Origin of the sequence: Peribacillus sp. NJ4 (assembly GCF_030348345.1) — a bacterium.
Lineage (GTDB): Bacteria > Bacillota > Bacilli > Bacillales > DSM-1321 > Peribacillus.
In genome coordinates, this window is the sequence record NZ_JAUCFQ010000001.1 from 3,251,297 (window position 1) to 3,308,967 (window position 57,671).

The window sequence follows — 57,671 nt, forward strand, 5'->3', positions numbered from 1 at the left end:
CTTTGAACAAAAAAAGGAGCAGATTCACTCATACACTTACATAGACCTACAAACTTTTACAAACAACGACAGTCTTTCAACCTGTTTTTCTTCATGAATCATTTATTTATTCGTTACAAATAACTGGGTTTAAGCTCAATTAGGATGCAGCAATTAATGCTTCATATTATTTGATAATCGTATTTAAAAACCGAAGGATACGATTATAGTTTAAGTTTTATTCACTTTTATCTGCGAATCATTTTCGTACCCTAAACAAGTTGGATAGTTTTCTGATTTTTAATAATTAGCACTCTTTGCTGATACCGAGTATTTGTTTGTTTCGCTTGACATTAACTTTCTTCAGAGCTGCAATACTCAATTATCATTTTTGGTCAAATTTTGTTAAGAGTCTATCACCATATCAAATTCTAATTAAAATGGGACAATACAATTCACTCTACACATGAACCGCAAAATTTTTATTAATAATCAAACCAATATCCTCCTCTATACGTTTATTTATAGTGAAGGGAGTCCGACTTGATTGAAATTTCAAAGGAAGGTGGTTAAGAACCAGCATATTGACAGGTATTCGATTCTCCTGTTCATCCATCTGGCTTAATGGATCATATTTTAACAATTATCAAGAAAAATATTTAACGAGGTGAAGAAATGTTGAAAAAAATGAAGTTTATTATTGTATGGATTATCGCCTTACTATTTATGGCTATTCTACCAAATGTAATTGGTGCTTCTTCTACTATAGGTAAAATCCCAGTGTCAGAGATAGGCTTTGACAGCCACATCACCAACAATTCCCTTGCCGTAAGTCCGGATGAGCAAATAGCGGTTGTCTCAGACAGCCGTGAACAATCCGTACTAGTCTACGATCTTACCAAGGGCAAGTTGCGCAAAAAGATCGACGGCTTTGGTTCACCGAGAAATATTGTGTTTATTGATGGAGGCTCAGAGTTTGTCGTCTCAGACAGCACGCTCGGTATGCTTCGTTTTTACAGAACAAAAAACTTCACCTTGAAAGATGAAGTCGCCGTTGGTCCAGGTGCATTCGGGACTGCTGTCAGCCCTGATGGAAAGACATTATATGTGAACAATCAAGCACACAGTTCCGTCACTGTCGTGGATTTGGAAACACGAAAACCGATGGCAGTCATTACCGGTTTCGCCCAACCAAGACAAGGCATTAAAGTCTCTCCAGATGGAAAATACATCTTTGTCACGAACTTTCAAGGAGATAAAGTAACCGTCGTTGAAGCCGCAACACAGAAAATCATTCGTGAAATATCAGGATTCTCTATGATTCGCGGAATCTCGATCACCGCTGATGGAAGTACATTGTATGCCGCGAACAGCGGACGTAACAGCATTTCTGCAGTTGATACCCTAGACGGCAATATAAAGAGTGAAATCATAGTGGGGCGTGAACCATATGGTGCTGCTCTTTCTCCTGATAACAAGCTCCTTTTTGCAAGCAATAAAACTGACAATACGATCGACGTAATCAATATAGCTGATCACCGTGTAGTTAAAACAATTGACGGTTTCAACGAACCAAGACAAGCAATTGTCTTTAGCCACGACGGGGAACGGGCTTATGTATTAAATCGGGATCTCTCTATTGCGCGTGTGAATGTTAAAACCTTCTCCATCACGGATATAATTCAGGATGAGTCAAAAAAGTACAAGCTTAAAACGCTAAGATCAAACAAAGTAGGGAAATATTTAGCAGACCAAGATGGAATGACACTTTATTATTTCACAAAAGATGATTCTAGCGTCAGTAATTGCAAAGGTCAATGTAGTGAAATTTGGCCGACTTTCCATGCAGATAACATCATCACCACTAGAGGTTTCGATAAAAAAGAGTTTAAAACAATCATAAGAGATGACGGTCAAAAGCAAACAACGTATAAAGGGCATCCACTTTATTACTTTGTGAAAGATAAGCAGGCAGGTGATATAAATGGACAAGGCGTCAATAATGTCTGGTTTGTTTTAGGCAAAAAGGTTTTTGAGGAATAATTATTTAGTTTTGCACAAAATGATAGAAAACTCTAAAAAAAACCATTCATATATTGAACAGAAGAAAAATAGGTTTGTGTTTCACAAATAATGGTCCTAGGGTATAATAGATGTCACTTTTTTATTCTGGAATTGGCATAGCGCATATTTTCCGTAAAAAACTACCGAGAACCCCTTATACAAAAACTGATTTTTAATGAAGTACCGTTATACCAAATCGAATAAGCTGTTGCTGTTGAATAAAGATTGTTAATAATGGTTTCTTATTCTTGAATAAAAATCTAATAAATCAAAGCCACCTTCTAGGTGGCTTTGATTTATTAGAATAAGGTACAGGTTTATAATCTTCATTAAATCCCTACTTGATGGTGATAGGTTCTGCCGACAAAACACAGATATTATACGCTATCGCGTTTCTCACTATAGACCCCATTAAAGAATAAAACGGTTCTTAGTTTATTGATAATAGCCACGGAGAAGGGAATCCCATATAGATATCCCAGTATAATAGATGGAATGGCTTTAAACCGGTGTTAAACCCCTGATTTTTCAGATATTTCATTACCAACCTAATTTCCACATCACAACCTATAACGTATCACAATATTCCCGGATATGTAGGCAACACAGAAGACAATAACTTTTTAGAAACAGGATGTTTTAATCGTTCAAGTTGTTCCATATCTTCCAACCATTCTACAACCTCACCCTTGTACAATACCGCTAGACGGTCTGCGATGTAATTGACAGCCTGTAAATCATGAGAAATAAAGAGATATGAAAGTTGAAACTCTTCTTTTAATTGTGCCAAAAGTTTATATCTGTACTTGAACTAGAACATCTAGAGCACTTACAGCCTCATCAAGTATAATTAACTTTGGCTTTAAGGCAATCGCTCTTGCGATATTGATTCTTTGTAACTGCCCTCCACTGAACTGATATGGGTATTTATGAATATCTTCCTGGCATAACCCAACAATCTCCAAAAGCTCTTGTACTTTCTTTTTCACTTGAACAGACGAGAGCCTTTCGTAATTCCTTATCGGCTCAGCAATGATTTCCCCTATAGTTAGTCTAGGGTTAACAGCGCTATAACAATCTTAAAAAACAACTTGCAGATTTCGCCGTACCTCCTTTAATTCTTTTGCTTTTAAACAATAAAGACTCTTCCCAGAAACCAAACCTCTCCCTGATCCGGCTTTTCCAGTCCCAGAATAATTTTGCCCAGATTGGGTTTTGCATAATCATTGCGATTTCACTGCCCCGTACTTTCCTTATGTCTTCTATGGAAACATTTAAAAGGTCTATATTATTAAACTTGATGCTCCCTTGCACCACCTTTGCCTTGTCAGGTAAAAGATTTAGCAAAGACATGCATGTCATCGTTTTCCCTGATCCACTTTCTCCGACAATGCCCAACACTTCCCAGCCTCGAGTTTAAAACTGACATCATTGACAGCCTGAGTCACTCCATACGTTGTCGATACAATAACCTTCAAATTTTCTACAGTTAGAATGGGGTGTTGTCCCATCTTCCATCCATCCTCCCTTCTATTCCTTTTTTAGGTCTAGAGCATCCCTCAAAGCTTCGCCAAACAAGTTAAAAGCAAACACAACGATGAAGATCATCAACCCAGGGTAAAGCATCAATGAAGGGGTTTCTCTAAAAAATGGCTTACTATCATTGATCATCATTCCCCACTCTGCCTCTGGCGGTTGTATGCCAAGACCAAGAAAAGAGAGTCCAGAAATTGCTAAAATAACTCCTCCGATGTCCATAAAGATTAATACAACAACTTGAGAAATGATGGCAGGTAAAATATGTTTGATGACAATGACTCTCATTGGTGTCCCGCATATTTTGGCTGCTAAGACAAAGTTTTGCTCCTTTACACTAAGAACCATTCCTCGAATGACGCGTGCATAAAAAACCCATTGGACAAGCACCATCGCCAAGATCAGATTGCCAAGACTCGATCCTAAAATTCCGATTAAAGCTAAGGACAGCAGAAAGCTTGGAAATGCCATGAGAATGTCACACATTCTCATGAAGAGATAATCAACTTTACCCCCTATAAAGCCTGCATAAATACCAAGTGGGATACTAATAATCATCATTAATCCCATGACAAGGAAAGCTGTTCCCAACGAGGTTCGTGTTCCATAGATTAATCGGGACAATATACATCTCCCTAAATGATCAGTCCCCAATGGAAACTGAGAGGAGGGCCCTTGCAGCTTCTGAACGATATCAATCAAGTTCGGATCATTAGGAGCCAAAAAAGGAGCAAAAAGAGCCAATACTGTCAGGAAGGAAATAATCATGATACTGATCATCATTAGCATATGTGTCATCAGCATTCTTTTCATGTTTTGCACCATTCTTATTTCTCTCCTTCCCAGCGTATACGGGGATCCAGGAAAGAATAAGTAAGATCCACAAGAAGATTGCAGACCACAAAGATCACACCCATAAACAATACACACCCCTGAATCATTGGATAATCTTGATTTAAAATAGATGTGACAAATAACTGTCCCATGCCGGGCCAAGAAAAAATTGTTTCAACAATGACCGCTCCGCTTAGCATGTTCCCGAAGCTCATTCCAAGTCCAGTTATCACAGGTAATAAGGACATTTTTAAGACATGCCTGATAACGATTAGTCTTTGGCGTAACCCTCTCACTCTAGCATACACAACGAATGGCTCATTCAAATTTCCTAGCATACTAGCTCGAAGCAATCGCATATACGTCCCTATATAGGCAAAAGCCAATGTCAAGGAAGGAAGCACTAGATGCGCCAAGGTCCCCCTTCCCAATACAGGAAATAAATCTAACTTTACAGATAAAAAATAGATCAAAAGAAACCCAAACCAAAAGGTTGGCATAGAGAAACTTACAAAGGCTGCTATTCTGCTAAACTGATCAACAAATTTCCCCTTGTAAATAGCAGAAATCATGCCTATAGGTAAACTGATGACAACAATTAAGATAAGCGAAGCAAATGTTAATTGAACAGTTGGGAAGAAATGTATCACAATTTCTTCCCATACGGAGTTATTGGACACGTAAGACATCCCTAAATCCAATTGCAACACTTTTCCCAGCCATCCAAAATACTGGACATATAAAGGCTTGTTTAAACCAAGCTCAACTCGAAGGGCTGCCACTGTCTCATTCGTAGGAGGAATATGTGACGCCCTTAAGTAAGCTACTGCCGGATCTCCAGGAATTAAGTGAAGCAAGATAAAAGTAATGAGCGAAACTCCGAATAATATTGGAATTAAACTTGTGAGACGTTTAAAAATAAACCAACCCATGTAGCACTCCTTAAGTTGTTTTTAAGTATCCCCTATTTCAATTAACATCAATTGAAGTTAAAGGGACCTCAGCTTCTTGAGGTAAAAAATCTACTCCACTAATGTTTTTTTGATACACCGCTATATTAGACTGATAAGATATCGGTAAATAAATGGCTTGTTCGTGCAATGTCGTTAATATATCTGAATACAGTATTTTTCTATCTTCCTCGTCAGTAGTTAATAATACCTTCTTAATTTTCTGGTCTATTTCTTTTTTTACTGGCAACCCTAATTGAGCGTTATAATCTGGACTACCATTTTCCGAATTAGTCGTCATAGAAGCTAAATAGGAATGTGGATCAAACGGTACTGACCATGTTGCTGTAAATAATAAATCAAACTTACCTTGAAATGCCGTTGTCCAAAAAGTATTAGTTTCCTGACTGGTCAACTTAACATCTATTCCCAGTTTTCTAAAATCACCTTGTGTAAATTCTGCGATTGACTTTTGGATGTTATCTGTACTATTAAACAGTAATTCCAATTGCAATTCTTTTCCGTCTTTTTCTCTAAATGGTTTCCCCTTCACTTGTTTCCATCCAGCTTCATCCAATAACATTTTTGCTTTTTCTGCATCATACTCATATGGATCTATATTAATTTTCGTGTAAGGTAAAATAGGTGGAAACAAAGTATCAGCCTTTTTTTCCATACCATAAAAGATCTTATCGATAACAGCTTGTTTATTAAAAGCATGTTGGAGAGCTAACCGAACTTTAAGATCTTTAGTCGCTTCTCTGTTTGAGTTAAGAAGCAGCGTTCTTGTAGCTGTAGGTTCTGACAATTTGGTTTCATATTGCCCTGAATTCTTCAAAAATTGGAATGAATCTTGGCTGATGACCCCGTTTCCAAATATAAAGTCGAGTTCCTTTTTCTCAAAAGCTAACACTCTTGACTCTCCATCAGTAATGACTTTAACAACCACCTTATCTACTTTAGGCTTAGTGCCCCAATAATGTTCGTTCCTTTTGAAAACAGCAAACTCATTTTTCTTATACTCGCTCAATACCCACGGTCCTGTGCCAATCTGAGACTTGAGTCCGTCCTTAAATGTGTTTTGGCTGTCAGGAAAAGCAGCTTCTCCTACAAATCTCAAAGGTCTGATGTAAGTTAGTTCTTGAAGAGTTGGATAATACGCGTTGTTCAAAATAAGTTTAATAGTATATTCATCTATTATTTTTGTACCTTTGATTTGGTTAATTAATCCCACCCATTCATGTTGTTTGCGATTATCTAAAATGGTATCAAAGTTTTTCTTGACGATTGAAGCATTAAATAGCGAACCATCGGAAAATTTAACATCTTTTCTTAGATGGAATACATATTCTTTTCCATCTTTCGATATATCCCAGCTCTCCGCAAGCCAAGGCTGAATTTCTCCACCTTTACCGTAATAAACAAGGGATTCATATACCATAGCCTGGGAAAAAAACTCATTCGGAAAATATGTGTGTGGATTTAAGTCACCTATATCCCCAGGCCATGAAAAAGTAACAACTTTTTGCTTTTCATTATCTGATGTATTTTCTTGATCTATTGTTGTGTTGCTGCAACCTGTAACTAAGATTGTGAATATTACTAGTAGTCCAACAAAAGAATGGAATAAATTAGACCGTTTTATAAACATGCTTTCTCACCTTCAATTATGGAATTTTAACTATTTGAAAAATCACGAAATACAAAAAAGCATTTCCAACCAGATTTAAAGGTCAGAAATGCTTATATATTAAGAACAAATTCGTCTTCTAGCACTCTAACACCTCCCTATCTCCCGTAGGTTAACAGCATTTCTAGAACAGGCAGGTCTTCTGACTTAGGTTCATCATCTCCATGCGTCTTCCCGGATATTATCCAGTGACTTTCTTGCATAGGACTCACCCTTACAGCGGCGGGACCGTGCCGGATTTTGCACCGGCTTCCCTTTTAAATATTCGCTATTAAACGAATATACCCATTCCAATAAAATATGAAATTTTCCCTCATCTTCAGTAAAATATAGAGCTTGTCCATCTTAAAATTATTAAGTCAAAACCTTTTGATGCTTCTTAACACTTTAATAGTTTCATCTCTAATTAATTTTTGATAAACTCAGCAACTAATCATTTCCATCCTAGCAATAAACCAAAAACAGTTAGTAAAAAGGAGAATAAATATCTATTCTTAAGAATTTAACAAATATTAAAAACTCTCCTATATTATACGGTTTTACGATTACAACTCTCTAAAAATGGATATTAACTATATGAAAATAAAATCAAAAGTTTACCTAATACAAATTATATTCCTTATCGCAAATTTATGCCATATCAAATTAAGATCCTGATGTTTTTTAACGGTTCGTTTTGTACGGAGGCAATAATCTTATACAAACAGTTATTTGTAACGACATATATGAATGATAGTGTGTAGATTTTTCATTTTCAGATTTGTATTGCCTCCCTCCCGAATAAGCTATTTTTTATAAGTGAACACTCACTTTTCATTTGAAAGCAACCTAATTTATGTAATAATAGATTCATAACAAAAAAAGAAAGTACTTGAGGGATTCTACATTGGAGAGTATGGAAGAATTACATGAAAAAATTGAGATATTGACGAAAGAATTAATAACTACGGGATTGATATATGGATTTACTTCCTCAAAAACATTACATAAAAGCCAGGAACTAGATAAACTGTTGAATTTACTTGGGCATGAAAAAGAATCAATTGGTTTAGAATATGTCTAAAAGCCGGAATGAAACCTGATTTGATTTTTCTACTAATACTTCATGGGATCATTACAACTGCAGGAACTATTACCCCCGGAGTTATTTTGAAATTACTTTTAATAATCACTGTGCAGTTCATGCAGCATATTTCCTTTACTTAATCACCTCGTATTCTTTTCTTGGACTCTTGGACTTATTTTTTCTGTAAAATTTATTTAAATGATCATCCCTTCTTACCTAATGCTTCTTAGTTTTCTACGTTTTATTTTGTTTATTGGAATTGTGCCGTGAACAAATTGTTTAGGGTCATTTTGATCACATTCTTTCTCCCCATTAAAAAGCATCCAAAATGAATGGATGCCTTTTTATCGAATTTTTCTTTTATGTCCTGCATTTAATAACAAACAATCTATCTCATCTAAGTTTATGAATGGTGTGAGTATCAACGATTCATTTAAATTGTCATGGACAACCTAATATTTCTGCTGAGTTAATGAATTTTACTATTTTAGTGACTGAAGTCCTTTCAATTCAGGGACAACATTGCCTATCTCCCTTCCAGTAACCGCTGCAACCAGGTTCTTCGCCGCAAGCATGGCCATATCAAATCGTGTTTGATAAGTAGCAGAACCTATATGCGGCAGGGTAACCACGTTCGGCATGGCTAAAAGCGGATTGTCAGGCGATACGGGTTCCTGTTCAAATACATCCAAACCAGCTGCAAGGATTTCCTTAGTTCGCAGTGCTTCTATGAGGGCCTTTTCGTCCACCGTCTGACCGCGGGATGTATTGATAAAGATCGCAGATTTTTTCATCAGTGCGAATTGCTCCCGTCCCATAAGATGCCTCGTTTCCGGAGTATAAGGGACCATTAAAAGAACGAAATCGGCTTCCCGTAAAAGGTGCTCTAAAGAGGAATAGGTTGTACTGAGCGTTTCCTCCACTTCGAATTTCCTTCGCCGATTATGATATAAAACTTCCATGTTAAAACCGAATTTTCCTCGTCTTGCAATAGATTCCCCAATCCTCCCCATACCGATGATGCCCAATTTTTTTCCATGAACATCAACGCCAAAGAGGGGTTCATCGCCTTTATTTACCCACTTGCCATCCTTTACAAGCTTGTCCAGTTCCGTTATACGACGGGCTGCTGAGAGCATTAAGGCTAAAGCTAAATCGGCCACGGTTTCATCGAGAACATCAGGTGTATTTGTACCGATTATGCTTCTCTTTTTCATTGCCTCTAGATCAAAGTTGTTGTAGCCTACCGAGATATTGCTGACAGCCTTTAGACATGGTGCATGGTCCAGAAGTTCATCATCTATTTTTTCTCCGGTGATGAGCAGTCCCTCCGCATCGGAAATTTGCTTAAACAGCTGGCTTCTGGTAATGGGTTCAGCGCCATTCCATTTTTCATACTGGCAATACTTCGAAATATATGCCTCTACCTCGGCCGGTACTGGTCTTGCAATATACACTTTTGGCATCAATTTATGTCCTCCTCGGTTACACTATTCTTGAATAGGATGTTTTACAATAAACCAATAACAGATTGCGGCGCATCCGGCGATTAAACCGCCAGATATAAAGGCAAGAGAGTAAGAGCCAGTAGCATCCACTATCATGCCTGCCACAACAGGGGAAAAGGCTCCACCAAAATAACCGCCAAAATTCTGAATTGCACCTACAGAAGCAACCATAGAAGGAGGGGCAATGTCACCGGCAAGTGCCCACGCGCTGCCTGTAATGGCAGAAATAAAACAAAGAGCAAGGGTCAGTAATGTTAAGGTAATAGCGAGCCCTTTGACAAATGGAACTGCACATACAACAATTGCGGCCGAGATGGCACATATACTAATTAAGGCACGCTTTGCTTTAATAGGTGTAGTAATTTCCTTGTCAACCAATTTTTTAGTAAGATATCCTCCGAAAATATTGCCAAAGATTCCGCCAAGCCAAGGAATACCAGCATATATACCCATTTCTTTAAGTGAGACATGATGGACATCAAACAAATAAAGGGGAAGGAAGACAAGGAAAATATTCCAGATCCAAATGGTACAGAAGAAGCCCAGAATCATCCCCCACACGCTTCGATATTTAAATAACGAACCCCATTTTATGTTTGATGATTGAATGCCTTTCTCTACTCCACCACCTTCCGACTTAATGTATTCAAATTCCTCCTTGGAAAGTTTTTGGCTTTTTTCAGGATTTTTATAAAAAATAACAAAACCGATTGCGAAGATGATGCCGATCACACCCGTTATATAAAACAACGCTCTCCACCCAAAAGTCACCATAATGAAAACGAGAAGTGGCGGTGCAATGGCTGGTCCCCATTTGGACGAAGAATCCCAAATTCCAGTTGCCAAGCCTCGTTCCTTTTTAGGGAACCAATACGATGTGATCTTAGCCATCGTAGGAAAACAAGGTGCTTCTCCCACTCCAAGTAAAATCCGTGCAGCAATAAATGAACTCATTTTATGAACGGCTCCCGTTAAAATGGTCGCACCACTCCACCAAATAAGCGCGATTGTATACACCTTTTTGGTCCCGAACCGATCGATCAGCCATCCGGAAGGAAGCTGCATTAATGCATAACTCCAAGAAAAAAAGGTTCCCAACAACCCGATTTCGGTCACGCTTAGTCCGAGTTCCTTCATCATTTCGGGAGCTGCAATGGAGAGGTTGGCCCGATCAAGATAGTTGATTATTCCTCCAATCAATAACCAGATGACAACTGTCCAGCGAAATTTCCGGCCAATATTTAATGGCTTTTCTTGCTTTGTTTCCACTCTTGCTTCCATACCTTATCCCCCCTTGTTATATAAAACGCCATAATTGGCAGCGTTTCCAAAATAAGAAAAAGCCAGAGTTCACGCTTAGATAATATGTATATACAAGGAGGTCTTTGTTTTATAATATAAAACTCAGTTTTTGTTTTATGACAAAAAATAAAAAAAGATAATTCTGTTTATTCTGTAAAGTATCGTATTATGAGGATTTGTGATTGTCAATCTTTATTCTTATTTTCAGGATTATATTCCTAGTTAACGTTTTATGCCAAATGGCGAAAATTGATTGACGGTTTTTTGAATAGTAAAATCATAACAAACTTTAGCCCACGATTCATTTCCATCTCTAGTTTTGCTACCGGAAGGGCTTAGAGACCATTGTCTCTCAAAAATCTCGGGCAACGTTAACCGGCGGTTAAGTTTTTTTATTATTTTTCTATAAGAAAAGCAAGCGCTCCTGATACATGCGGGACGTCTATAGACGTACCTGATAAAGCAGTATGTAGTTTACCAGATAAATGGGACATTAATTGTTCGCTTGGCACTGCTGAATCCACTTTTCTATTGGTATTACAATATCTTAATGGAAGCTAGGATGGTTAACGGAGCTTCCACTACTTCCTGATAAGCACCCGGAATACTGTTTTCATTTGTTTTGGAGATTCCATCCCTTCGCACATTTACTACAACTATATTTTTTATGAAGGGCTGGCTCATCGTCCAATCCTCACAGTGACATTGAGTTACTCCTATCTCTTCTCCTTTTAGGATCTGTTCATTAAATTTCATAATTTATAGCGGAAACGATTTTTTCGATTGATCGATCTCCTGAATCTGGTAAGGGAATTCATTTATGGTATATATTTCTTCCAACGTTGTTTTCTTTTTTTAATCTTTTATTTCCGTTTATCCATTTAAAAAATTCTAAAATAATATCTCTTGTTAATTTTTTATGATTTCGTATTTCCATTTATTGCTTTTAAGCTCAAGGCAACTATGCCTCATATTAAACTATTGATCGTTAGTTCAATAAGAAAAAGAGCCGTTGTAACAGCTCCTTGTCCCACTCTTTCACCCTTTTGAAAAGATAGGGTAATGTTTCTCCTACTTATTTTTTACTCTTTGCATCCGTTTGTGCTTATATTGTTCAAAATCCCACTCAGACAAAAATTCTTTTGCAGAAGTATAGCCTGATTTATAGAGAAAGTCGATTTCATCCTCATTCAGTTCAAAGTCCGTTGCGTTGATGCCGCCAGTAGGAATTTGAATCGTGCGTTCAATCGTTTCTTCGTTCATATGTCGTAAATCATGGGCTTGAAGCATCGTTTTAAATATATTTTTGAAAAGGTGGATTGGCGTTGGTATAACCGGATCTATGTTAACTTCATCTTTCACAAAATGGAATCCGAATGTTGGAAAACGAGGATTGTCTGTATCAAATATCCATATTGGGAAGTTACTAAGTAAACCACCATCTAAAATGTAGGATTTTTTCCGGTCTTTTGATTTCCAAATAACCGGACGGAAGAAAAATGGTAGAGAGGCACTCATCATTACGGCAGTTGAAACTTTTAAATCAGCAGGAGACATCCCATAGCGTTCCAAATCATCTGGCAAAATAAGCATCTGACCATTCGAAACATCAGACGCAATTATCTTCAACTTTCCATCTGGAAGATCTGCGAATGTCTTAATCCCTTTTTCTGAAAGAAGAGAATCCACCCATGATTCCAAATAATCGTTTTTGTAAATCCCAAGATGAACCATAAGTTCCAAAAAGGAACCGAAAATGGGAATTTGATTCAGAATTGTCCTGCCTCGAATCTTTGAGTAATTGATTTCACTAAACCGTTCTCTAATTTCATGGCTTTTATAGCCACTAGCCAAAAGAGCAGCTATTACTGCTCCTGCTGATGTCCCAGCAAGTCTTTCCCATTCGACTTTTTCCTCTTCCATTGCTTGAATCGCTCCAATAAAAGCAATTCCCCTGGCCCCCCCACCTTCAAAAACGGCATCTGCTTTCATTTTTTTCCACCTCTCGATAAGAGTTATTATTATTATTAACAATATTTTTAAATAAAGCGAATTTTCACACTCTTAGATACCAAAAATCAGCCCCGTCAGTTGAAGAATAAAACCGCTTGCCATCCATGATTGGAATTAATGACGGTTCTATTTTTCTAACAAATTAATTCGCTAACAGTAGCAAGAATCACATGAGTTTAAAAGGTTGTGCTTTTTAATCTGTAACACAAATTCTGTAATGTCATGTTCTTTGACCTTGCCAGCTTTTCAGGTTGTTCGCAGAATTAACCGTACTTCTAATCTCTGTTTAAGCTTTCCATCCCCGATTGACAATTGGTTGCATATCTATCCAATTTCCTTTTTTATTTTTTATCACCTTTATTATTACTTCATGTCTGTGGATTCCCTACTTGAGAAACCCTTAATCATTTACTCTGGCTCTACTGCAATATTATTAAAAGAGGATAGACTCCCTTAACGCAACTTTGATGGTAATCAAACTTAATAACAGTAGTAGGATAGCATCTATTATCATGGTATGCATAAAACGAGGCATTTGCATGGACAAATTATCATATAAGGAATTAGCTTTGATAAAGGTATTCTTTAAATTATGTCGAAAGGGATTTAGTAACAATGGAAGGAGTGAGAAAATGGAAAAGGACCGTGCCAAGAAAATGTATGATTACCATGTTTGGGCTAATCAGCAAGTGTTCCAAAACCTAAAACAATTACCGGACGGAGTCTATGGCGACACGATAAAAAGTGTCTTTCCCTCCATTAAGGAAGTCCTGGTTCACCTTTACGCAACAGATGTCACATGGTTGGAGATAATGAAAGGAAGCACCATTCAAGATACTTTTAAGAAAGTTGAAAGCCGACGGGAAGAAGTGGATGGAGTTTCAATAAATGAACTTGAATCCTACTATGATGAACTTGCAAAGGATTATGACGTTTTTCTTGCTACGCAGCCTGATCTTGAACGGACCATTGTAACCGAACATCCCAAAATGGGGGCTAGTGAGTTTGTACTTGCCGACCTCATCCATCATGTAGTGAATCACGGGACCTATCATCGCGGTAATGTGTCGGCGATGCTCCATCAACAAGGCGAGCGTGGCACACCTACAGATTATGTATTTTACTGTTTAAAATAAGATCGGTATGGCACCTCGAAAACAAAGGAACATCAATTAGGGGTGGCTGTAAATATCTAAAGCTCATTCCAGATGAAAGCAGATGATCCCCTTTCCAGGATCATCTGCTTTTTTACTATAAGGAATGACAATCCGATTGCTCGAGGCGTATGGCAGATAGAAAAAAGGCATTGATATAAGTAACAATGCCTTCAATATATGGTTACATGCTCTTCAGAGCTTTACACGTTGGAGGCGAAGTGCATTTAATACGACTGATACAGAACTGAAGGCCATGGCAGCACCCGCTAACCATGGGGCAAGCAGTCCGATTGCTGCAATTGGTATCCCGATTACATTATAGGCAAAAGCCCAGAATAGGTTTTGTTTGATATTCCTCATCGTTTTCCTGCTCATTAGGATTGCATCTGCAATACTGTTCAAATCCCCCCGGATCAGAGTAATATCAGCAGCTTCCATGGCTATGTCCGTCCCGGTTCCTATCGCCATTCCTATATCGGCTAGTGCAAGCGCGGGTGCATCATTTATCCCATCTCCGACCATTGCCACTCTTTTACCAGCGGCCTGCAGTTTTTTCACTTCTTCCGCTTTCCCTTCAGGAAGGACTTCTGCAATCACTTGGTCAATGCCAACTTGATGGCCGATGGCATTTGCTGTCCTTTGATTATCCCCTGTTATCATGATTACCTGGATATCCATCGCTTTTAACCTTTTAATCGCCGTTAGCGAGGTATCTTTTATTGTATCCGCAACCGCAATGAGTCCTGCATATTCCCCTTCAATGCTGGCGAGCATTGCGGTCTTCCCTTGCTCTTCAAGTTCTACCATAGCTGTTAGCGCCTTAGTAATATCCACGTTGTTTTGCTTCATCAATTTACGCGTTCCGACGAATAACACTTTTTGATTTACTACAGCTCTCACCCCGTATCCAGGAATCGCTTCAAATTCCTCAACCGCAGCAAGTGCTATCCGCCTTTCCTGAATTCCTTGAACGATTGATTGGGCAAGAGGGTGTTCAGATTGTTTTTCAGCGGCACCGATAAGAGATAAAAACTGTTCTTCCACCATACCATTCTCGATGAGGACATCGGTCAAAACAGGGGTACCATTTGTCACTGTTCCCGTTTTATCCAAAATGACCGTATCTATATGGTGTGTGGTTTCCAAGTGTTCCCCGCCTTTAAATAAAATACCGAATTCAGCGGCCCGCCCTGATCCTGCCATGATGGATGTTGGAGTGGCCAGACCTAAAGCACAAGGACAGGCTATGACTAGCACTGCAATCATCGCTTCAAAAGCTGGTGTGAATTCTCCAGGGTTAACCCATATCATCCAAACCAGAAAAGTTAACAGGGCGATTCCGACAACAATGGGAACGAAGACGCCGGAAATTTGGTCAGCAAGCCGTTGAATCGGAGCTTTGGACCCTTGCGCATCTTCGACGACTTTGATGATTTGGGAAAGAGCTGTATCCCTTCCGATCTTTGTCGCTTTCATTTTGAGAAAACCATTTTTATTCAGTGTTGATCCGATCACAGAATCCCCGTTTGTTTTATCCACCGGAATGCTCTCACCCGTTAACATGGATTCATCGACTGCAGAGTTCCCTTCGATCATTTCTCCATCGACAGGGATCTTTTCACCCGGCTTCACCAAAACAGTATCCCCTACAATGACTTCTTCAAGCGGTATTTCACGTTCTTCCCCATTCCTTAACACCAATGCGGTTTTGGCCTGAAGCCCCATCAATTTTTTGATGGCCTCGGAAGAACGCCCTTTTGCTTTTGCTTCAAAAAGCTTCCCTAAAAGAATGAGGGTGATAAGAATCGAACTAGTTTCGAAGTAAAGTTGTGCTGTATTGTGATGGGAACCGCTTGAGATGATCGCCTGATAGACACTGTAAAAATAAGCAGCGGATGTTCCCATTGCAACCAATACATCCATATTGGCACTTTTGTTTTTCAAGGCTTTATAAGCACCAACATAAAACTGCTTCCCAATGATGAATTGCACAGGGGTGGCAAATGCAATTTGCACCCAGGGATTCATGAGGAAATCAGGCATATAGATGAACGAAGTAAAACTGAAATGACTTACCATCGCCCATAACAATGGAAAAGATAAAATCACCGAAAAGATGAAGTTATTCTTTTGTTTTTGAATTTCTTTCTGACGGAAATCCACTGAATCCCTATTATCTTCCTTGATGATCGCCCCATACCCCAACTTCTCCACTCGTTGAATGATATCAAGTGGTGAGGCTTCGGAAGGATCATACTCGACGGTCGCATTTTCGAGCGCAAGATTCACATTAGCCATACTCACTCCATCCAACTTATTTAACCCTTTCTCAATTCGGGTAGCACAGGCAGCACAGGTCATGCCAGTAATCGTAAATTCCCTTTTCTCTTTCACTACATCATAGCCAAGGTCTTGTATTTTCTTTTCAAAGTCATGGGTGCTTAATTTTTCCGAATCATATTTAATGACCGATTTCTCAAGGGCCAAATTAACGGTGGCTTCCTCAACGCCTTCCATCCTGTTTAACCCTTTTTCAATCCTGGTTGCACATGCAGCGCAAGTCATGCCTGAAATCTGCATACTTGTTTCTTTTATCTGGCTGCTCACATCATCCCCGCCTCCCTATACCACTATGGGGTATAATTCTTTGTAAAAAAGAAGTGCTTTAACAGCACCCTCAAATCTTACTCGACATCGTAGCCTTGATCATCGATCGTTTCTTTTATTTTTTCAAGTGATACTTTTTCATTATCAAACGCTACATCCACTTTGCCTGCATCCAAATGCACTTTTACGCTTTCAACACCTGCCAGTTTACCTACATTCCCTTCAACTGCATTCACACAATGACCACAAGACATTCCACTTACATTCAATGTTACACTTTCCATTTTAACCACTACTCCTTTATTTTTTCATTAATTTTTGTATCGTTACAAGCACTTCATCTATAACCTCTGTATCCCCATCATTCAGGCGTTCGACCACACAATTCCTTAGATGGCCTTCTAATAAAATCTTGGCCACACTATTCATCGCGCTTTGTGTAGCTGCTATTTGGGTAATCACATCATCACAGTACGTATCTTTTTCAATAAGACCCTTTATACCGCGAATTTGACCTTCAATTCGATTTAACCGGGTCGTTAAATTCTTTTTTACTGCTTCTGAGTGATGACTCTTTCGGCCGTGGGAAGAGGTCGTACAGCATTCTTCTTCATTCACAGAATCTTGACTATTCATCATTTCATCCATTTCCCATCCCTCCTTGGAATTAATATACCATACCCTCCTATCCTATGAAAAGAGAAAAGCTATTGTGTCAATATTTCTTTATTCTTTGCTTTATAAGTATATCTATTCCTTAGTCTGTTTAACAAAACTACACACAAAATACCCCATGCGAAGCTAAACAAAAAAGGATGAACTACATGAGTCTACTCGGGATGCAAATAAAAACACTCATCTCCGGAGAAATGAGTGTTTATGGATCTTAATACCCTATGCTGGCATAATCCCGATAAAGTTTAACGGTTAACGGGCGGTCATAATCAAGTTAAAGTATTCGAACTTGAAGGTGTGGAAATGGGGATTATTATTTGTTACGATTTACGATTCCCTGAAATTATTCGTGACTTAGGATTACAAGGTATTCAAGTGTTACATATCGTAGCAGAATGGCCACTCGCAAGGGAAACACATTGGAATATATTACTTCGTGCGCGCGCAATTGAGAACCAAATGTATGTTGTTGCATCAAAATATTGCGGGCACACAGTTAGGAGTGGAATTCGCAGGTTCCTCACAAATTGTAGATCCCTGGAGAGTCCGAGTTCCTAACACAATATGCAATGAAATTAGGATCATATACTTTTCTGTTCTCTATCTTAAGGCTACCTAAACTCCCTTAAAACTTTTTTTATATTTTCTAATTTCTGGTGATTTAGTTTCAGTATTCCATGCCCTTCTTGAGTCTTTGGTTTGCCCAGCGAAACTGTATTATTTAAGAGTTCATTAAATTCTTCTAACTCTGTTAATTTACGGCCAAGTATTGTTTCAAATTTATTTATCAAAAGCGCAACAGCCCCTGACACATGTGGGGCAGCCATGGATGTACCTGATAAGACGGCAAATTGGTTACCAGGAAAGGTTGATATCACTTTCTCCCCAGGGGCTACTAAATCCACTTCACCATTAGAATTACTAAATCTGGAAATGCGTTCACGCTGGTTAACTGAGCCTACTGCCACAACTTCCGCATATGCAGCTGGATAACTGTACTCGTTTGTTTCGGCCTTACCATCGCCTTCATTTCCCGCGGCACACACGACCATTATATTAGATTGAACGGCGTTTATAATCGACGAATGTAAGGCCGGATCATCATCCGGTCCCCCTAATGACATCGAGATAACCCGTACTTTTTCGCCATTAGGACCTGTCCAATTGACAGCGTAATTAATAGCTGACGTAATGTTTTCTGTTGTTCCTTCTCCTGATCCATTTAAAACCTTAAGTACCAGCAACTTCGCTTTAGGTGCTGCACCTACAACTCCAAAACCATTTTCTGCTGCTGCAATGGTTCCGCAAACATGAGTCCCGTGTCCGTTATTATCGGCAAATTTGACAGGATCACCATAATAATCGTCCGTGAAATTATATCCACCAATAATTTGACCAATCAAATCAGGGTGATCTGACTGGCATCCTGTATCGATTACGGCTACTACTATGTTCTCACCCTTAAACCCTTCTCTCCAAATAGAGCGTGCACGAATCATTCTAATACCTCGTGGAACTTCCAAGGTATTTTCTGTTATTCCTTCTACTTGGAAGGGTACTAATTGAACATTTGGCAATTCTATCCTCTCCCTTCATATTAACCCTAAGAGGGGCAGAAACACCTCCTTTTGTAATAACAATTGAGGGGAATCCACACTTAAAACCCGTTTAGGAACGCTGAATCCAATAACATTGATTACAGCCTTTCTTTATCCTATGAATGGAGACAAGCTTTTGCTATAAACCTTAGTCTAATTTGATATTTTAGTTTGCTAAAACAAAATACATTTAACAGATTTAGAAAATACATAATTTTTATAATCACTATAAGGATAATTCATGTCAAATCCACGAATGACATCATAAGTTCCTTTTCCCATAACAGCAGTGTCAATTATTTCCAGGAGTGAATTGTAGCCAGAATCTCCTTCTACTTCTGTTGATTCTAACCACTCCGATGTACCATCATCATTTGCAATATAACCATCAATTGAAGTACCAATGTATAGAATAATGTTACGCTGTTTTTTCATCAACCAACTGATCCTATATTCTTACTCATAGAACCCCCCCCGTCCATTCTCATTACACCGATTGAAACATAAAAAACCCCGGATAAGGGACACTTTTTTATGTGTGACCGTTATCCGGGGTATAGTTCAAAGAGCTTTGTCTTTTTTATATTTTTTTAAATTTATAAAATAGAGCTATTGCAATAATTGGTTCTTTAAATATTTTTCTATTAATTCAATAAACAAGTTCATAGATTTCGTATGCAATTCCACAGATTCTGTTATAACTGAAAAATTTCTTTTTATCGGTGTCCCTTTTACATTTAATACTTGAATGGTACCAAGCATTCTTTCTTTTTTTACAGTAAGTTCAGATAAGTAACTAATGCCAAGCCCGGCTTCAACTGCTTCTTTTATAAGTTGTGTGCTTCCGAACTCCATTACCTTGGAAGGACGTATTTGTAAAGATTGAAATAATGTTTCTGTTGCCTCTCTTGTACCAGAACCTTCTTCACGGATAATCCAATTCTCTTGTTCTACCTGTCTCCGTGTAACTTCCTTATTGAAATAAATTGGATATTTACCCCCTGCCACGATATACATTTGGTCGGTGGAAACGGATTTTATATATATATTTCGAAGAGAAATTTCCCCCTCTACAATTCCTACATCGATCTCATGACTTGTGATTGCTTTGGCAATATCCCTTGTGTTGCCAATCTGTACCGAAGGGAAGATATTAGGAAAAAGTTTTTTCATTCTCGCAAGTATATGTGGTAATACATACTCTCCAAAGGTATAGCTGGCACCAATTTTTAATGGTCCTGTTGGCTCGTTATTTAATTCATTCACTAATATTGACATTCGTTTATATAAACCTGTTATTTCTTTAGCATGTAAATAGACTATTTCTCCTGCTTTAGTTAGCTGGACAGATTTGTTTGTTCGCAGAAGTAATTTTGCACCTACATGTTTTTCCAATTGTTGAATTTGCTGGCTGACTGCAGGCTGAGTCATATGAAGCTCTTCCGCTGCTCTGGAAAAGTTTCTTTTATCAGCTACAGATATAAATACAGATAATAGTTGATCCATATGTTCCCCTCTCACTATCGTATTTACTTATTATAACTATAATAATCATTTATTTTCCTTATTGTAAAACATTAGTTACGATAAATTATAAATAATCCAAATAAGGGGTTGAAAAATATTGGAACAAAAAGCGTTAATAACTCCCAGTCCAAATAAGCAAAAAAAAGCGGCAAAAAAGCTAAATGTTTCTTTGATTTCTGGAATTGGTTTTACATTGATCATAGCCGTGTTAGGTTTTATTTTGGCAGCGTTGCCAGGTCTAAATCATATTGGACCTCTTGCGTGTGCCATTTTACTAGCTGTAGTTTATAGACAGGTTTTTGGATATCCAATAAAATTACGTACTGGTATTCAATTTTCATCAAAAAAACTATTAAGATTTGCCATCATACTTTATGGATTAAAGCTTAACATGATTGTGATATTTCATCAGGGTTTACCTCTATTGCTAAGAGGGACAATAACGATCATTTTTTCAATTGTTGTTCTTATGATCATTGCAAAATGGCTGAAGGCAGATTTTAATCTTTCTTTATTATTAAGTGTCGGCACAGGCATTTGTGGTGCGGCTGCCATCGCGGCCGTATCGCCAATTATAAAAGCAAAAGATGAAGATACGGCTATGGGAGTAGGCATCATCGCATTAGTCGGCACAGTGTTTTCAATAATCTATACGTTAATATATCCTTTTTTATCAATTGGTCCTATGAACTACGGAAATTGGGTTGGAATCAGCCTACACGAGATAGGCCATGTTGCATTAGCTGCTGCCCCGGCAGGCCAGGATGCTCTTGCTCACGCATTACTTGCCAAACTAACACGAGTATTCCTATTAATTCCGGTTTGCATTATCCTCATGCTTTGGATGAAAAAGAAAGGAAAAATAGAAGGGGAGGCAAGATTCGAGTTTCCATGGTTTTTAATTGGCTTTATCGTTATGAGTTTTGTGGGAAGCTATATCATTGGTAATAAGGTATTGGTATCACAAAAAGTGATGTCTTATATTGCAGACTTCACGTCATTTATGTTAACAATGTCAATGACCGGATTAGGATTAAATATTAGCTTGAAAGAATTACGTACCAAAGCAATACGTCCACTTATTGCCATTATTATTACATCAGTTCTTTTATCATCGCTAACGTATATTAGTCTTTAACAAAGAATAAAAAGGTGAATTTTTACCCACTGCAATACATATATGACCGTCATGAATATGTTCAAACCGAATATTTTTTTCTTTTTTTAACTCATTATAGATGCATGGATCATAGCAAAATCGTAATTTCCCTTGTTGAAATTCTGAATAATATCTGTAGGGTTTTGCTCAAAACTCAAATTCAAATGTTATTTCACTATTTTTTGAATTAAACTTTACCATGATTTCTTGAAGTATAAAAGAAAAAGTAGGCCCAGTAATTAAATGAGTTTATTGATATTTTTATAATCATAAACTTCTTTGTTTAGTTCTTTAATGGTGTTTAGTAAAGTTATTGCTTTCGAAATAACTATTTTACCTTCGAAAGTGGGAGTAACTCCTTGTTTTGAACGGATTACCTCACGATTGCTTACAAGGTCTTAACAGGTCATTTCAACGCATTCCTGTCATCATATTTTTTAGCATAAAATTAAAATATTTAGGGAATAAATAATTACGTTAATCTGATAAAAAAGGAGATGATTATGATTATGAGTATGATTAATAACCCATTGAATAAAGAGGATGACGAAACCTCTGTAGAGTCAGTTGAAGGTGAAGCTGCTATCAACTCTCCTAATGGGCGATCCGACGCCCCTCCAATAACTCAGTCAAAAGATCCTGAATTCGATCTTTTCGGCACAGGATTAAATGGGTATCCGTTTTAATTCAGTAAAAAAACATTACTAAATTAAAACCCATTATTAGTAAGACAAGATTCAGTCAACTTACTATAGATGAAATATCTAAGTATATAGATATAAGTAAGGCTATTCAGGACGAGTCGTTATCTTATGTCGAACGCTTCCAAAAAATCTATGAATAGTCAGTTAGCGTAATGAAACTAATAGCCTGAATTTTGTAAAAATAATGTGAGTCTAAATCATGAACTTTGATTATAAAAGTTTAAAGGACCATCTGAGATGGTCCTTTAAGCATGTAGGCCTACCATTATCCAAAGGATCCTGGTGCAAATATGTCATGTTAGAAACATAGAATCTCCATATCCTTTCATCTATGAATTATGAGGCTACTCCAAATAATTCATGTATGAATTGTAGCTGTAAACTATTCATAACCATCACCACGTTTTATTTTATTCACATGTTCATAGAGCCTCAATGATTACTGAGATTCCTTGTCCTCCTCCAATACAGAGGGAGGCTAGTCCAAACTTCTTTCCTCGATTCCTTAACTCTAGGGCCAATGAATATATAATTCTAGCTCCACTAGCCCCAACTGGATGACCTAATGCGATTGCTCCACCATTGACGTTAACTTTTTCCCGTTTCAATCCAAGCTCTCTCTCTACTGCAAGATACTGGGCAGAGAATGCTTCATTGATTTCGAACAAATCGATATTTTCAATATTGAGTCCTACTTTCCGTAAAGCTAATTGACTAGCAGGAACTGGTCCGATGCCCATAATATTTGGGTCTACCCCCGCAATCCCCCAGGATATGATTCTTGCCAATGGCTTCACATTGTGATTGTTTTGAAGGAAGGATTCACTTCCAAGTATTAAGGCAGCTGCCCCATCATTAATACCACTGGCATTACCTGCCGTTACGGTCCCATCCTGTTTAAAGGCTGGTTTCAGTTTCGCTAATCCTTCAATTGAAGCATTATGGCGAATATGTTCATCTTCTAAAATGGTTATTTCCTTGCCTTTTTTGGTGAATATCGTGACAGGGGAAATCTCTTGTTGAAATCGCCCCGTCAGTTGGGCCTTTGCTGATTTTTGGTGTGATTGGACAGCCAAACTATCTTGATCGTCTCGTGTTAGTTCATATTTTTCTGCAAGAGTTTCCGCTGTTACTCCCATCCCACACCCTATATATTCATCGCTCAAAGTCGCCCAAAGCATGTCGTCCATTTGTGGAGACTGTAAACCCGTACCAAAGCGGACATCTCGTAATACGTGAGGAGATTGGCTCATATTTTCGGTTCCCAGGGCTAGGGCGACTTCAGCATCCTTTAAAATAATCGACTGAGCTGCCGATACGACCGCTTGCAATCCAGAACCGCATAAACGATTGAGAGTTAAAGCGGGGCTCTCGATTGGAATACCAGCTTTCAAAGCAATATGCCTGGATAGGTAGGAGGCATTTTTCGAAGTATGTATCACATTCCCTGCAAAAACATGCTCAACCTCTTCAACTGAAATATTACTTTTTTCAATGGCTCCTTTACTTGCGATGACTCCAAGATCGATGGCAGAAACATCCTTTAATACCCCTCCAAAACTCCCGAATGGCGTCCTAGCTCCACCTAAAATATAAACATGACTCATAATTCATTCTCCTTTATTGAAGGTTGTTTGATCGATTTTGATGGATGGAAAACATCTTTTCCATTTCTGTATTTTTACTTCTGATTTTATACCGTTATTAGGGACATGATATTAATTAACGGTATATTGTATATTTTAAAGGTTCCGTTAATTAACTTTTGTAAATAAACGTCAAAATAAATGATGCATGAGTACAATTGATTGCGAACCCATTCCTTCTTTTTCCTATCCATTTTCATCATAAATGTTGAATAATTGTTGGACTGCGAGTGTGGGAGAAGTATGGCCGTTAAGAAGCAATCCTTCCATTTTAGTAATGTTTTTTTTCATCGATGGATTACCATAAAATCTCGCCTTTAATTGGTCCTCTATCATAGAATGCACCCAGTCAATCATTTGTTCTTTTCTTCTTTTTCCAATGAATCCATTCCTACTGGTAACTTGTTTATATTTCTGAATGACCTTCCAAATGTGAGATGCGCCTTCACCCGTTAAGGCAGACACAGTAAATGCTTTTGTTTCCCAACCCTCGGTGATTGGCTGTAAGAAATGAAGGAGGCGATTGTATTCCACCTTTGCATTCATGGCAGCTTGTTTGTTTTCGCCATCCGCTTTATTAATGAAAATAGCATCAGCTAATTCCATCACCCCTTTTTTCATTCCTTGTAGCTCATCCCCTGCACCAGTCAGCATAATAACTAGGAAAAAATCCACCATGGACCGGACGGTTATTTCACTTTGGCCGACTCCGACGGTTTCCACGATTATTACGTCATACCCTGCTGCCTCACAAATAAGAAGGGTTTCACGGCTTTTTCTAGTGACCCCTCCTAACGTCCCACTCGACGGTGACGGTCGAACATATGCATGTGGGTGGCGTGAAAGATGCTCCATTCGTGTTTTGTCACCTAGAATACTTCCTCTAGATACACTGCTAGTTGGGTCAATGGCTAATACCGCTACACGGTGATTTTGCTCACAGAGCATCATACCAAAGGATTCAATTAACGTGCTCTTACCAGCCCCAGGAACGCCTGTAAAGCCGACCCGAATTGATTTTCCTGTATATGGAATCAGTTCTTTCAGCACTTTTTGTGCCATTTCCATGTGTTTGGGTAAATTGCTTTCAACTAAGGTGATCGCTTGAGCAATAATTGCACGATTTCCATTCATCACACCCTGCACATAATCATCAACCGTAAGGTGTCTTCGTCTTGTCGATAAGAGTTGCTTGGATTGAATGCTTTCTTTTTCTGTCATTTAAGTAACCAATCCGAGACGACGATTTAATTCTTCTATAACCTGTTGTGCGGCAATCGGGATAACCGTTCCTGGTCCAAATATGGCAGCTGCTCCTTTTTCTATTAAGTAACTGTAATCTTGAGCAGGAATAACACCGCCAATCACGACGGCAATATCTTCACGGCCTAAACGCTTCAGCTCTTCCACGACTTGAGGAAGTAATGTTTTATGACCAGCAGCAAGAGAGCTCATCCCTAGAACATGTACATCATTTTCCACGGCCTGTAAGGCTGCTTCCTCTGGGGTTTGGAATAAGGGACCAATATCAACATCAAAACCAAGGTCTGCAAATGCAGTCGAAATCACTTTAGCTCCACGGTCATGTCCGTCCTGTCCCATCTTTGCAATCATAATTCGAGGGCGTCGGCCTTCATTCTCTTCAAATTGATCGGACATTTCACGGACAATTTTCACTTGTTCCTCTTCCCCAAACTCTGCACTGTACACTCCGCTAATCGAACGAATAACTGCTTTATGTCTCCCTACTACTTGTTCATATGCAATCGAAATTTCTCCTAGGCTTGCTCTAGCGCGAGCTGCATTTACCGCTAGCTCTAAGAGGTTTCCTTCTCCAGTTTCAGCCGCTTTTGTAATCGCTTGAAGTGCTGCTTCTACCTTTGCTTTATCTCTTTCTGCCCGGAGCTGCTCTAAGCGGCGAATTTGCGCTTCACGGACAGCAGTATTATCAATATCTAATATCTCAAGAGGGTCCTCTTTTTCTAAACGGTATTTATTCACTCCAATGATCGATTCTTTACCAGAATCAATATGCGCTTGTCTTCTAGCAGCCGCTTCTTCAATTCTCATCTTTGGCAGGCCTGTTTCAATGGCTTTTGCCATTCCGCCAAGTGCTTCGATTTCTTCAATATGTTCCCAGGCTTTTTCAAGTAATTCAGCCGTAAGTGACTCCACGTAATAGGAGCCGCCCCATGGGTCTAATACGTTGGTTATCCCCGTTTCATCCTGAAGGTATAATTGGGTATTTCGAGCTATTCGGGCAGAAAAATCGGTCGGTAAGGCAATCGCCTCATCCAGTGCGTTCGTATGTAGGGATTGTGTATGACCAAGAGCTGCAGCCATCGCTTCAATACAGGTACGTGAAACATTATTGAATGGGTCTTGCTCTGTTAAGCTCCATCCAGATGTTTGCGAATGGGTTCGAAGTGCTAACGACTTTTCATTTTTCGGGTAAAACCTTTTCATTAGCTTCGCCCAAATTAAACGAGCTGCGCGCATTTTAGCCACTTCCATATAGTAATTCATTCCGATTGCCCAGAAGAAGGAAAGACGTGGAGCAAATCGATCAATATCAATCCCTGCATTTAAACCCGTTTTGACATACTCTAATCCATCTGCAAGGGTATAGCCCAACTCTATATCGGCCGTAGCCCCCGCTTCTTGCATATGATAACCGGAGATGCTAATGGAATTAAATTTCGGCATATGCTGGGACGTGTATTCAAAGATATCTGCTATAATTTTCATTGACGGTTCTGGAGGATAAATGTACGTATTACGAACCATATATTCTTTTAAAATATCATTTTGAATTGTTCCAGAAAGCTCCTCTTGGGGAACTCCTTGTTCTTCAGCTGCCACGATGTAAAAAGCCATGATGGGCAGGACAGCTCCGTTCATCGTCATCGAAACAGACATTTGGTCTAATGGGATTCCATCAAATAAAATCTTCATGTCTAGAATGGAATCAACGGCAACGCCGGCTTTTCCCACATCGCCTACGACTCGAGGATGATCCGAATCATACCCACGATGTGTAGCTAAATCAAAGGCGATCGAAAGCCCTTTTTGTCCTGCAGCTAAGTTTCTGCGGTAAAACGCATTACTTTCTTCCGCCGTAGAAAAGCCAGCATATTGACGAACCGTCCAAGGTTGTGATTTATACATAGCTAGGTAGGGACCTCGAAAGAATGGTGCAATTCCCGCCACATAATCTAAATGATTCATTCCTATTGTGTCCATATTTGTATAAAGAGACTTTACATCAATTTTTTCATAAGTCGGAAAAGCTAAATTATCAAAATACATTCCAGAAAGTTTCTCGGCATGTTTACTCCACTCGCTAAATTCTCCTTCTATTTCATCTGTATATGCTACTTGGGTAAAATCTGGTTTTGTCATGACACAGCTACTCCTTTCTCCTGTAGAAGTTGACTTAATATGTCATAGCAATTTGAGCCAACATGAACAAATTCAGCTATTCCAGCCTCTTTAAATCTGACTTCATCTACTTCGCTAGGCTTTCCTGCTAATAATACGGTTATTTGTGCATCCGTTTTTTTAATAGACATTGCAAGTGGAATGGCAGCTTGTTGATAGTCTTCATCTTTTCCACAAATGATTACAAAATCTGCCATGGACGCAACGATTGCCTCGGCTGCTTCTTTTATAGAACCAAATCCATTGTTTTGAATAACATCGAAACCTCCTACTTCAAAAAATCCTGTAGCAAAATCTGCTCGCACTTTATGATCTGAAATAGGTCCTAAGTTTGCTAGATATACAATCGGTCGATTTCCAGTTTTCTCTGCCATTTCATCAATGGATTGACGAAGTTCTTCAAACTGAAGTGCACCTCTGGTTGGCTTGATTGCTTTAACACAAACCGCAGCTTCTGACTTCCTACCTGTTGCTTTGGCTATTTCACCTAATGATGCACCTTGTTTTGCTGCTTGGATCGCGGTCTCTGTTTTATTTGAGCTTACGGCTAAACTTCCTACCGATATATGTGCTCGGCCTACTACTTGATTAATATGATCATTATTTTGGAGCGTTTCATTTAACGCTATCCAATCTACCTCTTTTTCTGCCAAATTCACATACATATTGGTACCAACGAATATATCTTTTCGGTGAGCGATGTTCCTCACTCGCTTTGAAGCTGTTTGTTGAACAACATTTTGTGGGAATTCTTTTATTAATGACTGGAAAATCCCACCTTTTCGCTCTGTTTCCTGGAAAAGTCCCCATGCCTTTTGGGCAACCTCATTTGTCAGTACTTCTACGTACCAAGAGCCACCGGCTGGATCGATTGTCCTCGCAATATGAGCTTCTTCTTTTAATATAATGGAGGCATTCCGTGCAATTCTTCGTGAAAAAGCGGTGGACTTTTGAATCGCTTCATCAAAGCAACTAACATGAATGCTGTCAGCTCCACCGACTGCTGCAGAAAATGCTTCTGTTGTAGCACGCAGCATATTCACATAGGGATCAAAAACAGTTTTTGTCCATGCAGATGTTCGTGCGTGCATCGTCATCTTCTGGGCTTCTTCATTCCCACCAAACGTTTCTACAATTCTGGCCCAAAGAGTTCTTGCGGCCCGAAGTTTGGCAATTTCCATAAAATAACCGGAACCGATTGAGAACGAAAAACGGATACTGCTGGCGGCTTTATTTATATCAATTCCTTGGGAAGTAAGTGCTTGTAAATATTCGACACCTGTTGATAAGGAAAAAGCTAATTCTTCAACCGCACTACTTCCACCGTCATGATAGACATTTCCATGGATTAGAACTGTTTGTAAATGGGGGGTATTCTCATTTGCCCATTTTGTTATGTCGGCCATCAATGTATAACAATCTTCCAACTCATAAGCCAATGTTCCATTTGCTACCAGTTCCGCGACTGGATCCATTCCTATACACCCATGTAATTCCTCCACTTGTCGTCCGGACTGTTCTAGATGAGCAATAATCAAAGCAAGGATTGGCAATGAATTTGCACCAGCTCCTACGTGAATAGGAACATTTTCAAAGTCAATACTTTTTAGTGCATCGGCTATATCGGTTACCCCTGAAATCGATAGTCCTGCTTTCCCTACTTCTGAAATAGCTTCACTCGCATTTATTCCACGTTTCGTTGGTGTATCAAGGACAATATTTAATGAAGTTTGCCCCTGGCTAAGGTCATGCCGTGCTACTTTATTAAAAGAAGTCGGTATTCCAACATTGATTTCCTGATTGATTTCCCATCCATTTATAAGCGTTTTAGTGCCGCGAGTAAAAGGAGCCATACCTGGCAAAGACTGCAGAAAAGGAAGATTGGCGGCATCCTCCTTTCGATACATCGGCTGAAGTAAAATTCCTTCATATGTTTCTGTAATAAGTCTTTTTTCAAAAGAAGCTCCTTTTAAAGATTTTTCTGTTAGGTCACGCCACTGTTCATAACTTGGGATCTCAAATTCTGAAAATCGGTCCACTATTTTTTTATCCATTTTAAGTTGCGGTAAGCATAAATCACCATGCTATCGCTCTCTCCCTTCTATACCATTTTACGATAGGCGTTTTTTCATCTTTACACGTTTTTCTTCTATTAATATAGGTAGTTCATAAACTATTAAAGAAAAGGTTTATAAAGGGATATTTCCATGCCTTTTCTTAGGTAATGCTTTCTTCTTGTTTTTTAGCATTTCCAATGCACTAGCGATACTTTTTCTCGTATCCCTTGGGTCAATTACATCATCAACAATGCCATTAGCTGATGCGACGTAAGGATTGGCAAACCGTTCGCGATATTCATTGATTTTTTCTTGCCTGAAGGCCTCCGGATCTGTACTTTCACTAATCTCTTTTGCAAAAATGATATTGGCCGCTCCAGCTGGTCCCATAACCGCAATTTCTGCATTAGGCCAAGCAAATACTAAGTCTGCCCCGATTGCTTTACTGTTTAAGGCAACGTAAGCCCCACCATATGCTTTTCGAAGAATCACGGTAATTTTGGGAACCAAAGCTTCCGAATAGGCATATAAAATTTTCGCTCCATGCCGGATAATCCCGCCATGCTCTTGTTGAATTCCTGGGATAAACCCACTCACGTCTTCAAATGTAATTAATGGAATCTTAAAGCAATCACAGAATCGGATAAAGCGAGCACATTTGTCAGATGAATCAATATCAAGACCACCGGCCATCATCTTCGGATTATTTGCGATAATACCGACTGTATCGCCGTTTATACGGCCAAAGCCAATGACAATGTTTTTAGCGAATTTCGGCTGAACTTCCATGAAATTTTGATCATCGACAATTAAATAAATCACCTTACGCACGTCATAAACCTTCGTTCCATCAATCGGGACAACATCAAGAAGTTCATCAATTCTTTCATCCAAAGGAATTTTATTTACTGGCTCTTTGTAAGGTGGCTTTTCTTCATAGTTTGATGGCAAGTAGCCAATTAATCTCCTGACTTGGTTTAATACGTCTTCTTCTGTTGGTCCAGTAAAATGGGCATTTCCACTTATTGTGGAATGAACGGACGCGCCACCTAAATCCTCACTATTAATTTTTGCTCCCGTTACCGACTCAATTACCTTTGGACCTGTAATAAACATTTGACTTGTTTTTTCTACCATGAAAACGAAATCTGTAATCGCAGGAGAATAAACAGCCCCCCCGGCACAGGGTCCCATAATCACGGAAATTTGAAGAATTACGCCTGAATAAATGGAGTTTCGATAGAAAATGTGTCCATATCCGTCTAGTGATAAAACACCTTCTTGAATTCGTGCTCCACCTGAGTCATTTAACCCGATTATAGGTGCTCCATTTTCTGCTGCTAAATCCATGATATTGGTAATCTTCGTCGCATGCATTTCGCCAAGGGCTCCGCCGAAAACAGTAAAATCTTGAGCAAAAAGGAAAATAAGGCGCCCACCAACCTTACCGTATCCTGTAACAACCCCTTCTCCAGGAGCCTCACTGGATCCATATTCAAGGCCGCGATTTTCTATGAATGGGTTTATTTCAACGAATGTCCCTTCATCCACTAATATTTCGATACGCTCTCTAGCAGTAAGCTTCCCGCGTTCATGCTGGGCATCAATCCGTGTATAACCGCCCCCCAGCTTCACTTTTTCCCGTCGTTCTTCCATGATCTCAATTTTATCGAACATATCCATGCTGTGAGTCCTCTCCTATCAGTGTTTAAATTTTATTGCTTATGCAGTTTTTACGAGGAACAAGGGCTGACCATATTCAACAACCTGGCCATTTTCCACAAAGATTTCAACAATTTCACCACTAACTTCCGCTTCCAGCTCATTCATAAGCTTCATGGCTTCCACAATACATAGCACTGTGTCTTCTTTTATTTGATCTCCCACTCTTACATAGGCATCAGAATCAGGTGATGGAGCCGCAAAAAATGTTCCCACCATTGGCGAAGTAATTTTATGAACCGATGTGTCCTCAGTAATTGTCGATGGTGTTTGTATTCCTTCCTGCTTTTGAACGGGGGCGGCTTCCACTTTCACAGGTGCGTCAGCAATAGTCGCTGGGACTTGTGTTTCTTCTATAAGCGCTACTGGTTCGACATTCATTTGTTTGCTAATCGTTATTTGCTGATCATTTTCACCTTTAATCGTTAATTCTCCAATTGAAGAACGGTCCACTGCCCGAATTAATTCTTTAATGTCATTCATTTTAAACATGAGGAAACACTCCTTCTACAATTTATTTTCTGTTATTTTTTCTTTACTCATTTCATATTTCTTAGAATCTATGAAATCTCAACCCCATAGGTTCAGTCCCGATTTTCCAGTCATTCTCATCAACAATTGCAAAAAATTGTTTTTTTTCCACCATTACCTCTTCTCTTTACTAAATAATCTAGTGCTACTGAATACTTCAAAGCACCACTAGTTACTTAGTGGAAACCGTTAAATCATTCATCTCTAAAAATTTCGTGTTAAAATTACCAGCTTTAAAATCCGGATGCTCTAATAAGCGAAGGTGGAAAGCGATTGTTGTATCAATTCCTTCAATGACGAACTCGCTTAAGGCTCGCTTCATCCTTGCAATTGCTTCTTCCCGATTTTTTCCATGTACGATTAATTTGGCAATCATCGAATCATAAAATGGTGAGATCGTATATTCTGGATAAACTGCGCTATCGACTCGGATTCCAAATCCACCTGGAGGTAGGTATAATCCAATTTTCCCAGGGGATGGCATAAAGTTTTTATCAGGATTTTCTGCATTAATCCGGCATTCAATCGCCCAACCATTGATATGAATATCTTCTTGTTTGACAGATAACCTATGACCTGAGGCAACTAGTAATTGTTCTTTGATTAAGTCTACTCCTGTTATAAGTTCTGTTACAGGGTGTTCAACTTGAATACGGGTATTCATTTCCATAAAGTAAAAATTTTTATGTTTATCTAGTAAAAATTCAATCGTACCTGCACCTGAATATTGTACGGCCTTCGCGGCTTTTAATGCCGCCTCTCCCATTTTCGTTCTTAGTTCTTCATCAAGTGCAGGGGATGGCGCTTCTTCAATTAGCTTTTGATGGCGTCTCTGGATTGAGCAATCACGTTCCCCTAAGTGCACGACATTGCCAAAGGAATCACCCATAATTTGGATTTCAATGTGTCGAGGCTCTTCAATGTACTTTTCTAAATAAACACCTGCATTACCAAAAGCTGTAGCTGCTTCTTGCTGCGCCATTGAAATCGCTTTTTTTAACTCTTCCTCGCATTCAGCAACCCGCATCCCTTTTCCACCACCACCAGCAGTGGCTTTAACAATAACGGGATACCCGATACTTCTTGCTTTAAACTCAGCTTCCTCAATATCTTCAATAATCCCATCAGTACCTGGAACAATTGGTACGCCAGCGGCTTCCATCGTTTCTCTCGCTACCGCTTTCGCCCCCATCTTACTGATTGCCTCAGGTGATGGTCCAATAAAAATGATATCGTTTTCAATACATATATTAGCAAATTCTGCACTTTCAGCTAAAAATCCATAGCCAGGATGGATAGCATCTGCATTTGATACTTGAGCAACAATTAACAAATTTTTCATATTCAAGTAGCTCTTAGATGATAGGTGTGGTCCAATGCAATAGGCTTCATCTGCTAGACGTACATGCAGAGCTTCACGGTCTGCTTCAGAATATACAGCGACCGTAGATATCCCCATTTCCTTACACGCCCTAATGACTCGGACAGCAATTTCCCCTCGATTAGCAATAAGAACCTTTTTAAACATATACAATTTCCTTTCCAAAAGTTTATTATTGTCTATCAATCACTCCATTGATAGCAGTTTTTTATTGAGAAGAGATGCACTTATTAATCAGGAGTAATGCATGTTCTATCCTGGATTTTTTTAAGAATTTACTAGTACTTTTGTAATTTCTTTCGTTAGAAGCGGGATCACCTCAAACAAATCCCCCACAATACCGTAGTCCGCTACTTGAAAGATAGGGGCTTCGGGATCTTTGTTAATCGTAACGACAACTTTAGAGTTAGACACCCCGGCTAAATGCTGAATGGCACCTGAAATTCCGCAGGCAATGTACAAATCAGGGTTTACGACTTTTCCCGTCTGTTCGATTGGAAGTGAGTAATCTCAGTATTCAGCACCTAGCACATCCGCCAATTCCTGAAGCGGTTATGTTCCATCCATTCGGTCAGCAACGAGCTATAAGATTGGATTTACAAATCGCTTGATGGCAAAACCGCTTCAAAAATCCCAGAGACTTTTATGTCACCTTCACTGTTTTTCGCCTGTACTTCACCCACAACTACGTTGTCAGCCTTTTTCTCCACCACTTTGCCAACAAACCTCCATTTTCTCTTGAAAGCCATAACCGCCATGGTAATCAATGATTTGCAAGAAAGTGCACGGAACAGGAATACCATCATAACCAGCATCCTTAGCTGACTCCAAGCTGTAGAAAATTGGGTTATCATCCCCTATCGCAATCGCCAATTCTTTTATTTTTCCTTTTTCCAATGCCATGCCGTAAGGCTCTAACTCGTTCCCAAGTAAATCTTTCACCTTTGACTAGCCCATTCGCCTCTTTTTAATTGATTACCATTCCTGTTTTCGTTAATTTTGAGTTTTTTCTATGCTTTAAGTAGCTTTCCGGCAATAACAAGACGCTGAATCTCTTGCGTCCCTTCATAGATTTGGGTGATTTTAGCATCTCTCATATATCGTTCTACCGGGTATTCCCTTGTGTATCCATATCCGCCGAATACTTGAACAGCCTCCACCGCTACTTCCATGGCGGTGTCTCCAGCAAATAGTTTGGACATTGCAGATTGAAGGCCGTAAGGAATTCCTTGATCCTCACGCCATGCTGCCTGATACGTCAATAAACGGGCAGCTTCGATTTTTGTGGCCATATCGGCTAATTTGAATTGAATAGCTTGAAGTGAGCTAATCGGTTTTCCAAATTGGACGCGATCCTTTGCAAATGCGACAGCATTATCAAATGCTCCTTGAGCGATTCCAACAGCTTGGGAAGCGATTCCGTTCCGACCGCCGTCGAGAGTCATCATGGCAATCTGGAACCCTTCACCCACTTGGCCCAAAAGATTGTCCTTTGGAACGCGGCAGTCCTCAAAAATGACCTCTGTCGTGGCGGAAGAGCGAATGCCTAGCTTTTTTTCCTTCTTTCCTACCGAGAAACCTGGGAAGCCCTTTTCCACAATAAACGCAGAAATGCCTTTATGCTTTAGTGCCGAGTTTGTCTGTGCGAAAACGATATAAGTGTCGGCATAGCCTCCGTTGGTGATAAAAATCTTCGATCCGTTCAAGACCCATTCATCTCCGTCTAGAACGGCTGTTGTTCTCATTCCACTGGCATCAGATCCGGATCCAGATTCCGTCAAACAATACGCACCCATGTTTTTTCCTTCCGCCATGGCCCGCAAATATTTTTGCTTTTGATGTTCCGTTCCAAACTTGTAAACCGGCCATCCGGCTAACGATGTATGTGCGGAAAGTGCGGTCCCAATTGAAGCGTCCACCCGAGACAATTCCTCCACCGCGATCACATAACTCAAGTAATCGGCACCTGCACCTCCGTACTCTTCTGGCCAAGGAATGCCGCATAAACCAAGTTCCGCCATCTTGTGCCAAATCTTGATATCAAAGTATTCCTCTTCATCACGTTGAGCAGCAGTAGGTTCACATTCGTTTAGAGCAAACTCTCGCACCATTTTTTGCATCATTTGATGTTCCTTAGATAATAAAAAATTCATCATTAGTCCCCTTTTTTGATTTTGTTATTCCAAACATGATATCTTCTGAAAAACTATGTAAGCTATTTGCCATAGTAAATCTATAAAGATAATACTTTTAAAAACTCCAACCCTTTCAAGGATGGGACTTTAATTCTATTTACACTTTTTGTTCGATAAGCTTTCGGGTATAGATGGTTACCCATTTCCTTGGCAGCAATCCCACAGATTTAGCCATGAGTTTATTTTTAAAGCCTGGAATGATCACAGTTTTATTCTTCATTAAACCTTCAAATCCGCACTTGGCAACAGCTTGCGGTTCTATTAAGTTCTTAATGAAAATTTTTGTTCTTGTTGAAGCCAACCCTTGCGTAAGCGGCGTTTTGGTAGAAGGGGGACATAATACAGAAGCTTGAACTCCGGTTCCTTTAAGTTCTTCCGCAATTGCTTCCGTAAAGAATAAGACGTAAGATTTGCTGGCACCATACATCGACATTCGTGGAGTTGGCTGAAAGGCTGCTGTTGAAGCCACGTTTAAAATTTTACCTTGCTTTCGTTTCACCATGTCATCTGCAATAAGTCTAGTTAAATACGTGAGCGAGATCATGTTGAGCTGCAGGTATTCCATTTCTTTTTGAATATCCAATTCCGTCATCAACCCTAATCCGCCAGCTCCAGCATTATTAATCAAAATATCGATGTCGATTCCTTCGCTTTTCAAGTATCGATGCAAGCTCTCTACGGTTGTATGACTGCTCAAATCGCCGGCAAAAATATTCACTTGCACGCCATATTCCTTTTTTAAACTCTCGGCTTGTTGTTCCAACAACGCCGAATCTCTGGCAACTAATACCAAGTTATAACAATGCTCTGCAAAAACTTTTGTGAATTCATATCCGATCCCTTTTGTAGCACCAGTAATCAAAACTGTCTCTGCTGTCATTTATCATTATTCCTCCTAACGTTATTATCTGTTAAATTAGAATATTGGAAATTTTAAAAATATTATCATGTTAATGATTATACTTATAAGTTTTAATTAAATAAAATTAAAAATATTAATATATAAATTATTATTACTAATATTAAAAGAAAAGGCCCCAAAAAAAGAGAAAAGCCTCTTCGTCATTTGGACGCCGGGCTTCTCCTTTTTTATAAATCCAACTAAAATTTAGTCACATCAATAGGTTCAATTCCTTCAGCCGCGCAATGTTCATAGTATCTTTTCAGGAATGTTTCCCAATTGTCTCTGGCAACAATTTCTCCTTCTTCACCCAAATAGTCTAAGGTTCCTTCTACAATATTGAAAGTTATAACATCTTCATCCCCTACAGCTATCGGCGTATGTTTGGAGCCTGCAGGCTCATAAACCATGTCACCAGGTTTGGAGATCCAAGGCTCCTCGAGATATCTCCAAGTCCCTTGGACGGTATATACAATGACTGTTCCAGGATGGAAATGGGCCGGAAGCTGCATTTTCGCAGGAACACTTAATAACGTAACCGTCTGTCCTGTCACAGGGTTGGCTTTAAGCAATTTAAATTTCGAATCTCCAAAATATGGAATCCAAGGCAATTCATCTACACTAACATTACCTGCATGAAATACTTCTACTTCTTTTACATCTTTTAAATTACTCACTTAAAATCCCCTCTTCCAATAAATATTTATTAAATTCGCTTATTGTTTTCGCTTTCATCAACAAGCAAATTAAATAGTTCAAATTTATTAATTTCAGTATATTCTTAATTATAAATTAAGTAAAATCGATATTTTTTAATTGCAATTAAGAATGATTAATTTACGCAACCACGTTATTTGGATGAAATTTACTTAGCCCCAAGTCCACCATCAAGAGTCAAAATATGTCCAGTACAATAATCAGATGCTGCTGAAGCAAAGTAAAGGAGTGCACCTACCAAATCATTGTCACTGCCTAATCTTCTAACTGGAACTTGTGAGGCAATGAAAGGGCCTGCTTTGTGTACAAGCGTTCCCGGTATTTCTGGGTTATTCATTCCTGTAGTGAAAACTCCAGGAGCAATAGAATTTACATACACTCCATGTCGGCCCCACTTAACTGCTAGATCCTTCGTTAAAGTCATCACTGCACCCTTACTAGTTGTATATCCGACAGAATCAACAGCTTCCGGGTCAACACCTTTAAAGCCGATACTAGAAGAAATATTAATGATTTTACCGTATTCGTTATTAATCATATGTTTTCCAACTGCCTGACACATCAAGAATGTTCCTGTCACATTTGTATCCAGCATAGCTTGCCATTGTTCTAAAGGCATATCCGTAGCAGGAGACTCAAAAACTGTTCCGCTGCTGTTGACTAAAATATCGATTTCCCCAAAATGAGAAACCGCTTTCTCCACACCTTGAACGACAGATTCCCGATCTGTGACATCCAATGATAGAACAAGTGCCTGTCTTCCTAACGCCTCGATTTCTTTTACAACTGCTTCGCAAACCTCTAAACGCCGTGAACATACTACAACGTTTGCTCCGGCTTCTGCCAACGCCAGTGCCATTACACGCCCTAACCCGCTGCCTCCTCCGGTAACGATTGCTGTCTTACCATTTAAATCAAACATTTGGTTCAATGACATTTTAGTTCTCCTCCTGTTTTTAGAATATTCAAAGATTTTTAAATATTGTTGATATTGATTATACTAATAAATTATAATTAAATAAAATTAAAGATTTTAATGTGGTAAGTAAGTATTACTAATATTAAAAAAAGGAGAACAGTCATGAATATTGAACAATTACTATATATCGTAGAAGTCGCAAAATACAGTTCTCTGTCTATCGCAGCACAGAATTTACATGTGACTCAATCCAACATCAGCCAGTCCATAACCAACTTGGAAAAGGAGTTGGGGATTAAAGTTCTTAAGCGGTCACGGGGACACGGCGCTGTCCCAACCGATGAAGGAAGAATCATTCTAAAACTCGCCTATGAAGTACAAAAAAAACTTGAGGAAATAAAAGTGACTGCTAACTTATTGAATTCCACGGATGTGGGGGAACTAAAAATATCGTCATTACCCGGATTGATGACGTTCCTGGTAAAAGCGATAGCATCGTTTAGACATGATTATCCGCACGTAAATTTGGAGGTTGCCGATAAAAGTGGATCTGCTGTAATTGAAGATGTTCGACAGCATAAGACTGACATTGGACTGATTACGTATTCAAGTGATTTGAACATAAACATGGAAGGAATAGCTTATGAAGCATTAATCGAAGGGAAGCAGAAAGTATATGTTTCTAAGCATTCTCCCTTAGCCATCCTTGGTACTATAACTCCGCATGATATACTTGATCAAACTCTCGTGACATATAAGGGTGAATTTATGCAGTATTTTGTACAAGATTTCTTTCATAAATATAAGCCATTGAAAATCTTATTTACTTCAAATAATATGGATGGAGTTCTCCAAGCCATCAATGAAAATTTGGCAATTACATTTGCTCCTGATTTCGTAATGAAAAACTATCCCCTTATCATTAATGGCGATATCGTTCCAATTGATTTGGTGTATCATCCGACTGTAAATATTTCTTTAGGATTAGTTCGATCAGAGAATAAACATTTGTCCACCTTTGCCAACAAATATATTCATTATTTAAAATCAGAAATTATTAAGAATTAAAAAAGAAAAAAAGAGAAGGTTCTTCGTCTCAAGGTGGGCGAAAAAGCTTCTCTTATTACAAATCTATCTTTACCCTAACAGGAATTAGCAGTGTTATCTCTTTACCTTGTAATAGAAGCCTTTTGGCGATCCCCTTTACCACATGTCAAATTGGCGCTGATCGTAAAGGAAGCCTCCGTTTTTCCATCACTACATCAAGTGAAACACCTTCTTGATTTTCCACAAGAATCATTCCCTCGGGAGTAAAATCAAATACAGCCAAGTCCGTAATCAGTCGATTTACAACCTTTTGACCTGCCAATGGAAGGGATCAGCTTTTTTTGATCTTGGATTCATTGTACTAATTGGTGTGCTCCATTATGACCACAATTCTTTTGGCACCATGGACAAGATCCATCACACCCCCATCCCTTTGTCCAATTTATCCGGGATCATCCAATTTGCCGAGTCACCTTGTTCGGAAACCTCCATCCCACCCAAGACAGCCAGATCAATGTGTCCCCCACAAATAGTCATAGCAAAGGACTCAGCACTGTCATAGAAAGATCCACCGATTACCACTGTAACCGTTTCTTTCCCTGCGTTAATAAGATCAGGATCTTCCATCCCTTCACCTGGATAAGGTCCGATGCCAAGCAACCCATTTTCGGGTTGCGATAATTCATGTAATTCTTTCGGTATTTCGTTCGCAAGTAAAGTAGGCATTCCAATTCCTAGATTCACGATCATCCCATTTTGAATCTCTTGAACCGCACGCTTAATGATTTTTTCCTGGTATCCATTCTGTTAATCCTCCTAAAAAATTGCATTGTAATTTTTTGCGGTAAGTTACCCTTTAAAGGTAAGGTAAGTTAAGTAGGTATGACGGTACGGCGTTCAATTTTTTTCACATAATTTTTTCCTTCCAATATCCTTTGGACATAGATCCAAGGTGTATAAATCTCATCCGGATCAAGAGCAACCACTTCAACCATTTGCTCCACTTCGGCAATCATAATCCTGCCTGCCGTTGCTGCGAGTGGATTAAAATTCCGCGCTGTCTTCCGGTAAATAAGATTTCCTAACGGTTCACCTTTCCATGCCTTGACGAAGGCAAAATTCCCAACAATTCCTTCTTCAAGAATATGCGTTCTGCCATTAAATAATCGGTGTACCCACGCCAGTCGGGGTATAGAAACCAGGAATGCCAGCTCCTCCTGCCTGAATTCTTTCCGCCAGTGTACCTTGGGGAACAAGCTCTACTTCCAATTCTCCACTTAAAAATTGCTTGTCAAAGATCTTGTTCTTACCTACATAGTTTGCCACCATTTTCTTAATCTGTTTATTGGTAAGCAGTAAACCCATTCCCAATCATCCACCCCACAATTGTTACTGACAATCGTTAGATCTTTTGTTCCCTTTTCACGCAATGCTAGAATTAGATTCTCGGGAATTCCCGACATACCAAACCCACCAACAATGATGGTTGCTCCCTCTTGAATATCTTGAATCGCTAAATAAAATGTTGTGTTTAACTTTCCATGCCCAGCCAATTTGCATAGATAGGAAACAGCCTTCTTTAACTGGTATGTCCTGATCGTTCTTTCAATCAGATAGGACTTCTCAGTTGCAGTTAGAATTATTTCTTTTTCAACGCCCGCCTTTCTAACTCTTCCAGCTTTTTTAGAAAGTCATTTTCTGCTTCAAGGAATTTGATTCTCGCTTCGGCCTTCCTAAGTTGATCCTCTACAGACTGTGGCTTGGAAGAAGGGCGTCCTGTACTTCCTTTCCAAAGCCTTCCTCACCATACCTTTCAAAGGCATCACGCAAGCGCTGTAGACAACTGTTCCTTACCAATTATTTCGAGATTAAATCCATGTTCTATGAAAATTTGAAAGGGGGATTTCCCCTTTTTATACTCCTTAACAACTTTTGTTTTAAATTCCGGATTATAGGAAATAGAACGCTCTGAAGCACTTATGATATTTGGATTCTTTTCAAGTTCTTTAATTTGAAATTCAGTATATATATTCTTACTCATAGAAACCCTCCGTCCATACTCATTACACCTATTGAAACAGAAAAAAACCCGGATAAGGGACACTTTTTTATGTGTGTCCGTTATCCGGGGTATAGTTCAAATAAAGAAGGCCCTTTACAGTTCAAATCATGTTACGAAACTAACTAAATTACTTAATCCTCCACTTCTATATGATCATCAGCGTAAGTCTCGCATATCTTATCCTGACAACTCCAGCACTTACTGCGATTTCGCTCCATAATAGCTAATTCTTCATGACACAATACACAACAGTCCATCTCAGAAACGGCCTTTTCATTTTTACACATAGTTTATTTCCCTCCTTGATTCACCTATTAATGATTTTTATACAATAACTTGTTCCTCAGGTTTTGTCGTTGTTTGACTTTGGTTCACGGGACGGACAATGGTCCAAAACAATAATCCGATTACGAACATAACCAAAGAAGTTACTTGGAAGCCATAACCATATCCAATTGCCTCTGTACCTGCATACTGGATAAGATACCCGAAAATGAGTGGAGCAATAATGCTTGTTGAACTTGATAGAGCCACATAGGTCCCTTGAGCCTTTCCAATGTTTTTGGGAGAAAAGAGTTCCATTAATATGGCGGGTGCGAGTGAAAGAATAACAATCGCAAAACCTGGAGCAAGGATGAAGAATAGAATGGAAATAGCACTAGAATTAAAGGCATTTGCAAGAAATAAACAAATAGCGGATAGGACCATCGTAATCCCTGCAACATTTATTCGTGCTTTACGAATATCTCCTGTTTTGCGATAAAGCCGATCCGATAACAAGGCAAATACAATTTGGCAAATGGCAGCAAATAGAAAAGGTAAAGACACCGCAAGTTTTAACATTTTCCCATCAAAATGTTGAATTTCGGTAAAATATGCAGGAAACCATACCGCTTGAACGGACAATAACCAATAGGCACAACCTGCACACAAAACGGTAAAAATAAAATTTTTAGATAAAAGATACGGAAGAAACTGACGCCAAGAAACATTAGAAGAAAATATTGAGTGCTTATCTTCTTGATCAAAAGTATACGAACCAATTTCTTTTGGGCTTTCTTTTCCAAGAATCAACCATAAAACTAGCACCATTAATCCAACAATCCCCATTGCTATAAAAGCAGATCTCCATCCATATCCATTGATCAAGGAGATTAATAATGGCGAAGCAATCGCGGGCCCGATTGTTGCTCCAAAGAGAACAGCGCCAAAGCCTATACCATGTCTATGTTTAGGGAACCATTTTCCTATTATTGAAGTTGATATAGCAACTGCAGGACCTTCTCCTGCTCCCAAGACCATTCTTGTTATTACTAGCAGAGACAGACTGGAAACAAAAGGTGTGGTAAATTGAACAATCAACCAGACAAACGAGATCCAAGTAAACATTTTTTTCGTATTTCTTGAATCGGCCATTCCCCCTAGAATGAAAGAGGAAAAGGTAAAGAACCAAAAAAACGAACTGCCGACAATTCCCCATTGTGAAGGACTTAAATGTAACTCTTTCATTAGAGGAACAGAAACCAAACCAATGATAATTTTATCAACCTGGTTGATCATACCTGAAGCTACAAGAATTAATAATATGATCCAAGAATATTTAGGTGTTTTCAAATTAATAATCTCCCCTTCTATTCCGTTAACATGAATCAATTGGTGTTTTAAAAGTTTTTAAAGGTAAATCTTCCGTGTTTAGCCTCGTCTAAACTCTTTATATTTATTAATCCCATTACCTCATTTTATCTGCAATACCTCCAGCTGTTTTTTCACGTACCGGAATACCGCCGCGACCCACATTACCTGTTTTCTCATCAATGAACATCGCGAAGTCTGGCGCAATTTCTCGCCCATTTGGCATCGTGAGCCACAATCTTAATAAATGACGTTTGCGTTCAGGTTCTTCATAGTCTTCGTATACAGTACGTGAATGAAGAACAGAATAATTATTAACAAATTGCATATCACCCGGTTCCATCATCATATCAATATGCATGTTTTCATCATAAAGAAGGGAATCTATTAAGTCATATGCTTCAGTTTCAACTTTTGACAAATATCTACCTGTTTTCGCTTGTGCCGATTCGACATATCCGCGGTTATATCTGCAGCTTAATTTACCTGCGTAATAACTAAAGACTGGTGATGAATAAACAGGAGATTCACCTGGTGTTTCCTCACCACGACGATCCAAGAAATATGGAAGATAGAGAATTCCAAGATACTCTGGGTACCTATCCAGAATTTCATTGTAAACCGCGATGGAACTTACGATACTACTGTAACCGCCAGCTTTAGCTTTTCGAAGACTTAATAATCCGACTACGTCAGATCCATCTGGGTGAAAGGGAAGATGAGCATTCGTTTGGTAACCACGTACATTTGAATCATTGATGTCGAGACCTTGGTCAACAACATGCCCTAATAGATCACCTTTTGCGTTTTGTGTTACCGGGATGCCCAGGTGGACTCCGAGACCCCAGTAAATGATGCTTGCTTCATCATCTGTATACTTTTCAATTGGTAAGCCACGAATTAATAGAAAACCTCTCCCATTTTCCAGCTCGTTTATAAAGTAGGCTATTTCGTCAGAAAGATCCGGAATTGGAAAGTCCTCCTTGTTAAAATCAGGTGCCTTTAACCCTTTTTGTTTTACATAGAATAAAGCGCTTTCAAGAACTGCAATCGTTTTCTCTGACAAATAATAAATCCATGAATCATCTTTTGTTAAATCAATACCTTTCCAAGCCACTGGTCCTTGAATTTTTTCCTTTAAAATAGACGGCACCGAGAATCCTCCTTCGTTTACTATTGCAATTTTACCTATAGTTCCTAATGAAAAAAGTTTGGGCTGTTTTCCTACTTTAAAAGCGACTGCCACTATCTTTCAAACCCTTATACAAACAATTATTGCTTAATAAAAGATGTTCCTTGTTCCCCCCTTCCTTTCCATGGAAGCGCTTTAAATAACTTCTGACTGTTATAATTGTTATTCCGTTAATTATATTCATAATTTTCAGTTAAATAAAATTAAAATTTTTAATCTGCAAATAACCTCTACTAATAAATGGAAAATACAACACACTTGTACATGCAATCTTACTACACATATCATTATATTAATAAAACTTAAGTGCAATTTAATATTTTTAATTTTATATAATTATCATTTATAGGTAGAATCAAAGATAGAAATGATTAAATATTCTAATAAATAACTTTCAAGCAGAGTCTAATACAAGTTAATTCGAAACAGGAGGTTGAACTATGGACTTAAAATTATCTGGAAAAAAAGCACTTATCGTTGGAGGAAGTAGGGGGATTGGCAAAGCTATTGCCCGTCAGTTGGCTTTGGAAGGTGTAGATTGTACGATTTGTTCAAGAAACGAATCTTCACTAAAGAATGCAGCAGACGAATTGGCCAAAGAAACCAACAGAAGTATTTATCCAATCGTGGCAGACACTAATGATCCTGACTCTATCCTAAATTTAGTTGAAAAATCAGCAGCAGAAATGGGAAGCATTGATATTTTAATCAACAGTGGAGCCCGTGTTGGAGGACATGAACCAGAGGAATTTAACAGCATTAAAGAAGAACTTATCTTGAAAGATTTTGAAGAAAAGTATTTGGGCTATTTTCGTTGTATCCGGGCTGTTGCTCCTTATATGATTCAAAATAATTGGGGACGTATTATCAATATAAGTGGACTGGCAGCTAGAATTGGCGGCAATTATTTTAGTTCCGGACCTCGTAATGCATCTGTTGTCCATATGACAAAATCCGCTTCATTAGAATTAGGAAAGCACGAAATTACTGTCAATGCTGTTTATCCAGGGATTGTCGATACGGAAACGTTTAGAGGCCGTGTCACTAATGAGGAAGCTATACGCCAGGCAGCATCAATGAATGCCCTCGGCCGCTTGATTACACCAGAGGAAATTGCTCATGTCGTTACCTTCCTAGCCTCACCTTTGGCGGCATCGATAACTGGCGATGTCATTTCGGTAACCGGTGGAATTGGAAATACCGTTTATTACTAAATGCCTAGGGTTGCTATTGTTACTGTTTCGTTGATTATCAATAATTTCTATTTTTAAAAATAAATAAGTTATTTTAAAAAGCGAGCCTCACTAAATTCTGAGGCTCGCTTCATTTAGAACATTTTCTTTCAATCTATCCCTATTGTATATTTTAAGGAACTCAAGAACTTCTCGATCCTAGAAACAGTCAATTCTATGTTCTTTGAGAAAATGGCCATTTGTACAAAAAATCCGTGGACCATCCCGGGTTCACATTCATATTCAACTTGAACACCAAAATCTTTCAGACGTTCAGCATAGGCCATTCCTTCATCCCGAAGCACATCATTTTCCGCTGTAATAACAATTGCTGGCGGGAGACCACTTAAATCTTGAGCTACCAAGGGGGAAGCATACTCATTACACCTGTCCTCATTATTCCTTAAATAATGATCACGGAACCAAATCAAGTGTTCGCGATCAAGACCAAATCCTTTTGCAAAGGTTCGATGGGATTCCGTATTGAACTCAAGATTTGTCGCAGGATAGATTAAGACCTGTGCAGTGATTTTTGGACCTTTTTTGTTTCTCGCCATCATCGCAACTACAGTCGCTAGATTTCCACCTACGCTATCCCCTCCAACTACCAATCGAGAAACTTCTCCGTTAAATGAAGTCCCTTTTTCAAAAACCCATTGCAATGCGGAATAGGCGTCTTCTACTGGAGTCGGAAACTTATACTCTGGAGAAAGACGATAGTTTACGGATACAACAATACTTTCCGTTCGATTCGCTATCATTCGGCAGCTAGCATCCGTTGATTCAATGTCTCCTAGAACCCATCCTCCACCATGGTAGTAAATAAATAGAGGGAAAGGACCTTGCCCTTCCGGTATATATACCCTGCATTTGATTGTTTCATCCTGGCTTACCGGAATCATGAAATCCTCAACTTTTGAAAGCGGTTCTAGTTTTACAGCAGGTCGCGGTGCTTTAGAAAGCAGCTCTCTTACTGACCTATGATCCATCGTATGAATAGATGGCAGCTGATAAAATGCTTGTAAATATTTTTCTGCTTGCGGATCTAAATTCGCCAAAAAACATCATCCTCACTTCAGGTTATTTTTAAATTACCCAGTCTAAATGCGAAACCATTATTCCTGGTCACGAAACTCTCAGATTAACTTCAAAATAAAAACATAAAATGGTGATTTTATTCATCATTTTCGTTGAATAAAATCACCATACAAGAAATATTGGTGATTATTATCACCGGTTTTTATCTAATTACAGGTGCTCCTCCTATATAAAACTCGAAACCTGGGGCAATTTTTCGGCCATTTGGCATCATGAGCCACAATCTTAATAAATGACGTTTGCGGTCATCTTCTTCATAATCCACAAATAGTGTCCGTGAATGAAAAACGGTATAATTATTAACGAATTGCATATCACCCGGTTCCATCATCATATCAATATGAAAGTTTTTATCAGCAGTAAGGGAATCTATAAAATTAAATGCTTCGATTTCCTCTTTCGACAAAGAGATACCTGTTTTCGTTTGTGCTGATTCGACATATTGACGCATATATCTGCAGCTTAATTTACCATCATAATAGCTAAAGATCGGTGATGGAACTACTGGAGATTGACCTGGTGCTTCTTCCCCACGAAGATCATGGGCAAATGGACGATAGAGAATTTCAAGGTACTCTGGGTGATTATCCAAAACTTCATTATAGATAGACATCGCACTAGCGATACTGCTTAAACCGCCAGATTTCGCTTTACGAAGACATAGTAATCCGACAACATCAGCGAGATCTGTGTGATAGTCAAGACGTACATTCGTTTGGTAACCTCTTACTTTTGTATTATCATTAAAGTCTTTACCCATGTTTTTGATATTCCCTAAGAGTTCACCCTTTTTTCCTTGAATGATCGGTAGGCCCAAGTGAAGTCCAAGACCCCAGTAAATGATACTAGCTTCATCGTCGGTATATTGATCCATTGGTAATCCACGAATCAATATAAATCCTCTCCCATTCTCCAGCTCGTCAACAAAATAAGTAATTTCATCAGCGAGATCAGGAATTGGGAAATCCACCTTGTTAAAATTGGGTGCCTTTAACCCTTTTTGTTGAACATGTAATACAGCCTTGTCAAGAGCTGCAAGGGTTTTCTCTGACAAATAATAAATCCATGAATCATCTTTTGCTAGTTCGATACCTTTCCACGCTGAACGCCCTTGAATTTTTTCCTTTAAAATAACGGACATACATATTCCTCCTTTATATTTGTTATATCGCTGTAATTGACCGAATATTTTGAATTTGTTATTCATGGTACACTTATTAATTATTAATTAAATGAAATTATCATTTGTAACTTAATTAAGTTAGATTAATATAATCTTACTAAGAATCTTTCAATCTACATTTATATCTCTTTAATACTCACTTGCTCATCTGTTTCAATTATTGTGTGGCTTTCCTTTGCGGGACGTACACCGATCCAAAACAATAATCCGATAATGAGCATCCCTAAAGAAGAGGCTTGAAATGCGTATCCGTATCCGATAGCTTCAGTCGCTGCATTTTGAATAAGATAGCCAAATACGAGTGGAGCAATAATACTTGTAGTACTCGCAAGTGCAATGAACGTCCCTTGTGCCTTTCCAATATTCTGGGGAGAAAAAAACTCCATCAATATTGCGGGTGCGAGTGAAAGAATGACATACGCAAAACCCGGAGCAAGGGTGAAGAACAATATGGACATCGCCGTGGAATTCGCGGCATTTGCTAGGTATAAGCATAGAGCGGATAACATCATCGTTAAACCGGCAAGATTTATTCGTGCTTTGCGAATATCTCTGGTTTTACGATAGAGCCGATCTGATAGAATGGCAAATCCTAATTGGAAAAAGGCTGCAAAAAGAAAAGGTAAAGAAACGGCTAATTTTAATGTTTGACCATTAAAATGTTGAATTTTGGTAAAATAGGCTGGTAGCCATACCGCTTGTACGGACAATAACCAATAGGCACCCCCCCCGCACAAAACGATTAGAATAAAATTTTTAGATAATAGATGCGGAAGAAACTGACTCCAAGAAACTTTAGAGAGGCTGGATGATTGCTGCTCCTTTTGCTGTATCGACGGCCAGCCGATTTCTTGAGGACTTTCTTTACCAAAAATCATCCATAAAACCAGCACAATCAATCCTAGAATACCCATCGCTATAAATGCAGATCTCCATCCATAATGATCAATCAAGGAGATTAATAATGGTGAAGCGATCGCAGATCCCCCTGTCGTTCCTAATAGAACCGCACCAAAGCCGATGCCGTGCCTATGTTTCGGGAACCATTTTCCCATGATTGCCGTGGATAGAGCGGGGGCAGGACCTTCACCAGCTCCCAAAATCATTCTGGTTAACAAAAGCATAGACAAACTGCTAACGAAAGGGGTGAAAAATTGAACTATCAACCAAATCAATGACATCCAAGTTAACATTTTTTTCGTGTTTTTTGAATCGGCCAAGCCGCCAAGAATAATAGAGGAGAAGGTAAAGAACCAAAAGAAAGAACTTCCTACGACTCCCCATTGAGATGGACTTAAATGTAACTCTTTCATTAAAGGAACGGAAACCAATCCAATAATTATTTTATCCACTTGGTTGATCATCCCGCTAAGAACTAGAAATAATAAGATAATCCAAGAATATTTTGGAGTCCTTGTCATGTAAATCTCCCCACGTTTTCCTATATAAGGAACACCTTTTTCTGAACTCTGAAAAGGTGTTCCCACTCGTTCTTACTAAACGTTTTATAAAAAATCACTTCAGGGTTTCTACAATACCGCCTGAAGTTGTTTTACGTTGCGGTACACCGCCGCGACCTGGTTTACCCGTATTCTCATCAATAAACATCGCGAATTCCGGGGAAATTTCCCGACCATTTGGCATCGTGAGCCACAATCTTAAAAGATGACGTTTGCGTTCCGGCTCTTCATAGTCTTCGAATTGAGTACGTGAGTGAAGAATCGTATAATTATTGACGAACTGCATATCCCCTGGCTCCAACATCATGTTATAATGTAAATTCTCATCATGAAGGAGGGAATCCAGTAAGTCTAATGCTTCAATTTCCACTTTTGACAATTGGATGCCAGTTTTTGCTTGTGCTGATTCGATAAATAAACGGACATATCTACAGCTCAGTTTACCATCATAATAATTAAAGATTGATGATGTAAATACTGGAGGTTCTCCCGGCGCTTCCTCTCCACGGCGATCAAAGGAAAATGGACGACAGAGAACTCCTAGATATTCTGGGTTCTTCTCCAGAATTTCATTGTAAACAGTCATCGAACTGATGATACTGCTGTGACCTCCAGATTTCCCTTTTCGCAGGCTTAATAATCCAACAACATCAGATCCATCAGCATGAAATGGAAGATGCAGTTTCGTTTGGTAACCACGTACATTAGAATTTTCTAAGCTAAAACCTTGATCTTTGACATGCCCTAAGAGGTCACCATTTGCGTTTTGCGATACCGGAATGCCCATGTGAAGTCCGAGACCCCAGTAAATGATGCTTGCTTCTTCATCTGTATACCTTTCAATAGGTAATCCACGAATTAATAGGAACCCTCTCCCATTCTCCAGCTCTTCAACAAAGTAAACGATTTCTTCATATATATCAGGAATCGGAAAATCCTCTTTGTTAAAATCAGGTGCTTTTAAACCCTTTTGTTTAACATGAACTAAAGCGTTCTCAAGAGAGGCAATCGTTTTTTTAGACAAATAATAAACCCATGAATCATCTTTAGCCAGATCAGTGCCTTTCCACGCTACTTGCCCTTTAACTTTTTCCTTTAAAATGGTTGACATAATTAATCCCCCTTTAATAAGTTGGTTCATTTCTTACTTCACTTCAGTCAATTCTCTTAACTCTCTGCGCAAAATCTTCCCTGTTGAGTTCTTAGGCAGCTCTTTAAAAAATTCTACTCTTTTAGGAAGCTTGTACTTCACCAGTTTATCCTGACAGAATTGGATAATGTCATTCATGGTGATCTGCTCATCCTTAACTACGACAAAAGCTTTAACACTTTCTCCGTATTCCCCATCTGGAACTCCGATTACGGCCGCCTCTACCACAGCAGGATGTTGATACAGGACTTCCTCCACTTCACGAGGATATACATTGTAGCCTCCAACAATAATAATGTCCTTCTTGCGGTCAACAATGTAGATGTATCCTTCTTCATCCATTGTTGCGAGATCACCAGTGTAAAACCACCCGTCATTAAAAGCAGCTGAAGTAGCTTCCGGCATCCCAAAATATCCCTTCATTACATTTGGCCCTTGAACAACTAATTCTCCGACTTCTCCTCTCGGCAATTCTTTTCCTAACACATCTACAACTTTGCTTTGGACAGCTGGAATATTCAAGCCGATAGAACCTGGCTTGCGAGTTCCTTTTAAAGGATTAATAGCGACAAGAGGAGCAGTTTCCGAAAGCCCATAGCCTTCCAAGATAGAAACATTAAACTTGTTTTCAAATTTATGCAGCAGCTCTGCCGAAATTGAGGCACCTCCAGAGATACACATGCGAATAGATTGGCAATCCTCCGCAATCGCTTCAGGCAATTGATTGATAAAACTGTACATCGTAGGAACTCCAGCAAACACGGTTGCCTTTTTTTCTCGAATGGTGCTGACCACGTCATGAGGGCTGAATTTAGGCTGGATCAGGACTGTTGCCCCACAAGCAATTGGCGCATTCAGACAAATTGTCATACAGAATACATGGAACATTGGCAGAACAGCTACGACACGATCTTTAACATCGAGTTCTAGTAATTTTGAAATGGAGTCCGCATTTGAAGCCAAGTTCCGATGCGTTAACATTGCACCCTTTGGTTTCCCGGTTGTTCCTGATGTGTATAGAATGACTGCAAGATCTTCATCATCAATGTAAGGGCTTCCACAAGCATTAATGCTTGTGCTTGTTTCCATGAGATGCTCCCATGTTGACTCCTGATCCTCGGCTTCGGTATAAACCACAAGCTTCAGATTTTCCAATTGCTTTTTTACTTCTGATAACATCGGTTCTACAGATACATGAGTAATGACCGCTTTGGCTTGACAATTGTCTAATAAGTAGTTGATTTCCCCTTGGGTATAAAAAGGATTGATCGGAACAACAAATGCACCAAGCCGTAAAATACCGTAGTACGCAATGAGAAATTCAGGGCTATTTCCTAAAATAAGAGCCACTCCATCTCCCTTCCTGATTCCTTGTACATACAGACCAGCAGCCAATTGATCCACCTTCTGATTTAGTTCTTGATAAGTAACACTTTTATCTCCATAGATATAAGCGATACTTTCTGGGAAATTACTTGCGCTTCTTTTTAGATTTTCGTTTAAGTTATAACTCATTAAATGAATTCCACCCCTTTTCTCACATAGGAGGCATTGAATACCTACTATTTTGAATATTTAAACTATTATTACATTTTAAGTATACTCATAAATTATAATTAAATAAAATTAAAGATTTTAATCTGTATGTAAGTATTAATAATATTAAAAAGGAACTTCAGGAAAACAGAAGGGCTAATTCGATGATCTCTCCATCTACTTCTAAATAAAAAAACACAGCCCCAGTAAAGTGAACTACGCCTCATTTTTCGGACAGTATAACAAAGCGCCTATGCGGCTAATAGGTGGTCCCGGTATTGTACCGGGGCTTACACCTATTGAAACAGAAAAAAACCCGGATAAGGGACACTTTTTTATGTGTGTCCGTTATCCGGGGTATAGTTCATGTTTCCTCAGCGTTTTTATTTTCATTTAATTTAAAGATTCCAAAATGTGATACTTACTGTTCTTTTGAAATATTATTATTCCTTTTCTTTTTCACTAAAAGAATGATGGCAATGATAAAGGCTACAACGCTATATATCCAGGTAAACATAAAGGCAAGGCCCAATCCGATATTTGCATCCATATAATCATTTTTCACATGATCTATGGCTAAATATAGAAGCGGTGCACCTCCAATGATGAGCAGGATGACAAAGAGAACATTCATTTTCGGATTCCTGGTTGATAAAATAATAATGATGAAAGATAGCAAGAGAAACGCTTCTGAAGCTATCGTCAAAGTTACTGTATTACTCATGATAATTCACTCCTAATCATGGTTGCATAAATGAATTCATTTTACATGTGTTCCCTTATATCTATGTTACTTTTCGTTCCTTTTTCATTAATCTCATAATATTTTTTATTTGAATGGTATTATCTTATTAAAAAACCTGAATACCTCCAACAGGAAATGAAGGATTCAGGTTTATTTTAATTTTTCTTTGATAATTGCAGGGCATTCTTGATGCTTTTCAGTGATTTTGAGCTGCCGTACATCAAGACTCCGCCACGATAGATTTTTGCTCCGATTATTCCAAGTAAAACAATGGTTAGAATTAACACTGCAATGCTGATGGCGATTTCCCAGAATGGAACATCAAGCATGCCTACGCGCAAGAACATGATCATAGGCGTGAAAAATGGAATGAATGATGTTATCGTAATATAACTCGCTGACGGATTCCCCAGTCCAAACATCGCAATCATGAAGGCAATGACAACTAACATGGTCATCGGTGAAATCATTTGCTGGACATCTTCAATTTTGCTGACAACGGACCCAAGGCATGCCGCAAGAGTCGCGTACAGAAAATAACCAAGCAAAGCGAAAATGATTGCATAAATGATCGTTGAGATATCGGTGCTGCCGAAACCAAAAAACGAGAAGAATCCTTCATCCATTCCTGTCAAGTTTTGTTTAATCGAGAAATAACCCACTCCAAAAAATAAAATCATTTGAGTAAGACTAAGCAAGGCAACACCCATTATTTTGGCAAACATCTGTGTGACTGGCGGAACACTTGAAATCAGGATTTCCATGACTCGGGATGTTTTCTCAGTAGCCACTTCCATGGCAATCATCGTTGCATACATCAACACACCGAAGTAAATGACAAATAGGAGCACATACACGAGACCGCGTGCCTGATTGAGATCCTCTTCCGTTTTTGCATTTTTCTGAAGCGCAATCGTATCAAATGCTGGTGGCGTATTCAATTGAGCGATTTGCTGCTCTGTCAAATTCAATTCCTTCGCAGTTATTTGACCCTTCAATTGGGTAAGCGCTAAAAGCAAATCATTACTAACCGCAGAATCTGAAATTTGATTCGCTTTATACGTTCCCTTGAAGCCTGGGGCATCATCCTTTTCGATTACCAGATACCCAACGATTTCTTCTGCGCTGACCATTTCCTCCGCTTTCTTTTCATCCTGGGCGGATATGATCGAGATTCCATCGTTCACACCTGCTACCGCATTTTTATATGAATCAAATAAGCCAGCTTCAGTCTGATCGATGACGGCAACCTTTTCCTGATCATCACTATCGAATGAATCTATAAGTTTCGAAATATTCGTAAGGACAAGAATCAATGCCATCATAATGATTGTAGAAATGATGAAGGATTTCGTTTTTAATTTTGATAGATATGTATGGGAAAGGACAATCCAAAATTTATTCATAGACAGCACCTACTTTTTCAATGAAAATATCCGTCAGCGATGGTTCTTCCAATTCGAATTTCCGAACGAAACCCCTTGGAACAAGATCACGAATCATGTTCTCAGCTACATCTTCACCAGTGACTTGAAGAATTTTCCCTTCCATCGTGTTCTTAACTTTTGTTACACCTGAATAAGTATCCAAGAAAGATAAATCAAAATCAGCTTTAATTGACACATTTTTTTTACCAAAAGAACGCTTAATTTCTTTTAATTTACCAGCCACAACGGGGGAACCTTTATGCATGATGCAAAGATGCTCACACATCTCCTCAACATGCTCCATGCGATGGCTCGAGAAAACGATCGTAGTGCCTCCGTCCTTTAAGTCGATGACCGCTTTCTTCAGTATTTCCACATTAACCGGATCCAGACCACTGAAGGGTTCGTCAAGGATAAGTAATTCAGGTTTATGAATCATGGAGGCAATCAGCTGGATTTTTTGCTGATTTCCCTTTGAAAGCTCTTCAACTCGCTTGTCGATATACTCGGGGACCATAAATCGGTCCAGCCAATACTCCAACTCTTTCAAGGCATCCCGTTTGTTCATCCCTCTTAATCTTGCCAAATACACAATTTGATCGCGCACCTTCAGTTTTGGATATAGCCCTCGTTCCTCGGGAAGATAGCCAATCAATGAACTGGTCGTATAATCTATTTTCTTACCATCCCAGACCACTTCCCCTTCAGTGGGGTCAAGCAGGCCGAGAATCATCCGGAACGTGGTCGTTTTCCCCGCTCCATTCCCACCTAAAAAACCGAACATTTCTTTCTCGGGAATAGTTAAATCAAGATGATTGACAGCTGTGAAATCCCCGAACTTTTTCGTAACTTGATTGATTTGTAAAGCCAATGTATAACCTCCTAATATATGATTCTTATCCCATGTTAACGGAAAGGTTTTCCAATTTCAACTATCACCAAGGACCAAATAACTCCTTTTCACCTTCGATTATATGCATGTTCCAGAAAAAAATTTCACTATCTAGCCCCTTGAATAAAACAAAGGGTACAAACTGCAGTTCTGCGTCATTGAGGTTGTTGTATGAGTTTTTGTTCAAGTTTTACAGTATATAGATAGGGTTTTTCACACCAAAAAAGGGATTTTTGCTCTTGTCTTTCGCTGTTGTTAAATTTGGGAAATTTTTCTTCTATTTATAAAAAGATTCACAAAGAATGGATTGGGTACAATATGAAAAGAACTATTAAGCGTAGGATAAATTGTCCAAAATATTATTTTGCCAAACAATATACTAAATATTTTGAAGCAACAGGAGGAAGTTTATATGATTAATGAAAAAGTGGCTTTGATATTAGAGGATAAAATTAACGTTATTAAAAGTGATGAAACATCCATTTATTTAGTCGGACCTATCAAATTACCCGTTAACTTAGAGGGCGAAACAATTACATTCCAATGGTATTGCTGGTTAAGATGTGAGAATATGGCAGGTCATTTTTGTAATGAAGGCTCTTATAATATAGAAAAGATCATTGAAACTTTAGCCTCTTCAAACTTAGCGGAAATGCAGCAATCGAGTGTGTTACTGTATGGAGATTTTCAAAGTTCCTCCGATGCCCTTATCCGGATGCATAGTATTTGTCATACTGGGGATATATTTGGCAGCAAACGCTGTGATTGTGGCTTTCAATTAAAGCAGGCTATGAAAATGATTGCGACTCATGGATCTGGTGCTTTATTTTATTTAGCGAATCACGAAGGAAGAGGCATCGGATTATTCAGTAAAGCCATGGCTTATGTTCTGCAAGAAAAAGGCTTGGATACGGTGGAAGCGAATTTGGAGCTTGGATTTGTAGATGATGCACGTAACTATGATGACGCCATTCGAGTGTTAAAAAACCTGCGCTCTAATCCAGTGACTCTTATCACCAACAATCCGAGAAAATTAGAAGCCCTTCAAAACTCAGGTGCCAATGTTGCAGGCAGAGTTCCGTTGTGGGGAGATATTTCCGAGTTTAATGAAAAATATTTAAAAACTAAAGTCGTACGTTCCGGTCATTTAAAAGATATTAAAAATGAATGACTGATTTATTTCATATGAAATTGGTTATACCCCTGAATAGGTTTATACGAATCCGAATTGTTGGAATAACCAGGGGAACCACAAGAATTGTTGAATGTATCCTGTAAATATCCTTAAAAAAATCATTTGTCATGGAAATCAAATGGGTAAAAGAGTATTTGATAAAAAGTAAGAAAAGATTTTCGATTCGACCAACTAGTTGTTGAAGAAGAAATTTATTCCATAAAGACACTTCCAATACAGAGTTCCTCACAATGTCATTCAATTCAATCGCAGATTTTTGGATGAATTATAAAAAAAGAGGGCATATCCCTCCTCTTTTTATATCATATTATATGTTGTTGTTATATACCCTATGTCCAAATAGCTACAAGTTTGATGACCTTACCTTCCTTATTTGCTTATGCTGCTCAGGAATGGGAATCATATAACAATTGTGGTGGTCCTGCCAAATCGCAGTGATTCCTTGTCATTATTTCTTTATTAAAAATTGGATTGTAGAAATCTTTTAATTGAAGAGGAGCTTGAGTTAAATTAATAAAGAAATCCTTAATGTTTTTCCTAACTCTTCTCTGTTAATTTTGGACTTTTCCATTAATGACAACACGCTTCCCATTTGTAGGTTGCTTTATCATCCTTCCATCCTTGATGTATACAGTGTAAGTATTATTGACTTTAGCATCTAATCTTGCTAGGTCTCCCATTCCTGCTATGATATTTTTGACAGCTTCCTTCTTCAGATTATTCATAAATTGCTTTTTCCATTGTTCCCGTTTGTTTTTTTGTTTATTTTCATCAACCATCAGGATCCCATCCTTCTTGTTTGATTTATGCCTTCTCCGATATTAGTGTATTATTTTTTTATCATCTTGTTACACATATGCTTTTCCTTATTGTGTTCTTTTTATAACATAAAAGAGTTCACCCTAGTGATAACAAGAAAAGAAAATACATAAAAACAGGATGCAACGGAAAGTTGCACCCTGTCTGAAAAAGGGGTTTGCTTCATTTCGAATCAGCATAAATTCTCTGCGATAAACACCTCATCTACATTAGAGTAAATACTGGTATCTGACTAGAGTTTACCATCCAAAGCAACCATCCCCTATATCTTAAAAGTATTATCAACTTTCAAAGCATAAATGACAATTATTGAATGAGTTTTCTGCTTTTAAGTGCAAGAGAACCATCTCCTTGCTCGAATCGATTTTTTAATGAAGCTTCCAGTAGTTAAGTTAAACGTCTTTAACCGACACCTCATTTACTATATGATGTGAATCATACGTAATCACTAGCCCCTTCTTCTTTATTTATTATGACCATCAGCGGGCAAAATATAATTGGTTGTTTATGGATATCGAGAATTGTTTAAAATCAGGTTATCTCTATATGAATGAACTCATTAGTACTATTTCAATCGATTTTCAGCAAATAAAAAAGACTGCACCGTCTACACAAATCGAAAAGGAATAAATTATTTTTCACTCCGATTATTTAGGAACTTTTGTAGATGAATAAAAGCCTATAGTGATTCATTAGTTAAGGAGATTTTTATTTGTTCCATTATTTACGGAATGGAATGGGTCTTCTTTGGTATTGTCTTTTTTATCAGTTAAAGAAGTTTATTTTCATGGTAATTTAAGTAAAATCCTTCACAATCTCCATGGCATAAAAAAACTAACGAACCTTTTTAATTAAGTAGCGGAATTAAGCTAAAGGACACAGATAAAATCTACACTAAGCTCGACCGTGGAAAGTGAGGGAAATGATCAAAAATAAAAAGGCCGCCAGTCAGTTAGTTTTCACTGACTTTCTGGCCCCCCCCCTTGCATTCCATAATTAAGAAACGACAAAGCGAATAACCTCGCTTTGTCCATACCTCAATTATGAAGACTTTATTTGGATTATTGCGCATTCAACTCTGCACGATAATCGTCTATAATCGCTTGTATCTCCGGATCTGCC

51 protein-coding genes, 3 pseudogenes and 1 riboswitch (1 of these 55 cut by a window edge) are annotated in these 57,671 nt (G+C 38.7%); of the genes and pseudogenes, 9 read left to right on the top strand and 45 right to left on the bottom strand.

The annotated features are described in order from the left end of the window. Positions 1 to 705: 705 nt before the first annotated feature. Positions 706 to 2,022 carry a beta-propeller fold lactonase family protein gene (locus QUF94_RS16125; RefSeq protein WP_289316749.1) on the top strand — a complete coding sequence of 439 codons (1,317 nt, stop codon included), beginning with the start codon at positions 706 to 708 and terminating at the stop codon, positions 2,020 to 2,022. Positions 2,023 to 2,620: 598 nt separating this feature from the next. On the opposite strand, the gene QUF94_RS16130 is transcribed toward QUF94_RS16125, so the two are convergent. From QUF94_RS16130 to nikA, 7 genes are read right to left on the bottom strand one after another with little or no spacing between them, the layout of a single operon-like run. Next, entirely contained in the window at positions 2,621 to 2,833 is a 213-nt protein-coding gene (locus QUF94_RS16130) for a hypothetical protein (RefSeq protein WP_289316750.1), read from the bottom strand. A 4-nt stretch (positions 2,834 to 2,837) separates the two neighbouring features. Next, on the bottom strand, positions 2,838 to 3,089 hold the full coding sequence (locus QUF94_RS16135; RefSeq protein ID WP_353957812.1) for an ATP-binding cassette domain-containing protein: 252 nt from the start codon (positions 3,087 to 3,089) through the stop codon (positions 2,838 to 2,840). A 22-nt stretch (positions 3,090 to 3,111) separates the two neighbouring features. Further along, on the bottom strand, positions 3,112 to 3,405 hold the full coding sequence (locus QUF94_RS16140) for a hypothetical protein (protein WP_353957813.1): 294 nt from the start codon (positions 3,403 to 3,405) through the stop codon (positions 3,112 to 3,114). Further along, entirely contained in the window at positions 3,402 to 3,554 is a 153-nt protein-coding gene (locus tag QUF94_RS16145; RefSeq protein ID WP_289318493.1) for a hypothetical protein, read from the bottom strand. Before QUF94_RS16145 ends, QUF94_RS16140 begins: the two co-directional genes overlap by 4 nt. Positions 3,555 to 3,573: 19 nt before the next feature. Continuing rightward, complete coding sequence (gene nikC, locus QUF94_RS16150; protein WP_289316751.1) at positions 3,574 to 4,404, bottom strand: nickel transporter permease; 831 nt, start codon at positions 4,402 to 4,404, stop codon at positions 3,574 to 3,576. 2 nt (positions 4,405 to 4,406) lie between these two features. After that, positions 4,407 to 5,345, bottom strand: a complete 939-nt coding sequence (gene nikB / locus QUF94_RS16155) for a nickel ABC transporter permease (RefSeq protein ID WP_289316752.1) — start codon at positions 5,343 to 5,345, stop codon at positions 4,407 to 4,409. Between the two features lie 37 nt (positions 5,346 to 5,382). Beyond that, positions 5,383 to 7,014: a nickel ABC transporter substrate-binding protein gene (nikA, locus tag QUF94_RS16160; protein ID WP_289316753.1), complete on the bottom strand. Its 1,632-nt coding sequence runs from the start codon at positions 7,012 to 7,014 to the stop codon at positions 5,383 to 5,385. A gap of 154 nt (positions 7,015 to 7,168) precedes the next feature. After that, positions 7,169 to 7,357: riboswitch (cobalamin riboswitch) on the bottom strand. 591 nt (positions 7,358 to 7,948) lie between these two features. Between nikA and QUF94_RS16165 the strand changes: the two genes are divergently transcribed. Beyond that, complete coding sequence (locus tag QUF94_RS16165; RefSeq protein WP_289318409.1) at positions 7,949 to 8,116, top strand: aspartyl-phosphate phosphatase Spo0E family protein; 168 nt, start codon at positions 7,949 to 7,951, stop codon at positions 8,114 to 8,116. 485 nt (positions 8,117 to 8,601) lie between these two features. Here the strand turns inward: QUF94_RS16165 and QUF94_RS16170 are convergent, their stop codons facing one another. From QUF94_RS16170 to QUF94_RS16185, 4 genes are all read right to left on the bottom strand, one after another. After that, positions 8,602 to 9,588 (bottom strand): 2-hydroxyacid dehydrogenase, encoded by a 987-nt coding sequence (locus QUF94_RS16170; RefSeq protein WP_289316754.1) that lies wholly within the window; start codon positions 9,586 to 9,588, stop codon positions 8,602 to 8,604. 21 nt (positions 9,589 to 9,609) lie between these two features. Continuing rightward, positions 9,610 to 10,908: an MFS transporter gene (locus tag QUF94_RS16175; protein WP_289316755.1), complete on the bottom strand. Its 1,299-nt coding sequence runs from the start codon at positions 10,906 to 10,908 to the stop codon at positions 9,610 to 9,612. Between the two features lie 558 nt (positions 10,909 to 11,466). Further along, on the bottom strand, positions 11,467 to 11,685 hold the full coding sequence (locus QUF94_RS16180; protein ID WP_289316756.1) for a hypothetical protein: 219 nt from the start codon (positions 11,683 to 11,685) through the stop codon (positions 11,467 to 11,469). A 315-nt stretch (positions 11,686 to 12,000) separates the two neighbouring features. Beyond that, positions 12,001 to 12,921: a patatin-like phospholipase family protein gene (locus QUF94_RS16185; protein WP_289316757.1), complete on the bottom strand. Its 921-nt coding sequence runs from the start codon at positions 12,919 to 12,921 to the stop codon at positions 12,001 to 12,003. Between the two features lie 653 nt (positions 12,922 to 13,574). On the opposite strand from QUF94_RS16185, the gene QUF94_RS16190 reads away from it, so the two are divergent. Continuing rightward, the gene (locus QUF94_RS16190; protein WP_289316758.1) at positions 13,575 to 14,078 is read left to right on the top strand and encodes a DinB family protein; all 504 of its coding nucleotides are present in this window, start codon (positions 13,575 to 13,577) and stop codon (positions 14,076 to 14,078) included. A 213-nt stretch (positions 14,079 to 14,291) separates the two neighbouring features. Here QUF94_RS16190 and QUF94_RS16195 read toward each other — a convergent pair whose 3' ends face one another. From QUF94_RS16195 to QUF94_RS16205, 3 genes are all read right to left on the bottom strand, one after another. Then, the gene (locus tag QUF94_RS16195) at positions 14,292 to 16,706 is read right to left on the bottom strand and encodes a heavy metal translocating P-type ATPase (protein ID WP_289316759.1); all 2,415 of its coding nucleotides are present in this window, start codon (positions 16,704 to 16,706) and stop codon (positions 14,292 to 14,294) included. A 77-nt stretch (positions 16,707 to 16,783) separates the two neighbouring features. After that, a complete protein-coding gene (copZ, locus tag QUF94_RS16200) occupies positions 16,784 to 16,990 on the bottom strand; it encodes a copper chaperone CopZ (RefSeq protein ID WP_289316760.1) in 207 nt (68 codons plus the stop codon). A gap of 16 nt (positions 16,991 to 17,006) precedes the next feature. Beyond that, entirely contained in the window at positions 17,007 to 17,345 is a 339-nt protein-coding gene (locus QUF94_RS16205; protein WP_483313689.1) for a metal-sensitive transcriptional regulator, read from the bottom strand. Between the two features lie 339 nt (positions 17,346 to 17,684). Between QUF94_RS16205 and QUF94_RS16210 the strand changes: the two genes are divergently transcribed. Further along, the gene (locus tag QUF94_RS16210) at positions 17,685 to 17,939 is read left to right on the top strand and encodes a nitrilase-related carbon-nitrogen hydrolase (RefSeq protein WP_353957791.1); all 255 of its coding nucleotides are present in this window, start codon (positions 17,685 to 17,687) and stop codon (positions 17,937 to 17,939) included. Positions 17,940 to 17,992: 53 nt separating this feature from the next. Here QUF94_RS16210 and QUF94_RS16215 read toward each other — a convergent pair whose 3' ends face one another. From QUF94_RS16215 to QUF94_RS16225, 3 genes are all read right to left on the bottom strand, one after another. Continuing rightward, positions 17,993 to 18,958, bottom strand: coding sequence for a S8 family peptidase (locus tag QUF94_RS16215; protein ID WP_289316762.1), 966 nt, complete (start codon positions 18,956 to 18,958; stop codon positions 17,993 to 17,995). A 195-nt stretch (positions 18,959 to 19,153) separates the two neighbouring features. Next, entirely contained in the window at positions 19,154 to 19,414 is a 261-nt protein-coding gene (locus QUF94_RS16220) for a dihydrofolate reductase family protein (RefSeq protein WP_289316763.1), read from the bottom strand. 174 nt (positions 19,415 to 19,588) lie between these two features. Beyond that, positions 19,589 to 20,485 (bottom strand): LysR family transcriptional regulator, encoded by an 897-nt coding sequence (locus QUF94_RS16225; protein WP_289316764.1) that lies wholly within the window; start codon positions 20,483 to 20,485, stop codon positions 19,589 to 19,591. A gap of 115 nt (positions 20,486 to 20,600) precedes the next feature. Here QUF94_RS16225 and QUF94_RS16230 point away from each other — a divergent pair, with 115 nt between their 5' ends. After that, positions 20,601 to 21,644, top strand: coding sequence for a YeiH family protein (locus QUF94_RS16230; RefSeq protein ID WP_430102539.1), 1,044 nt, complete (start codon positions 20,601 to 20,603; stop codon positions 21,642 to 21,644). Positions 21,645 to 22,174: 530 nt separating this feature from the next. Beyond that, the gene (locus tag QUF94_RS16235; protein ID WP_289316765.1) at positions 22,175 to 22,351 is read left to right on the top strand and encodes a hypothetical protein; all 177 of its coding nucleotides are present in this window, start codon (positions 22,175 to 22,177) and stop codon (positions 22,349 to 22,351) included. Between the two features lie 440 nt (positions 22,352 to 22,791). On the opposite strand, the gene QUF94_RS16245 is transcribed toward QUF94_RS16235, so the two are convergent. From QUF94_RS16245 to QUF94_RS16305, 13 genes and pseudogenes are all read right to left on the bottom strand, one after another. Then, the gene (locus QUF94_RS16245; RefSeq protein WP_289316766.1) at positions 22,792 to 23,976 is read right to left on the bottom strand and encodes an acetyl-CoA C-acetyltransferase; all 1,185 of its coding nucleotides are present in this window, start codon (positions 23,974 to 23,976) and stop codon (positions 22,792 to 22,794) included. 225 nt (positions 23,977 to 24,201) lie between these two features. Next, on the bottom strand, positions 24,202 to 25,236 hold the full coding sequence (gene meaB / locus QUF94_RS16250) for a methylmalonyl Co-A mutase-associated GTPase MeaB (protein WP_289316767.1): 1,035 nt from the start codon (positions 25,234 to 25,236) through the stop codon (positions 24,202 to 24,204). Further along, the gene (scpA, locus tag QUF94_RS16255; RefSeq protein ID WP_289316768.1) at positions 25,237 to 27,417 is read right to left on the bottom strand and encodes a methylmalonyl-CoA mutase; all 2,181 of its coding nucleotides are present in this window, start codon (positions 27,415 to 27,417) and stop codon (positions 25,237 to 25,239) included. It lies immediately after the preceding gene. After that, the gene (locus tag QUF94_RS16260) at positions 27,414 to 29,510 is read right to left on the bottom strand and encodes a methylmalonyl-CoA mutase family protein (RefSeq protein WP_289316769.1); all 2,097 of its coding nucleotides are present in this window, start codon (positions 29,508 to 29,510) and stop codon (positions 27,414 to 27,416) included. Before QUF94_RS16260 ends, scpA begins: the two co-directional genes overlap by 4 nt. Before the next feature lie 135 nt (positions 29,511 to 29,645). Continuing rightward, positions 29,646 to 31,196 (bottom strand): acyl-CoA carboxylase subunit beta, encoded by a 1,551-nt coding sequence (locus QUF94_RS16265; RefSeq protein WP_289316770.1) that lies wholly within the window; start codon positions 31,194 to 31,196, stop codon positions 29,646 to 29,648. Between the two features lie 39 nt (positions 31,197 to 31,235). Beyond that, complete coding sequence (gene accB / locus QUF94_RS16270; protein ID WP_289316771.1) at positions 31,236 to 31,727, bottom strand: acetyl-CoA carboxylase biotin carboxyl carrier protein; 492 nt, start codon at positions 31,725 to 31,727, stop codon at positions 31,236 to 31,238. Between the two features lie 211 nt (positions 31,728 to 31,938). After that, the gene (accC, locus tag QUF94_RS16275) at positions 31,939 to 33,294 is read right to left on the bottom strand and encodes an acetyl-CoA carboxylase biotin carboxylase subunit (RefSeq protein WP_289316772.1); all 1,356 of its coding nucleotides are present in this window, start codon (positions 33,292 to 33,294) and stop codon (positions 31,939 to 31,941) included. 120 nt (positions 33,295 to 33,414) lie between these two features. After that, positions 33,415 to 33,699 (bottom strand): annotated as a pseudogene (locus tag QUF94_RS16280) (electron transfer flavoprotein subunit alpha/FixB family protein); the annotation flags it as partial. A 141-nt stretch (positions 33,700 to 33,840) separates the two neighbouring features. Next, complete coding sequence (locus tag QUF94_RS16285) at positions 33,841 to 34,089, bottom strand: FAS1-like dehydratase domain-containing protein (protein ID WP_289316773.1); 249 nt, start codon at positions 34,087 to 34,089, stop codon at positions 33,841 to 33,843. Positions 34,090 to 34,157: 68 nt separating this feature from the next. Continuing rightward, positions 34,158 to 35,300, bottom strand: coding sequence for an acyl-CoA dehydrogenase (locus QUF94_RS16290; protein ID WP_289316774.1), 1,143 nt, complete (start codon positions 35,298 to 35,300; stop codon positions 34,158 to 34,160). A gap of 139 nt (positions 35,301 to 35,439) precedes the next feature. Further along, the gene (locus QUF94_RS16295) at positions 35,440 to 36,222 is read right to left on the bottom strand and encodes an SDR family NAD(P)-dependent oxidoreductase (RefSeq protein WP_289316775.1); all 783 of its coding nucleotides are present in this window, start codon (positions 36,220 to 36,222) and stop codon (positions 35,440 to 35,442) included. 221 nt (positions 36,223 to 36,443) lie between these two features. Then, on the bottom strand, positions 36,444 to 36,920 hold the full coding sequence (locus QUF94_RS16300) for a 2,4'-dihydroxyacetophenone dioxygenase family protein (RefSeq protein WP_289316776.1): 477 nt from the start codon (positions 36,918 to 36,920) through the stop codon (positions 36,444 to 36,446). Positions 36,921 to 37,108: 188 nt separating this feature from the next. After that, positions 37,109 to 37,897: an SDR family NAD(P)-dependent oxidoreductase gene (locus QUF94_RS16305; RefSeq protein ID WP_289316777.1), complete on the bottom strand. Its 789-nt coding sequence runs from the start codon at positions 37,895 to 37,897 to the stop codon at positions 37,109 to 37,111. 144 nt (positions 37,898 to 38,041) lie between these two features. Between QUF94_RS16305 and QUF94_RS16310 the strand changes: the two genes are divergently transcribed. After that, on the top strand, positions 38,042 to 38,947 hold the full coding sequence (locus tag QUF94_RS16310) for a LysR family transcriptional regulator (protein WP_289316778.1): 906 nt from the start codon (positions 38,042 to 38,044) through the stop codon (positions 38,945 to 38,947). 101 nt (positions 38,948 to 39,048) lie between these two features. Here QUF94_RS16310 and QUF94_RS16315 read toward each other — a convergent pair. From QUF94_RS16315 to QUF94_RS16335, 5 genes and pseudogenes are all read right to left on the bottom strand, one after another. Beyond that, positions 39,049 to 39,676: pseudogene (locus QUF94_RS16315) on the bottom strand (CoA-transferase). A gap of 122 nt (positions 39,677 to 39,798) precedes the next feature. Next, positions 39,799 to 40,479: pseudogene (locus tag QUF94_RS16320) on the bottom strand (CoA transferase subunit A). A gap of 269 nt (positions 40,480 to 40,748) precedes the next feature. Next, positions 40,749 to 40,967, bottom strand: a complete 219-nt coding sequence (locus tag QUF94_RS16325) for an HTH domain-containing protein (protein ID WP_289316779.1) — start codon at positions 40,965 to 40,967, stop codon at positions 40,749 to 40,751. A 345-nt stretch (positions 40,968 to 41,312) separates the two neighbouring features. After that, positions 41,313 to 42,602: an MFS transporter gene (locus tag QUF94_RS16330; protein ID WP_289316780.1), complete on the bottom strand. Its 1,290-nt coding sequence runs from the start codon at positions 42,600 to 42,602 to the stop codon at positions 41,313 to 41,315. Positions 42,603 to 42,717: 115 nt separating this feature from the next. Next, entirely contained in the window at positions 42,718 to 43,773 is a 1,056-nt protein-coding gene (locus QUF94_RS16335) for a TauD/TfdA family dioxygenase (protein ID WP_289316781.1), read from the bottom strand. 479 nt (positions 43,774 to 44,252) lie between these two features. Here QUF94_RS16335 and QUF94_RS16340 point away from each other — a divergent pair, with 479 nt between their 5' ends. Then, positions 44,253 to 45,026 (top strand): SDR family NAD(P)-dependent oxidoreductase, encoded by a 774-nt coding sequence (locus QUF94_RS16340; protein ID WP_289316782.1) that lies wholly within the window; start codon positions 44,253 to 44,255, stop codon positions 45,024 to 45,026. 128 nt (positions 45,027 to 45,154) lie between these two features. Here QUF94_RS16340 and QUF94_RS16345 read toward each other — a convergent pair whose 3' ends face one another. From QUF94_RS16345 to QUF94_RS16380, 8 genes are all read right to left on the bottom strand, one after another. Next, entirely contained in the window at positions 45,155 to 46,102 is a 948-nt protein-coding gene (locus QUF94_RS16345) for an alpha/beta hydrolase (RefSeq protein WP_289316783.1), read from the bottom strand. A 182-nt stretch (positions 46,103 to 46,284) separates the two neighbouring features. Further along, positions 46,285 to 47,283: a TauD/TfdA family dioxygenase gene (locus tag QUF94_RS16350; protein ID WP_289316784.1), complete on the bottom strand. Its 999-nt coding sequence runs from the start codon at positions 47,281 to 47,283 to the stop codon at positions 46,285 to 46,287. Between the two features lie 161 nt (positions 47,284 to 47,444). Next, positions 47,445 to 48,746, bottom strand: coding sequence for an MFS transporter (locus QUF94_RS16355; protein WP_289316785.1), 1,302 nt, complete (start codon positions 48,744 to 48,746; stop codon positions 47,445 to 47,447). Between the two features lie 94 nt (positions 48,747 to 48,840). Continuing rightward, positions 48,841 to 49,896, bottom strand: a complete 1,056-nt coding sequence (locus QUF94_RS16360) for a TauD/TfdA family dioxygenase (RefSeq protein WP_289316786.1) — start codon at positions 49,894 to 49,896, stop codon at positions 48,841 to 48,843. Between the two features lie 33 nt (positions 49,897 to 49,929). After that, complete coding sequence (locus QUF94_RS16365; RefSeq protein ID WP_289316787.1) at positions 49,930 to 51,450, bottom strand: long-chain-fatty-acid--CoA ligase; 1,521 nt, start codon at positions 51,448 to 51,450, stop codon at positions 49,930 to 49,932. A gap of 442 nt (positions 51,451 to 51,892) precedes the next feature. Beyond that, a complete protein-coding gene (locus QUF94_RS16370) occupies positions 51,893 to 52,195 on the bottom strand; it encodes a hypothetical protein (protein ID WP_289316788.1) in 303 nt (100 codons plus the stop codon). Between the two features lie 176 nt (positions 52,196 to 52,371). Then, complete coding sequence (locus QUF94_RS16375; RefSeq protein ID WP_289316789.1) at positions 52,372 to 53,622, bottom strand: ABC transporter permease; 1,251 nt, start codon at positions 53,620 to 53,622, stop codon at positions 52,372 to 52,374. Continuing rightward, complete coding sequence (locus QUF94_RS16380; RefSeq protein WP_289316790.1) at positions 53,615 to 54,514, bottom strand: ABC transporter ATP-binding protein; 900 nt, start codon at positions 54,512 to 54,514, stop codon at positions 53,615 to 53,617. The genes QUF94_RS16375 and QUF94_RS16380 overlap by 8 nt, the downstream gene beginning before the upstream one ends. Before the next feature lie 433 nt (positions 54,515 to 54,947). Between QUF94_RS16380 and QUF94_RS16385 the strand changes: the two genes are divergently transcribed. Next, on the top strand, positions 54,948 to 55,706 hold the full coding sequence (locus tag QUF94_RS16385; RefSeq protein ID WP_289316791.1) for a GTP cyclohydrolase II: 759 nt from the start codon (positions 54,948 to 54,950) through the stop codon (positions 55,704 to 55,706). Positions 55,707 to 56,281: 575 nt separating this feature from the next. Here the strand turns inward: QUF94_RS16385 and QUF94_RS16390 are convergent. Both QUF94_RS16390 and QUF94_RS16395 read right to left on the bottom strand, forming a co-directional pair. Beyond that, the gene (locus tag QUF94_RS16390; protein ID WP_289316792.1) at positions 56,282 to 56,509 is read right to left on the bottom strand and encodes a hypothetical protein; all 228 of its coding nucleotides are present in this window, start codon (positions 56,507 to 56,509) and stop codon (positions 56,282 to 56,284) included. Positions 56,510 to 57,610: 1,101 nt separating this feature from the next. Further along, positions 57,611 to 57,671 carry the 3' portion of a bifunctional metallophosphatase/5'-nucleotidase gene (locus QUF94_RS16395; protein WP_289316793.1) on the bottom strand. It continues 953 nt past the right edge of the window, so the window shows 61 of its 1,014 coding nt (coding positions 954-1,014); its start codon lies beyond the right edge, outside the window — the gene reads right to left on this strand; it ends in the stop codon at positions 57,611 to 57,613.

Excerpts from the sequence above, each read along its gene's own strand:
- QUF94_RS16125 (WP_289316749.1), top strand. The coding sequence starts at position 706 with ATGGCTATTCTACCAAATGTAATTGGTGCTTCTTCTACTATAGGTAAA.
- QUF94_RS16140 (WP_353957813.1), bottom strand. The coding sequence starts at position 3,405 with ATGACATGCATGTCTTTGCTAAATCTTTTACCTGACAAGGCAAAGGTG.
- QUF94_RS16145 (WP_289318493.1), bottom strand. The coding sequence starts at position 3,554 with ATGGGACAACACCCCATTCTAACTGTAGAAAATTTGAAGGTTATTGTA.
- nikC (WP_289316751.1), bottom strand. The coding sequence starts at position 4,404 with ATGGTGCAAAACATGAAAAGAATGCTGATGACACATATGCTAATGATG.
- nikB (WP_289316752.1), bottom strand. The coding sequence starts at position 5,345 with ATGGGTTGGTTTATTTTTAAACGTCTCACAAGTTTAATTCCAATATTA.
- nikA (WP_289316753.1), bottom strand. The coding sequence starts at position 7,014 with ATGTTTATAAAACGGTCTAATTTATTCCATTCTTTTGTTGGACTACTA.
- QUF94_RS16165 (WP_289318409.1), top strand. The coding sequence starts at position 7,949 with ATGGAAGAATTACATGAAAAAATTGAGATATTGACGAAAGAATTAATA.
- QUF94_RS16175 (WP_289316755.1), bottom strand. The coding sequence starts at position 10,908 with ATGGAAGCAAGAGTGGAAACAAAGCAAGAAAAGCCATTAAATATTGGC.
- QUF94_RS16180 (WP_289316756.1), bottom strand. The coding sequence starts at position 11,685 with ATGAAATTTAATGAACAGATCCTAAAAGGAGAAGAGATAGGAGTAACT.
- QUF94_RS16185 (WP_289316757.1), bottom strand. The coding sequence starts at position 12,921 with ATGAAAGCAGATGCCGTTTTTGAAGGTGGGGGGGCCAGGGGAATTGCT.
- QUF94_RS16190 (WP_289316758.1), top strand. The coding sequence starts at position 13,575 with ATGGAAAAGGACCGTGCCAAGAAAATGTATGATTACCATGTTTGGGCT.
- copZ (WP_289316760.1), bottom strand. The coding sequence starts at position 16,990 with ATGGAAAGTGTAACATTGAATGTAAGTGGAATGTCTTGTGGTCATTGT.
- QUF94_RS16205 (WP_483313689.1), bottom strand. The coding sequence starts at position 17,345 with ATGATGAATAGTCAAGATTCTGTGAATGAAGAAGAATGCTGTACGACC.
- QUF94_RS16210 (WP_353957791.1), top strand. The coding sequence starts at position 17,685 with ATGGGGATTATTATTTGTTACGATTTACGATTCCCTGAAATTATTCGT.
- QUF94_RS16220 (WP_289316763.1), bottom strand. The coding sequence starts at position 19,414 with ATGAAAAAACAGCGTAACATTATTCTATACATTGGTACTTCAATTGAT.
- QUF94_RS16225 (WP_289316764.1), bottom strand. The coding sequence starts at position 20,485 with ATGGATCAACTATTATCTGTATTTATATCTGTAGCTGATAAAAGAAAC.
- QUF94_RS16235 (WP_289316765.1), top strand. The coding sequence starts at position 22,175 with ATGAGTATGATTAATAACCCATTGAATAAAGAGGATGACGAAACCTCT.
- QUF94_RS16245 (WP_289316766.1), bottom strand. The coding sequence starts at position 23,976 with ATGAGTCATGTTTATATTTTAGGTGGAGCTAGGACGCCATTCGGGAGT.
- meaB (WP_289316767.1), bottom strand. The coding sequence starts at position 25,236 with ATGACAGAAAAAGAAAGCATTCAATCCAAGCAACTCTTATCGACAAGA.
- scpA (WP_289316768.1), bottom strand. The coding sequence starts at position 27,417 with ATGACAAAACCAGATTTTACCCAAGTAGCATATACAGATGAAATAGAA.
- QUF94_RS16260 (WP_289316769.1), bottom strand. The coding sequence starts at position 29,510 with ATGGATAAAAAAATAGTGGACCGATTTTCAGAATTTGAGATCCCAAGT.
- QUF94_RS16265 (WP_289316770.1), bottom strand. The coding sequence starts at position 31,196 with ATGGATATGTTCGATAAAATTGAGATCATGGAAGAACGACGGGAAAAA.
- accB (WP_289316771.1), bottom strand. The coding sequence starts at position 31,727 with ATGTTTAAAATGAATGACATTAAAGAATTAATTCGGGCAGTGGACCGT.
- accC (WP_289316772.1), bottom strand. The coding sequence starts at position 33,294 with ATGTTTAAAAAGGTTCTTATTGCTAATCGAGGGGAAATTGCTGTCCGA.
- QUF94_RS16290 (WP_289316774.1), bottom strand. The coding sequence starts at position 35,300 with ATGAATTTTTTATTATCTAAGGAACATCAAATGATGCAAAAAATGGTG.
- QUF94_RS16295 (WP_289316775.1), bottom strand. The coding sequence starts at position 36,222 with ATGACAGCAGAGACAGTTTTGATTACTGGTGCTACAAAAGGGATCGGA.
- QUF94_RS16305 (WP_289316777.1), bottom strand. The coding sequence starts at position 37,897 with ATGTCATTGAACCAAATGTTTGATTTAAATGGTAAGACAGCAATCGTT.
- QUF94_RS16310 (WP_289316778.1), top strand. The coding sequence starts at position 38,042 with ATGAATATTGAACAATTACTATATATCGTAGAAGTCGCAAAATACAGT.
- QUF94_RS16325 (WP_289316779.1), bottom strand. The coding sequence starts at position 40,967 with ATGAGTAAGAATATATATACTGAATTTCAAATTAAAGAACTTGAAAAG.
- QUF94_RS16340 (WP_289316782.1), top strand. The coding sequence starts at position 44,253 with ATGGACTTAAAATTATCTGGAAAAAAAGCACTTATCGTTGGAGGAAGT.
- QUF94_RS16350 (WP_289316784.1), bottom strand. The coding sequence starts at position 47,283 with ATGTCCGTTATTTTAAAGGAAAAAATTCAAGGGCGTTCAGCGTGGAAA.
- QUF94_RS16355 (WP_289316785.1), bottom strand. The coding sequence starts at position 48,746 with ATGACAAGGACTCCAAAATATTCTTGGATTATCTTATTATTTCTAGTT.
- QUF94_RS16360 (WP_289316786.1), bottom strand. The coding sequence starts at position 49,896 with ATGTCAACCATTTTAAAGGAAAAAGTTAAAGGGCAAGTAGCGTGGAAA.
- QUF94_RS16365 (WP_289316787.1), bottom strand. The coding sequence starts at position 51,450 with ATGAGTTATAACTTAAACGAAAATCTAAAAAGAAGCGCAAGTAATTTC.
- QUF94_RS16370 (WP_289316788.1), bottom strand. The coding sequence starts at position 52,195 with ATGAGTAATACAGTAACTTTGACGATAGCTTCAGAAGCGTTTCTCTTG.
- QUF94_RS16375 (WP_289316789.1), bottom strand. The coding sequence starts at position 53,622 with ATGAATAAATTTTGGATTGTCCTTTCCCATACATATCTATCAAAATTA.
- QUF94_RS16385 (WP_289316791.1), top strand. The coding sequence starts at position 54,948 with ATGATTAATGAAAAAGTGGCTTTGATATTAGAGGATAAAATTAACGTT.
- QUF94_RS16390 (WP_289316792.1), bottom strand. The coding sequence starts at position 56,509 with ATGGTTGATGAAAATAAACAAAAAAACAAACGGGAACAATGGAAAAAG.